The following is a 57,671-nucleotide window of genomic DNA, read 5'->3' as shown; positions in this document are numbered from 1 at the left end:
GTTTGATAACGGCTCATCAAATAAAAATACTTCTGGCTTACGTACAATCGCCCGCCCCATGGCAACACGTTGTCGCTGTCCACCGGATAAATCCGCTGGACGTCGCTCTAAATATTCATCAAGTCCCAAGATAGCAGAAGCTTCTTTAACAGATGCTTCCACCTCTTCTTTGTTTGCCTTTCTCAGCTTCAAACCGAAGGAAATGTTGTCATAAACATTCAAGTGTGGATATAACGCATAGTTTTGGAAAACCATAGCAACATCACGATCTTTGGGTGCAATATTGTTAACCACTCGACCAGCAACGCTAATTTCACCATCAGAAATACCTTCTAAACCTGCAATCATTCTTAATGTTGTCGACTTGCCACAACCAGAAGGACCAACTAAAACAATGAATTCTTTTTTCTCTATCGCAAGATCAATGCCTTTAACAACCTCAACATCGCCATAGCGTTTGTAGATCTTATTAAGAGTTACATTTGGATTTGAAGACATAGGATTTATAACAACCTTTTTTATTTTTTTTGAATGTTACCATCGCTCTCTAACTACCATTTCGGGGGATAGAAAACATGAACGAAACTAAAGACAATAAGTACGCAACATCGAATTTTTACAAATCGAAAAATGCAAATTTTGTCTAGAAATAGGAAGTAGCGAGAGATATGCCACTAGCACACCAAGGCTAAAAGCCAGCAGCGCTACTATATGGAAAAGGAATGTTCTGATAAGTGAACGGGAAGACACCGTTACACACCCTATCATTGAAAGTAGACTCTCGAAAGAACGACTTTGCTCAGTGATAAAGAAAGCTAAAAAATGAAATATATTATTTATTATTTTTATCATACACATACCTTATTCAACCATGCATCTTAGACATCTATAGATGTACAAAAAAGCTGGACCATAAGTATTTTTTACCTATTTGTCTTACAATATACACTCAATTCAAATCTTTAGTACAGTATTTTTTTGCGTTTAAATCGTATTTTTTGCACAATAAAAACACAAGATTGATTAATTAATATGCACAAAAACTAATAAATCATAATATTTAGTGTATAAAATGACCAATACAACCATAAACGATCATTTTTAAAACACGATAAAAAAACAGGATAAATGATTCTTTTGTATGACAAATTATTGTTTTGTATGATAAATATTTTAAGTGACGAAACACAAAGATCAGAAGAAACCAAATAGAGATGAGACGCTAAGTCAACTCGATATCAAAAAATGAAAAAACAGAGGCAGCAAAACATCAGGAAGTGAACATATTAAGAATGGAATTCGATTTTTCTAAGCAAACGCTGATACATATACCAAGCACATAATCCTGCCAGTAAATTGCCGACCAACACTCCAACAAAAAGACCTTTTAGACCGGCTAGTTCTGACCCAATCCACAAGCAAGGTAAAAAGAAAGCGAATAAACGCAACGCGGATATACTTAATGCTGTATAGGATTTACCTAAGGCGTTTGCAACAGACACCATAAGCATACAAATGCCTAATGAACCTAGACTGATGGGTACCAAAACCAGATGCCATTTTAAGATGTCAGATACTGCTTCTTCACTCGTCATTAAACTTGCTAAAAAGCCAGAAGTAAAAAACGTCAAAACAGCCACAATCAACTGAAAAAAAGAATAAAACGACAAGCAAGCGACACGACTTCTCGAATATCAGCTATTTTATTCGCACCAAGTAAACGACCAACCATAGGTGGTATAGACATGGTTAAAGCTAAAACAGAAACAATAATAAAGAATTCAAAGCGTGAACCTAACGCCCAAGACGCCACTGCCGCTGTACCAAACCCTGCGATCAATTTTGTCGCTAATATAGAAGAAGCTGAAGGCAATAGCTGACTAACCATTGCGGGTCCCATAATGTGACCAATTGACGCCAAACTTTTCCCTATATTGAGATCTTTCCAATCAAACGATACCCAATGTTTCCGTGTTACTTGTGAAGCAACGATTAACAAGCCGATGACAAATGACAGTATTGTTGCGATTGCCGCACCATTTAAGCCCAAATCTAAAGTAAAAATAAAAATGGGGTCCAATACCAAGTTCAATACACTGGTCACCACCATCATAATACCGGGTAAAAAAGTATTACCGTTGGATCGACAGATGCTGTAGTAAAAATACGTTAACGCACCAACCCAAACGCTGAACAGCCAATAAGGCCAATAAGCATCAATAATAGGAAAAACAGATTCAGGTGCACTCAACAGCATTAAAATAGGGTGACGTAAGCACCAAATAAGTAGGCAAAAACATACCATACCTACGCTGCCAATCATTAAAACTAAACCACCAAGTTGTTTACCATAGCGCTCATTCCCGGCGCCAAGCGCTCTAGCAATAATGGCTGTCGTGGCGATACCAAGACCTACCTGCAAACCAATTACAATCATTTGAATGGGTAAGGTAAAGCCTTGAGCGGCCAATGGAAGAATACCAAGCTGCCCAATAAAAGCACTGTCTACTAGCTGGAAACTCATCATCGACAAAACGCCAAACAACATAGGCCATGTCATGGAAAAAAGTTGTTTGGCTAATGATTCCGTTGGCGACGTTTGGGAGGACATGACTTTCTCTTAATACAAATAAATGGGCTGAAATTTTACCCTATTTCAATCAAGGTTTAATGATAAGTCGTCATGTTAGAACAACTTCCTTAAAAAACACTTTATTGATGAACTCCTCTTTCACATCAATTCTCTCTAAAGCGACTTCCATATCTCAACATCATCAAAGCCAAAACGGAAAATATGACAAAACCACTTGCTAACGGCATGATCGTAAAATGATAAAATTGACCAACAGAGATTGATAAAAGAATTGCGATCAAGCTCGAAAGTGATGAAATCAAAGATGCTCCTAATCCTGCCATTTTCCCTAAAGGTTCCATAGCCATTGCATTTACATTACCAAACACCATACCAAGACAAGAAAACATAACCATCCCCAAACCCATAAAAAGTACAAAAGGAGGTATGCCTTCGAAATACAAAGTTGAGACTAATAATAGAAACGACATGGTGATAAGGACTTTTAAAGCAGACGTCACACAACGCAGCATACCAACGCTCTGTACTATTTTACCGTTGTAGAAATTAACAAAAGAAATACCGATGGCAAACATCGCAAAGAAGAAAGGAAAACGATCACCCGTTTGGTAAATATCCTGAAAAATTGATTGAGCCGTACTAATGTATAGCATCAAACCTGCGAACATACAGCCAAGCAACACAGTGAATGCCACAACATCTCGACGCCGTAAAATGATACCAATATCCATCATTAATCGAACTCGATTAATTGGAATTCTATTTTCTTTAGACAGTGTTTCGGGCTGCCTTACCATTAGCCAGACAGCTGCGACTGTTGCCTGAACAATAAGCAAGGCAAAAATCCAATACCAGTTCGCTACTTGAATAATCAACTGACCGACAGTTGGCGCTAATAACGGCACTAAAATAAACACCATCATCACAAAAGACATAATTCGCGCCATTGCCGCGCCTTTGTACATATCACGAATAAGCGCTCTTGACGCGATTTTAGGTCCAGCAACACCAAAACCTTGAACCATACGACCAATCAAAAACATCGTCAGCGATGACGCAGACAAAGCAATTAATGAACCTAGAATATAAACACCAATGCCAATCAAAATACTCTTCTTCCGACCTATCGCATCAGAGACAGGGCCAAAAATAATTTCACCAAACACCATTCCGAAAATCAGCGCAGAAACAATCCATTGTGTTTTTTGATAATCTTTAATGGCCAAAGCTTCAGCTATATACGGAAAGGCTGGCAACATAGAATCCATGCTTAATGCAGTCAGAGACATCATTAAAGCAAACAATGCCACTAACTCTTTTTCAGGTAAGCGCCTAATAGAATTCTCAATTACCGGAGACATGGAACCTGACATATATCACCCTATGAAACATCAAATAGAATAAGTTTACTCATCGAGTAGACTGAATGAAAAAATAATTTATAAACGATATCTTAATCGCATCATAAGATATTGAAATAACAAGATAACAAGATAACAAGATAACAAGATAACAAGATAACAAGATAACAAGATAACAAGCTGCATGGTTCGAGTAAATTTCGTATGATACCTACCTTTAAACCATCCCATTTATTTAGAAGGACTATATGGAGTTTACTTGGATCTTATTCGCATTTGTCTGCGGTCTAGCCGTTAAGGTAATAAACTTACCGCCACTTATTGGTTTCTTATTGGCAGGTTTTTTACTTAATTATTTAGGGTTTGAAGCAAACAGCACATTAGATTCTCTTGCGAATATTGGCATCACATTAATGCTATTCAGTATTGGTTTAAAATTACATGTTAAAGATTTATTAAAGCAAGAAGTATGGGCTTCCACTCTCAGTCACATGAGTGTTTGGACAATACTTTTTGGTGGAGTCACCCTTGTTCTTGGTACTTTAAGCTTACCTTACTTCGGAATCCTTGATTTTAAAACCGCCGCTTTAATTGGTTTTGCTTTAAGTTTTTCAAGTACGGTCTGCGTTATGAAACTGCTTGAAGAAAACGGTGAACTCAAAACCCGTCATGGCCAATTATCACTTGGTATATTAGTCATGCAAGACATTGTTGCTGTGGTTTTCTTAGTCGCAGCAACGGGTAAAATCCCCTCTATCTGGGCCCTTGGTTTATTCGGATTATTACTGGTTCGTCCTATCATTAATAAAATAGTTGATCGCGTAGGCCATGGTGAAATGCTACCGTTAACAGGAATTGTTCTCGCGCTTGGCGGTTATGAACTTTTTTACCTTGTCGGTGTAAAAGGCGATTTGGGGGCTTTAATTTTTGGTATTTTATTAGCTTCACATCCAAAGTCATCTGAAATGAATAAGTCTTTGATGAATTTTAAAGACTTATTTTTAATTGGTTTTTTTCTCTCAATTGGTTTCACCGCCTTACCAACACTTGAAATGATTGGTGTAAGTTTAATCATTACCCTCATTATTTTAACCAAGTTTGCCCTTTTCTTTGGCTTATTAACTAAGTTCAAACTACGCAGCAGGACGTCATTTTTATCCGCGCTGATCCTTTCAAACTATAGTGAATTTGGTCTCATTGTTGTTGCATTAAGTGTGGCCAATGGCTGGTTAGAAAAAGAGTGGTTAGTGATTTTGGCACTTTCTGTATCTTTCTCATTCGTTATTACGAGTGTGATCTATCGTCAATCACATCGCCTGTATAGGAAGAACAAAGAAGTTATCCGTCGGTACGAAAGCCCACAATACTTACCAGAAGATGTATTCGCTCAACCTAAAGATGCTGAAGTATTAATCGTTGGTTTAGGCCGAGTTGGACGAGGAGCCTTCGATTCTCTTAAAAGCCTCATTGGAGATAATGTTGCAGGCATGGATGCTGACCGTAGCCGTATCAAGCTCATGCAAGAAGTAGGTGAAAACGTTTTCTATGGAGATGGTGAAGATGCAGATCTGTGGGAACGTTTAGATACTACAGGCATTCGACTTATCATGTTGGCACTGCCAATAGCAGAAGACAGCAACAGTATCGCCATACAATTACGTAAAGCCAATTACCAAGGTCAAATCGCGGCTATTGCTCGCTACCAAGATGAACGAGACACATTATTGGCATCAGGCATAGACAATGTATTCAACTTCTACACAGAAGCCGGTACAGGTTTTGCGGAAGAAAGCCTAACCTTGATTCGCCCACAGGAAAGCCTAGAAAGGGTAATATAAGTTGCTCGTTACAAACTTAGCCTCTTGTTTCATCCAGTTTTGCTTTCACAGCTTCGGCTTGCTCGGTTAATTCTGAATAGCCTTTTATGTCGCCGCTGCGTTGAGCTTGCATCGCCTTCTCTAGTAGCCGCCATATTCTTTATCCAGCTTTTTAGCCGGATCAGATTTCAAAAAGTTAAACATATCAGACCTGTTTTTATGAATTAATAAAAGTTATACGATGCACCCGTGAACTTAGATCTTTTTTATCAAAACTATTTGCCTTCAAAAACAAAAAACGCTGATCAGATGCCTCTGATCAGCGTTTTTTCATAGAACCGACTAAGACTTAAACGTCCAAGAAATCCATGATACCTTCTGCGGCTTTGCGACCTTCATCAATGGCCGTCACTACCAAGTCAGAACCACGAACCATATCACCACCAGCGAAGATTTTTTCGTTGGTTGTTTGAAACATGAACTTACCTTTTTTCGGTGCAATCACGCGGCCACGAGTATCCGTTTCGATACCAAATTTTTCGAACCAAGGCGCAGGGCTCGCTTGGAAACCAAAGGCTACCAGAATAGCATCAGCAGGAATGATTTGCTCACTACCTTCAATGATTTCGGCACTACGACGACCGTTTTCGTCTGGCTCACCCATTTGAGTTTCTACCACTTTAATGCCTTCAACCTTACCATCACCAATAATTTCCACTGGCTGACGATTGAAAAGGAACTGTACACCCTCTTCTTTGGCATTGGTTACTTCTTTGCGAGAACCTGGCATGTTTTCTTGGTCACGACGGTAGGCACAAGATACGCTCTTAGCACCTTGACGAATCGCAGTACGATTACAATCCATTGCTGTATCACCACCGCCTAAGACAACCACTTGCTTACCTTTTAGGTTGATGTAATCCGCTTCGTCTTCTTCGAAATCTAGGCAGTGGTTCACGTTAGAAATCAAATAATCTAAAGCATCATAAACACCCGGTAGGTCTTCACCAGGGAAGCCGCCTTTCATGTACTTGTAAGTACCCATACCTAGGAAAACAGCATCGTATTCTTCCAATACATGTTCAAACGGTACGTCATCACCAACAGATGTGTCTAAAACAAACTCAACACCCATTTCTTCAAAAATTTCACGGCGGCGAGTCATGACACTTTTTTCCAGTTTAAACTCTGGAATACCAAAGGTCAGCAAACCACCGATTTCTGGGTACTTGTCAAAAACCACTGGCTTAATACCATTACGAACTAAGATATCGGCACAGGCAAGACCGGCAGGGCCAGCACCAACGATTGCCACGGTTTTATTAACTGGCACGACGTTAGACATATCAGGGCGCCAACCTAAAGCAAACGCCGTATCTGTGATGTATTTCTCAACAGAACCTATGGTCACCGCACCAAAACCGCCTTCGCCAAGTGTACAAGCACCTTCACAAAGTCGATCTTGTGGACAAACACGACCACATACTTCTGGCAAAGAGTTAGTTTGATGACTCAACTCTGCAGCTTCCAAAATGCTACCTTCACTAACCAGTTTTAGCCAATTAGGGATGTAGTTGTGAACGGGACATTTCCACTCACAGTATGGGTTACCGCATTCTAGGCAACGGTGCGATTGATCTTTCGCTCCTGCCTCTTCAAAAGGTTTATAAATTTCGACGAATTGCGCCTTACGCGTAATTAAAGGCTTCTTCTTAGGATCCTTACGATCCACTTCGACGAATTGAAATGCATTGTTCAAGCGCTCAGACATAAGCTGCTATCTCCTTGGCCGTTTACAAACAAACGGCACTTCTCTCAAATGGGTCAGACTGATTAGTTCATGGCACTTGGCTCACTGCCAAGCGCCATAACAGCGTGTTTTATTCCGGACGTTGACGAGTATTAGCCAATAGCGCGCCTAAACTCGCTGCTTTTGGTTTTACTAGCCAGAACTTGCCGATGTAGTCATAGAAGTTCTCTAAGATTTCATGGCCCCATTCGCTGTCAGTCTCTCGGACATATTCTTCGATTACAGAGCGAAGGTGTGAACGATACTCTTCCGTTAACTCGGTACCGATACGGTGAATTTCCACCAATTCGTGATTGTATTTATCAACGAAAGTACGATCTAAATCGAGTACGTAAGCGAAACCACCCGTCATACCCGCACCAAAGTTGTAACCTGTATTACCTAGAATAGTTACCATGCCGCCGGTCATGTATTCACAACAGTGATCGCCAGCACCTTCAATTACGGTATGGGTGCCAGAGTTACGTACAGCGAAACGCTCACCAGCTGTACCAGCAGCGAACAATTTACCGCCCGTTGCACCATACAAACAGGTGTTACCAATGATCGCTGAAATCTGAGACTTAAAAGAAGATCCACGCGGCGGACGAATAACAAGCTTACCGCCAGTCATGCCTTTACCCACGTAGTCATTTGCATCACCTTCAAGATACATATTCAGGCCACCCGCGTTCCAAACACCAAAACTCTGACCTGCCGTACCGGTCAATTTCAATGTAAGAGGCACATCAGACATACCTTGGTTACCGTAACGTTTTGCGATCTCACCAGACAAACGTGCACCGATAGAACGGTCACAGTTAGTCACAGTAAATTCAAACTCGCCACCTTCTTTCTCTTCAACGGCATTTTTCACCGTATCCCACATACGAATAGCGTGCTCGCCTTTATCGTGTGGTGGATTAAAAGGCATATCACAGTATTGTGGTTTATCAGCAGGTATCAGGTCGTTGTTCAAAATAGACGACAGATCCAAATTCCGTTGTTTATCAGTTTCACCTGGAAGTGTCATCAACAAATCGGTGCGACCAATCAAATCTTGTAGACGTGCGACACCTAATTTTGCCAGCCATAGACGAGTATCTTGCGCCATGAACAAGAAGAAGTTCTTGATCATATCGACCGTACCAATAAAGTGGTCGTCACGTAATGCTTGATCCTGTGTCGCAACACCCGTAGCACAGTTGTTAAGGTGACAAATTCGCAAGAACTTACAACCCATCGCAATCATTGGCGTTGTACCGAAGCCAAAACTCTCTGCGCCCAGAATCGCGGCTTTCACAACATCCAAACCGGTTTTTAATCCGCCGTCTGTTTGTAAGCGAATTTTACCGCGAAGATCATTAGAACGAAGCGCTTGTTGAGCTTCTGCCAATCCTAATTCCCAAGGAGAACCCGCATGACGAATAGAAGTAAGCGGTGATGCCGCTGTCCCGCCGTCATAGCCAGAAATCGTAATCAAATCAGCGTAGGCTTTCGCCACACCTGCCGCGATCGTACCAACACCTGGTTCAGAAACCAGCTTCACAGAAACCAATGCTTCTGGATTAACTTGTTTCAAATCGAAAATCAGCTGAGCCAAATCTTCAATTGAATAAATATCATGATGTGGTGGTGGAGAAATCAAAGTCACACCCGGTACAGCATAGCGTAAACGAGCAATAAGACCGTTTACTTTACCACCTGGTAACTGACCACCTTCACCGGGTTTCGCACCTTGCGCCACTTTAATTTGCAGCACTTCTGCGTTGACCAAATATTCTGGCGTCACACCAAAACGACCAGAGGCAATCTGCTTAATTTTAGAACGACGTTCAGTACCGTGACGAGCTGGATCTTCACCACCTTCACCAGAGTTCGAACGACAACCTAATTCGTTCATCGCTTGAGCTAATGCTTCATGGGCTTCTGGTGACAATGCACCTAAAGACATACCAGCAGAGTCAAAACGAGGAAGTATACTTTCAACAGACTCTACATCATCAACAGGAATTGCTTTTGCTTTATCGGACAAAGCAAACAAGTCACGTAACATAGAGGCCGGACGCGTATTAACTAACTCAGCATATTTACTGAAATCTTCAAACTTGCCGCTACCTACAGCTGTTTGTAGATTACGTACAACATCAGGGTTAAAGGCATGATATTCAGCATCATGAACGTATTTTAGATAACCACCTTGTTGGATCGGTTTACGTAATTTCCAAGCATTGCTTGCAATTGTAGTTTGATCTCGTTGGAAATCTTCAAATTTGGCGCCTTTAATACGACTAGCAACACCTTTAAAACAAAGATCAACAACCGCTGGATCCAAACCGATAGCTTCAAATAATTGCGCTCCACGGTAAGAAGCCATTGTTGAGATTCCCATTTTAGAAAGAATCTTCATCAAACCTTTATTAATGCCTTTACGATATTTGGTATGACCAGAAATTGGATCACCCAAGACTTCGCCTTTGTCGATCATATCGTTAATTAAACGGTATGAAAGATAAGGGTATACAGCCGTTGCACCAAAGCCTAATAAAACCGCAAATTGATGAGGATCACGAGCAAAACCAGTATCGGCAATGATGTTCGAATCACAACGAAGACCTTGGACAGATAAATGATGATGCACCGCACCAACGGCCATTGGCGCAGGAATTGGCAAATGTGTCTTTTCTAAATCACGATCTGTTAGCACAAGAATCACAGCCCCATCACGGACAGCTTTCTCTGCATTAACTTGTAGGTCTTTGATCGCCTGTTCAAGAGTGACATCGTCAGGATTGTAATTTGTACTCAAACGAACCAGGCGAAAACGGTGATCATCCAAGGCTAACAAACGGCTGTATTTTCGTGGGGACAATACAGGTGAAGACATGATGATACGATTCGCGTGCTTCGGTGTTTCTTCAAACAAGTTACGCTCAACGCCAATACAGGTCTCCAATGACATTACGATGGATTCACGCAATGGATCGATTGGAGGGTTTGTCACCTGAGCAAACTTCTGACGGAAGTAATCAGTTAATGGACGAGTCTGGCTAGACATAACCGCCATTGGCGTATCATCCCCCATAGAGCCAACCGCTTCATGACCACTTTCAGCTAATGGACGGAAAATTTGCTCACGCTCTTCAAAAGACACTTGGAACATCTTTTGATAAATAAGCATTTCGTCTTTTGTAAAAGGAACAAACTCTTGAGTCGACTCTTGCAATAAAGACTCGATACGGATCGCTTCTTGCTTCAACCATTTTTTGTATGGATGTAAGGCTTTTAGGCGATTATCTATATCATTTGTATGCAGAATCTTACCATTTTGCGTGTCAACAACCAGCATCTGACCTGGCCCAACACGGCCTTTTGCAACCACATCTTCAGGCTTGTAATCATACGTTCCGATTTCAGATGCCAAAGTGATAAAGCCGTTTTTAGTCACAACCCAACGGGAGGGGCGTAAGCCGTTACGATCAAGCATGCACACTGCATGGCGACCGTCTGTCATTACCAAACCAGCAGGACCGTCCCACGGCTCCATATGCATTGAATTGTATTCGTAAAAAGCACGTAACTCAGGATCCATGTTTTCTACGTTTTGCCATGCTGGTGGAATAATCAAACGCGCAGCACGGAACACATCCATGCCACCAGTAACAAGCACTTCCAACATATTATCCATGGAAGATGAGTCAGAGCCGGTCAAGTTCACAAGAGGCTGTAAATCTTGCAGCTCAGGAATCAATGGTGAACGCAGTTTATTCGCACGAGCCAAAGCCCAATTACGGTTACCTTCTATCGTATTGATCTCACCATTGTGAGCCAACATACGGAATGGTTGAGCAAGTGGCCATTTAGGCAACGTATTTGTAGAGAAACGCTGATGGAAAACACAAATCGCTGTTTGCAGTTTTTCATTGCCTAGATCTTTATAAAAAGATGGCAAATCAACTGGCATCATTAACCCTTTATAGGACAAAACCTTGTCCGACAAAGAACAAACATAGAAGTTTTCATACTGCGCCAATGCAATTTCTGCTTGACGACGAGCAACAAATAAACGCGTCGCAAAGGTACGTGCATCCATACGATTACTATCAACAAAAACTTGTTCGATGCGAGGTAAACATTCCACAGCGATACGACCAAGGCAGGAAGGATCCGTTGGCACATCACGCCACCCAACTACTTTTAACCCTTGCCCTTCCAACTCTTTAGTCAAAACATCACGCTGCTCTGTTGCTAACGCTTCGTCTTGATCTAAAAAGACCATACCAATGCCGTACAAATCTGACAGAGTATGCTTAAACAAATTATTTGCTTCTGTTCGCAAAAAAGCATCAGGCTTCTGTATCAATAGACCACAACCGTCACCGGTTTTGCCATCGGCGGCGATACCGCCACGGTGTGTCATACATGTCAAAGATTGAATCGCTGTTTTCAGCAATTCATGACTTGCATTGCCTTCCATGTGAGCAATTAAGCCAAAGCCACAGTTATCTTTGAACTCGCCAGGACGATAAAGACCTGCATTCATACACCAACTCCCACAGTTGAAACGTAAAAAATAATAATTAGATACAAATTTGAATTTCAGATGGCTGGGTTATAAAGCGGTAGTGTAAATAAACTCACTTTTGAGAATGACTATTATCTACCCGAAAGACCACCTAAATGGACGATTATACTACCCTGACACAAGGCACTACTCAAATCAGCATAGCCATGCTTTATGTTATTTTGGCGTTTTTTATAGGGTATTTAGAGGCAAATACGAAGGAGTTAGAGAATTATCTGTGGTTAGAGTTTTTCCAGACAGAAAATTCCACTGTTCATGCACGTTTTTTAGTTAATTACAGTTAATTTTACTAAATTACATTTTTTTAAAGGTCAAATCTTCACGAAAAGAAGCTCGAAAGACATTCTATGCTCGAAAAACTAGCATAATCAGCTTAAATAACGTGACTTATACTGATAACAGAACAAATCACTGGGCCTTATTAATATCATCTTGTATCCCACGAGCACTGCGTGCCCAAGGGTTAAGAGCTCGAATATCGCTAGGAAGCGTTTCTGCTGCAGCAATAGCTTCACTGCGATTACGATAAGTACCGTAAACAACAACAAACCAATCTTTATCCTTATGTTTCGATTTGAAATAACCAAACGCGTCTACACTACCTTGAGCACGAATAAAGTCTTTTACTGCGTTTATATTATGTGTCCCTAAGAGTTGCAGGGTGTAACGATTAGGATTCTGTGATAACCACCACTGTGTTTTATCTGCGGGGTCTTTAGTTACTACAACACTTTCTTCTGGTGGCTTAACGACTTCTTCTGGTGTTTCAATAACGGGAGCAGCTTCAACTAATGGTGCTTCAGACCTAATAGGAGCTGTTGGAACAACTTCTACATTATCATCGGTATCACTTGTCTGACCATCTGTTGTCGTTCTATTCGATGTACTAATCGGCGGCAATGATGTTCCTGTTGGGATTGGAGGCAAGATAATCTCACCTTCCTGTCCAATTTTTCTCTGCATTGCATCAATCCGAGCAATAGTCTCTGGTGATGACTGCCCTTGCCTTGGACTTAATGGGATCACATTAGTGGTTCTGTCTGCGGCAGGCTCTGACGATTTATCCGAAAATAGCACTGCGACCAAAATACCAAGCATGACCACAGAAAGTAGCGCCATATGGGCTAAAGGAAAGCCCATAGCAAGATTAAAACGCATGCCTGACTTCTTAGACTTATTACCAGCCCCCATCATTGCCTGAGCAATTTGATTAATCTTGCCTGGATAACCGCCAGACTCTTGATGAATTTGCAATATTTGCTTTTCATCAAAAGGAAGATTAATTCCCCCACCTACAGCACGAACACGATGAAGCAAATAAGCACGGGTTTGCTCTAACGAATAAGGGGCAAGTGTAAAAGAGTGACTTAGTTGTTCATAACGTGAACGCTGATAAGTATCTAAATTACGAGAAAGCGAGTACTCACTAAACAACACAACATGAGGAACTGTTTGATTATCTGTCGCTAAAGACATCATATCCAATAGCATACTGACAGCATCAGTATTTAGCTCTTGAGCATTATCAACTAAAACAAGGGTAGATCGCCCCTTCTCTTCAGCGTCATGGGAGAATTTAAGTAAAGGACCAAAGGTAGTTTCATTCGGTGGCTGCGTAAAATGGTCAGCAAAACCAGCATAAATAGCTTGTAATAACTGACCAGCAGTCATCAACATAGAAGCTTTAACACTGCTTACTATGACTGTATCGTCTTGATGCCGCTCAAACTCCATCATGAAGCGACTTTTACCACTTCCCTGAGGCCCTTGAACAACAGAAAGCAAACTACTGTATCGGCTTAAATGCTCAAGTAAGGCAAGTTGTTGATTGCCTTCCTCTGATGCAAAATAGACAGATGTATCTTTTGAGCCAAAAGGGTCCCTCAGCGTCGCTTTGGAGGGCTGATTGAGCTCTTCCTCTAAATCAAACTGAAACTCTGGCTTAGACATAGTCGTCCTTCAACAATAATTCACCAAAAAAATTAAGCAATATTAGCCTGTTTACTGGCCTCTAACGCATCCAACAGACTGTCATTAAAGTCTTCCATAGGAAAGTCTGAAGTGACAATAGCTTCTCCTAATGAAGCCAATAAAACCAAACGCAAGCTACCATCTAATACTTTCTTATCGAGCGCCATACGCCCAATAAAACTATCCAATGTCATGTTTTGAGGTGGTAATACAGGTAGGTTTGCTGCTTGAAAAAGTGCCACTGAACGGCTCACATCTTGCTCAGTTAGATTCCCCATACGCCAGGAAAGATCAATCGCTAAAACACTTCCTGCGGCTACAGCTTCACCATGCAACCAGTTACCATAGCCCATTTCAGTCTCAATCGCATGACCAAAAGTATGACCGAGATTTAAAATAGCACGAATACCACCTTCTCTTTCATCTTGTGCAACAACCTTTGCTTTTGCCAAACAAGATTGATAAATCGCTTCACTAATTTTGTCATTGTCTAACGACATCAAAGTAGACATCTCTTGCTCTAACCAGTCAAAGAATGGTGCGTCACAAATTAAACCGTATTTAATGACTTCAGCCATACCTGCTGACAATTCCCGTTGAGGTAAGCTCAATAAGGTTTCAGTATCAATAATCACTGCTTGAGGCTGATAAAACGCACCAATCATGTTCTTCCCAAGAGGATGATTTACACCGGTTTTACCACCAACGGAGGAATCCACTTGTGATAGCAAGGTAGTCGGAACCTGAATAAAAGGTACACCACGCTGATACGTTGCTGCGGCAAAGCCAGCCATATCACCAACAACACCGCCACCTAGAGCAATTACAGTCGTGGTTCTATTATGCTTTGCCTCTAACAGTGCCGTCATAATGGTGCCATATGTTTCCAACGTTTTGAAAACTTCACCATCAGGTAATACACAAGTATCTACTTTATAGTCAGCAGACAGCATCGACACCATCGCATCAAGATACAAGGGTGCTATGGTTTCGTTTGTCACTATCATGACTTGCTTACCATGAATGGCGTCATCAAAAAGCGCTTTTTTGTGACGAATACCATGCCCTATAAATATAGGATAGCTGCGATCACCAAGATCAACGGTTAACGTACGCATTAAGATACAGAGGTCTCCATTTTAAGATGTCGTTTTATCGCATCCAACACCTTGTTAGCCACGGCCTTTGGATGACGAGCATCAGTTTCTATTACTAGAGTCGCAACGTCTCGATAAAGAGGATCACGCACTTCAAATAACTTTCTTAAGGTGGCTCTAGGGTCGCCTGTTTGTAAAAGAGGACGATGTGTACTTTTTGAAGTCCGGTACAGCTGCTGTGAAACAGAGGCATACAAATAAACAACCAATGCATCGTCTCGAAGCAGATCGCGATTTTCTTCACGCATCACAATACCACCACCCGTTGCCAATACAGAGTTACCTGTATCCTCTTGAATGATTGACGCTAAAGCTTGCGTTTCTCTCTTTCGAAAGCCGTCTTCTCCTTCCCTTTCAAAAATCCAAGGAATATCAGCACCGGCATTGTCTTCTATGACTTTATCTAGGTCATAGAACTCTTTACCCATCGATTGAGAAATCAAACGGCCTATCGTTGTTTTTCCAGCGCCCATTGGGCCTACTAAAATAATATTGGGGGCTTTTATCATTGTATTCAATTACATCGGAGTTAAGCAGATTTGGACTGCGGCCTAGTTATCTGACATTTGTAGCAGCTTTGGCGTAATAAATACAAGTAATTCAACCTTTTCTTGTTGTTTTAGCCGTCTTTTGAACAACTCACCCAACCATGGTATCGCGCTCAAGAAAGGCACTCTGCTTTCTGTCTCGAACTGTTCTTCCCTAAAAATGCCGCCTAAAACCAAGGTTTCTTGGTTTTTCACTACCACTTGTGTTTTTAACCGATTGGTTTCTAAACTAGGGACACCATTAACCAAATCTCCAACAGAGTCTTGATGTATATTTAAAGACAATAAAATACGATCATCCTCTTTTACAAAAGGAGTCACTTCCAACATAAGAGCAGCCTGTCTAAAGTCGACGCTAACTTCATCATCATTCACTGTTTGATATGGTACTTCTGTACCCGACTCTATCCGCGCCATTTGCCCTTCAGATGTAACAATTCTTGGTTTAGAAACAATGTCCGCGGTGCCTTCACTTTCCATCATATCCAGCGTAAAAGACAATAAACTTGAAGTTCCAATACTGGAAAAATCAAGATTCGTTGTTGGCACCAACGCTCCTAAATCCACAGCACCACCAACAGATGAACGCACACCCTCTGATAATTGCGTTGTCCAGTTCACTCCAAACTGTGATTGCGCAGTTCGGCTAACTTGAGCAATTTGCGCACTAATTTCAATTTGCCGCAGCGGCACGTCTAACCAAGCCAAAGTTTCTTGTAAGCCATCAAGAACATCACAGGAATACGTCACTATTGAATTCGTACGGCTGTCTACAACTAAAGATAGGGATGGATATAATGTTTGTAAGTGCGCACCGACCGCTTCCGCTTTAGCATGCTTGATCATCCAATAAGAACGCTGACAACGAGCTGCTTTCGATTCAGCACCTCTGATTGTAGGTTCAAACGCTGGCATTAAAACAGCAACTCGACCTTGCCATTCAAGATGTATGTTTGGCTGTTGTGCAACAGCCTCCATTACATCTTTCCAGCTAGCGTCTTTAATTGATAACGTAAGTTCTTCTTTTATTTCGGGGCTAATAACGACACTTTCGTTCATCTGAGAGGCCAACCAAGGTAGTACTTCTTGTAAAGCACGACCTTCAAAATACACATCCATAGCAAACCCAGTACGAGACCAAAACAATACAACCAGCAACAAAGTTCTAATTTTCAATTTAATCACCTCCATCACCTTTCTCTCGAACTGTTAATGATATTTTGGAACCATCTTTAGTCATTAACGTTACTTGATCAAAAGACACCTCATTAACAGTCAAACCAGCTGAAGGCAACCAGCTTCCTTGCCGAACCCAGTGCCGTTGCTGTTTATGAGCCAATAGAGCCGATGTGTTACTCCCCTCTCTCATTGTCGATAAAATTCGCCAATCTTTTTCTATAAAAGGATTGCTCCGTAATCTTTCCGGTAACCAATTGTGATACTCCCGATTTGCCTTAGGCGTTTTAATATCGAACAGTAGTCGCCCTTGCCATTGACCATTCAGTTCTTTTTCCCAATAAACAGATTGCAAACCAAGAGCCACATGTTCTTCTACTTTTTCAAGTAAGTTTTGCCACTCAACAATTCCAGCACTACCTTCAAGTAACCATTGGGTAGGAACTGCAATTTTTTCCGACACAATACGATGATTCACCCAAGGCGTACTTATAAATGCAGCACTTTTAAGCCTATCTGCTTGTTCTTGTATTCGCCTCCATTCTATTTCTGCTCGCTCTTTTTGCTTTAGCCGGCGATTCATATCATTTTGAGCGTCTGACAGGAGTGGATACCAAAGTGCCAACTGCAACATAATAAAGAGACAAACCATCGACCCTTTAATTTTATAAAACGAAGAAGTGTTATTTCTTAGATATTTCAATAGAGATATCATCCATCACCTCCTCACCACTTAACCCACTAGGTTGATCATCAAATTCTCGCTTCCATGTAAACTGCCAAGAGGAATAATCTTGACGCCAGCGACCAAGCAATGGAGCAAGTTCTTGTCGTGGCAAGGTCACCTGAAGAACAGCTTGATCAAAACCAGCATCAAACTGCACAAGGCGAACTGAAGTAGGCAAGGTTTGAATAAAGGCGAGTGCAGATGCAACAAAAGCCGTACTTGTGGCACTAGATTCCCATTCAGATTTAAGCGTTACGATACCTTGACGATCAGTCAGCACTTTTTCGGTTTGCTGTTGCAAGGCCCAAAAATAGAAATACGCCCCGCTGTGAACAAGTACACTGCACAAAACGAGAAGCCCCCAGAGTCGTAACGCCCTTTTGTTTATTTCTTTTTCAGGTTGATAAATGGATAAGGCATGCTTTCGTAAAAAAGACCAAGAACGATTACGTACTGACACATCAAACCACTGGGCTTGAGACATCAAAATACAAGAAGCTCCGAATGCTTGAAAAGGTGAGCATAATTGAGCTCTCCACTCACAGGTACAGGCAAACACAGTTAACTGGGACTGTTTTCCTTCCAGCACTCTCTGTCGATAATTAAACATCAAGGTTTCTGGCTCAGTAAAGGTTGTTTCTAGAGCATAGCTCAGTGCAGCCAGGGGCTCTAATGCTCTTGGAATAATATGATCAACTCGGTGCTGAGAGACTGAAATCCAATTATCAGGTACAACGACAATCACTCTAGCTTTGTCGTTAAGGAAACCATTGCAAACTTTACTATGAAGGGCACTGTTAGAGCGTATGTTATAAAACGAAATATCTTTTTGAATAGATTCTAGTTGGGCAACATTGGGAGCTGTAACTTCTTCCTGAAATAAAGAAGAAGTTATTTGATCAACATCAGTTCCATTGAAAAGTATGCATTTCCGTGTCGAGTACACAGCCACAGAATAAGCGTTCATAAGCTTCATCATTCATCCTTGAAATATTAAGCAATAAGAGCGAGGATTTCTTTTGGCTTCCTTACCAATTAATTAACAAGATAACACGATTTGATGCAAAGTTAAGCGCCAAATTTGAGAAGATCTTAGGTATAATGCCATTTTCCATACAGCATAAATTGGTTTTATATGGCTAAGGCATTCAAAATATTACTTATTCTAGGTCTCCTTGGTGCTCTTTGCGCTGCGGGCATAACCTATGCCGTTTATTATAATGTAAAAGATCGCATCCCAACGGTTGAAGAACTCAAAGATATTGAGCTAAGAATCCCATTACGTATCTATACCGCCGATAACCAACTTATAGGTGAATTCGGCGAACAACGTCGCTCACCGATAGATTATGCTGAAATACCAAAAGATTTAGAACATGCTATTTTAGCCGCAGAAGACACTAACTTTTACCATCACCCTGGGGTTGATATCTTAGGTTTAGGTCGAGCGGTTGTTCAATTAATTACTACCGGACAAAAACAAGGGGGTGGTAGTACCATCACCATGCAGGTAGCAAGGAACTACTTTCTATCATTCGAACAGACTTATACTCGTAAATTTACAGAAATATTTATCGCGTTAAAAATGGAACGTGAACTTAGTAAACACGAAATCCTCGAACTTTATGTTAATAAGATTTATCTAGGTAATCGGGCTTATGGTTTTGAAGCCGCAGCACAAGTTTACTATGGCAAAAACCTTGCTGATTTAAACCTTGCTCAACTTGCTATGATCGCAGGATTACCAAAAGCACCTTCTCGCTACAACCCTGTCGTAAACCCTTCTCGTGCCCTAATTCGCCGTAACTGGATTCTACAACGTATGCTGTCATTAGGCATGATTGACAAAGTTGCTTACCAAACTGCTGTTGAAGCACCTATCACTTCTAAAAATCACGGAGTGACACCCGATATTGAAGCTGGCTATATTGCTGAAATGGTTCGTTCTGAACTCTATAGCACCTTTGGTGACGACCTTTATAGTACTGGCATGACAGTTTATACAACCATAGATTCTGGACGTCAGAAAGCCGCTAACGAAGCCGTATTCAATGGTGTTCTGAATTACGATACTCGTCATGGTTACCGAGGCTCTATCGAAACACGTATTGATCTCATCGACGCACCATTAGAAGAACAAGAAAAAGCCCTGCAAGATATTTCTCGGTTCAGCAATTGGCAGACAGCATTAGTGATTTCGACAGAAGAAAACACGGCTGATGTTCGTTTAGCTGATGGCAGCCGTGCAACCTTGTTGTGGGATGCCGTGAAATGGGCAAAACCTTATATCGATGAAAACTCACAAGGCAAACCTCCTACCATAATGGGAGACGTTCTCGTACCAGGAGACATCATTCGTCTTCGCCCACATGAAAAGCTGGGCTGGGTATTAACACAAAAACCAACGGTTCAAACTGCCCTTATCTCATTAAACAGTAAAAACGGTGGTATCGAAGCTTTAGTCGGTGGCTTTAATTTCTATGAGAACAAGTTCAATCGAATCACCCAATCAAAACGCCAACCTGGCTCGAACTTTAAACCTTTCGTTTATGCCAGTGCATTAAGCCGAGGCTATACCGCGGCAAGCATCATAAATGACGCGCCTGTTGTTTTTAATGATACCAACCTAGCTTCTGCATGGCGTCCGACAAATGATGGTGGTAAGTTCTATGGTCCAACACGATTACGCCAAGCACTTTATCGATCACAAAATATTGTGTCTGTTCGTTTGCTTGATGAATTAGGAATTCGCCCAACACTTAATTTCTTACGTCGCTTTGGGTTTGATCCTGATGAACTGCCGCACAACCTTTCTCTTTCGCTAGGCAGTGCAAATTTATCTCCTCTACAAATTGCTGCAGGTTATGCTGTTTTCTCGAATGGCGGATATCAAATTCAGCCTTACTTGATTGATAAAGTGGTCGATAGAAACAACGAAGTGTTATTCCAAGCCAACCCATTAACGGTTTGTGTAACCTGTACACAACTTGAGAAAACAACGTCAGATGAACCTCAAATGGGCTTATTTGAGACAAATGACGGCATCCGTAGCTTACCTCTCGCACCCCAAGTTCTCGACCCAGAAGTTAACTACATCATCTATGACATGATGCGTGATGTTATTAAATACGGTACTGGACGACGTGCTCTTGTACTTCGTCGTGATGACATTGCAGGTAAAACAGGAACAACAAACGATGGTCGTGATGCATGGTTCTCCGGATTTAATGGAGATATAGTGACATCAGTCTGGAGCGGCTTTGATAACTCTTCACCATTAGGTCGTGGGGAATGGGGTGGCTCAGTCTCTTTACCACCTTGGATAGACTACATGCGTTACGCGTTGAAAGACTCACCGTCTTCTTTTGTGACAAAACCTTCATCACTGGTGACCGTACGTATCGACCCTAAAACGGGAGAACGCGCTTTACCTGGTCAAGCAAATGCGATTTTCGAAATCTTCAGAAAGGAGCACGTTCCACCAGAGCGCGAACTAGATCTACCCGCCTTGAACAATAATGCAGGTAATGAAGTGCAAGAAGAGAAACAAGAAAATAATGCATTAGAGAATTTATTCTAAAGAAGTAGTCGATTGCCTACATCACACAATTTTCTTTAATAGAAAAAAGGCGATATCTGAATCAGATATCGCCTTTTTTATACAGCACTTTTTACTTAAACACCAAAGTGATCAAGGTTTTCAAGCGGATAAAAATTTGGGTATGGAAGCATTGCCACACCAGAATCGACTGCAGCACGAGCAACCGCTGCAGAAACAACGTTAAGAAGACGAGCATCCATTGGTTTTGGCAAGATATATTCTTTACCGAAGCTCAATGCTGTGCCGCCATACGCTGCAACTACATCTGCTGGTGCCTCTTCTTTCGCAAGGTCTTTCAATGCGTGAACCGCTGCCACTTTCATTTCTTCGTTGATCTTAGTCGCACGAACGTCTAATGCACCACGAAAGATGAAAGGAAAGCCAAGTACGTTGTTTACTTGGTTAGGGTAGTCAGAACGACCCGTTGCCATGATCAAGTCATCACGAGTCGCACGAGCCAACTCAGGATTAATTTCTGGATCAGGATTTGAACAAGCAAAAACAATTGGATTCGCGGCCATTTTACTAAGTTGATCAGCAGAGAATAAATCTGGACCAGATACACCGATGAAAACATCCGCACCAACAATAGCATCATCCAAGGTGCGCTTATCAGTGTCGATCGCAAACATAGCTTTAAACTGATTCAAATCATCACGGCCAGAATGAATCACACCCTTACGGTCAAGGACAAAAATATTTTCACGTTGTGCGCCACAAGCAATAATCAGCTTCATACAAGCTGTCGCTGCAGCACCAGCACCTAAGCAAACAATTTTTGCATCCGCAATGTTTTTACCTTGAAGTTCAAGCGCGTTCAAAAGGCCAGCGGCCGTTACAATCGCAGTACCATGCTGATCATCATGGAAAACAGGAATAGAACAACGCTCAATCAATTGGCGTTCGATCTCAAAACATTCAGGAGCTTTGATGTCTTCTAAGTTGATGCCACCGTATGTGTTAGCAATACGAGCAACAGTATCGATAAAAGCTTGCGGACTTTCAGACTCAACTTCTATATCAACAGAGTTAATACCAGCAAAGCGTTTAAACAATAAACCTTTACCTTCCATTACTGGCTTACTTGCTAATGGACCTAAGTTACCCAAGCCAAGAATTGCAGAACCGTCAGAGATAACCGCAACGAGATTACCCTTACCTGTGTAACGGTAAGCATTTTCTGGGTCTTTTGCGATTTCACGACAAGGCTCAGCCACACCTGGACTATAAGCTAGAGCAAGGTCACGGGCGGTTGCCGTTGGTTTAGTAATAGTAACGCTTAGTTTACCTGGAACTGGATACTCATGGTAATCCAGTGCAGCTTGCATAATATCTTCTGCCATTGTGATGTTTCCGTCTATTTGGTGTTATTAATTAGTTTTATATAGCCAAACTGGCCCTTGTTTCAAAACTTAAAAAGCTTCAAAAGTGGAACCTTATCATTCTGTATCACTAGAGTAGTCTATATAAACAACTCTTTAAAGTATGAAACCATAGCAATATTCTATCATTCAATGATAAATAGAAGATTTGATTTCAGACAAATCATTAGGATGCTTTACAGAAAGTACCCAAGACTTAAATGCTGTATTACGATTTTTTCTTTGATGTTGCCAACCTCGTACTTCTATTTCCTTGCCTTCAAGATAAAACACTTTTTGGGCAGGCCAATAATCCATGACAGAGGGTGACAAATTAATCACTAGATCCTGATTGGTTTCTAACCACCAACCGCCTCGGTTCTTAGTAATAGATGTGATGGTGACACGAGATATTGCAAATCCAGCTTTTGGCTGCCATTGCAAGGTTTGCTGCCATAATCCTTTGTGGGCGCTACGGGCTACGGCTTCAGCGTTTTTAAAACACGCCTGATATGCCAAGTTAGGCGGCACCGCAATACGATAACCAAGTCCTTCGGATAGTAACTGACTTGTTAGTGAAATACGATCTTTATCAAAAAGGTAATATAAGTGTCGACCATATCGATCCCGGCCGCTTTTTGCTTCTTGAATATAAACAAATTGATCTACAAGCGAACGAAGAAAAGCAGTCGCTTCAACGGCATAAGAATCATGACGACCATACTTATGATCTAGCTCTGGTGTATTTATGCCCACCAAACGAACTTTACGTCCATCGGTTAGATGTATTGTATCTCCATCCACCACTTTTTTAATTTTAGCTTTTTCAAGTTCATCCGTCGCTTCACACAGCTCGGATGCTCGAATCGTAAAGGACAAAAACAAAAAAAGCGCCAAGAAAACTTGGCGCTTTTTTAGTGCGTTCACAATCATTCCACTGCTTATTGAGCAGTAGTGCGACGTGCTCCGAAACGCTTGTTGAAGCGATCAACACGACCACCAGTATCCAACATTTTTTGTTGACCTGTGTAGAAAGGGTGACAGTTGCTACATACGTCGATGTGCATGTCTTTACCGGCAGTTGAATTAAGGTTCAGAGTATTACCACAAGTACAAGTTGCAGTAAGCGCAGAGTAAGCTGGATGAATATCTTGTTTCATTGTATTTACCTTTGGTTTTATGTGCCGCCACTTGATCAATAGAAATGGGTAATAAATTACCTGCCAAGCACCGCACGTTTTGCTGTACAGAAATTGTACCGCAGTTTTAAGAACCGCCTACTTTATTGATGAATCATTAAATAAGCAACTTTTTTATTACTCTATCCTTATAAATGCCACACTTTCTTATAAAATTGCCTCTCGCACCTAACCACCACTCTGTCGTACACTTAATTCATTAGTCTATTTTCTGCTTTTTATTTAATTTTCTGCTTTAACTGAACAAGGGTCTAACCTAACGCATGCAAGAGGCGCTTCTTACTCCATACCCTTTCATCAAGGTCGCTTTACCAGTACCTATGCGTACTTTATTTGACTATAAAGTACCAAAGGCTATTGCCCTAAGACATGAATTAAAACCAGGGATGCGAATCAAGGTACCTTTTGGAAAAAGCAGTCGTCTTGGCGTTATTGTCGCTTTAAGCGAAGCCAGCGATTGGGATCCAGAACAAGTCAAACCACTCACCTCCTTGCATGACGAAAGCCCTGTCATTACCCCTGAGCTCATGGCACTGTGCGAATGGGCTGCTCGTTATTATCATCACCCTATTGGTGATGTCATTTTTCACGCGCTACCTGTGCTCTTACGAAAAGGTGAAAATGCTGAGTTTCGTACAGAAAACTGGTGGCTGACGACACCAGAAGGTCAAAACCTTCCTCTCGATCAATTAAGTCGAGCACCACGACAGCAAGACTTCCTAAAAGCCGTTCAACAGCATCCAAACGGATTAAGTCAGCAAGCTGTCTCTGTTCTGGATCTTGCACCTGCAGCTGGTAAAACTTTGGAAGAAAAAGGTCTACTACGCCGAGAGCCTCGCTCATTTAACAAAGGTGGTGAAAAACATTCACACCAAACACAAGTACCACCAACACTCAATCCAGAACAAGCTCTCGCAACAGAAGAACTGTTAGATACTCGCCATCACTTTCATGTGTCCTTGTTAGATGGCGTCACAGGGAGTGGCAAAACCGAAGTTTTTCTGCGTCTTATGGAACGTCTTATAGAGGAAGGTAAACAGATCCTAGTAATGGTGCCAGAGATTGGCCTAACACCACAGACACTAAAACGCTTTGAAGTCCGCTTTAACACTGACATTGTTTTAATGCATTCCAATATGAGTGATAGAGAACGCTTAGATGCTTGGTTACTAGCCGCCAATGGACATGCGAAAATTATTATTGGTACACGTTCGTCCGCTTTTATTCCCGCACCGAATCTTGGCCTAATCGTGATAGATGAAGAACACGACACCTCTTACAAACAGCATGAAGGTTTTCGTTATCACGCCCGTGATCTTGCCATTAAACGTGCTCAATCTTTAGACATTCCAGTTCTACTGGCATCGGCAACACCATCTTATGAAAGTTTAACCAATGCCCTGCAAAAAAAATTCACTTGGTTAAAGCTTAGAAAACGTGCCGGAAATGCTCATATTCCAGAAATGGAGCGAGTGGATCTTCGAGGAAAAAGCCTGATTCACGGATTCAGTGAACACGCCCTTGCTAGCATGAAACTGTGTTTAGAACGTAAAGAACAAGTTCTCATATTCTTGAATCGACGAGGCTATGCACCAACACTCATGTGCCATCAATGCGGTTGGATTGCTGCCTGCGATCATTGTGACGTGAATCTCACCGTTCATAAACGTGCTAATAAGCTACATTGCCACCATTGTGATACTCAAAAAGCTTTACTGCACACTTGTCCAGAATGTCAGTCAGAAGAACTCTTTACCGTAGGGGAAGGAACCGAACAGATAGAAACCCAGCTGCACACACTTTTTAAAGATACACCTATCTTACGAATTGATAGAGACAGCACTCAACGTAAGACTGCGATGGAAAAGCTTACGCAGAAGATCCATGAACATGATCAGGCAATCCTTATTGGCACTCAAATGCTTGCCAAAGGACATCACTTTCCAAATGTTACCTTGGTCATTATTATGGATGCCGATGCAGGGCTTTTTTCCTCCGACTTTAGAGGCATGGAACGAACCGCACAACTAATCACCCAGGTCGCAGGTCGAGCGGGTCGAGCGAAAAAGCCAGGTCATGTGTTACTGCAAACCTATCACCCAGATCATGCTGCAATAGAATGTTTATGTAATCTTGGCTACGAACATTTCGCTATTGATGGTTTAGCCGAGCGCAAGTCTTTATCTCTACCACCCTTCTATCATCAGGTAATCGTTCGAGCAGAATCCAGTAATGAACAGGAAGCTATGCAGCTTTTAGCGGCGATGAGAAACGACTTAGAACCCTACTTTGCAAAAGATGTGTATCTTGTTGGCCCTTATGCCGCCATCATAGTTCGAAAGGCAGGACAACATAGAGCTCTTATCTCGATTAAGTCTCCACACCGTGGCCCTTTGCATCAAGCAACACAAATGATCACCCAATGGTTGGAACAATCTACAAGACAACACAAAATTCGTTTTGCTATTGACGTTGATCCACTGGAAACTTACTAACCAAGCAAGCATAATGTGCGCATTGCACACGGTGTCTCAACTTATAAAAAGTCAAAAGCCCAAACTATGTTTAATCCCATTCAAATTGCAGCAAAAGGAAGTCGCCCAAAGAAAGGTGCGACTCGTCGATCGTCTCCACCACCAAAACGCAAAACGCCTTGGTGGTTATGGCTTTTAGTACCTATTATATTGGTGGCTTTTATTTATGGATTGATGCAACTTAGCCAAGTCGAACCAAAAACCAAGCCAGTACCAGTAGTAAAACCACAAGTACAACCGAAGACAGTAGCACCTAAGGCTCAGGCAAAAGTACAGGCGAAAAAGGAACCTACAGTCAAAGCTGTACCAAAGAAAGACACATTCGAGTTTTATCAAATACTGCAAGACAGTGAAGTCGACACCAGCCATGTAGACGCTTATCAATCAACCCCCCGTGGCGAGCAAGACTTTTACTACATGCTTCAAGCTGCTTCCTTCCGCAGCCCAGAAGATGCAGACAGATTACGAGCTAAATTAATTTTATCAGGGTTAGTTGAAACCAGTATCCGGAAAACTATTGGTAAAGACGATTTACCTTGGTATCGCGTCATACTTGGTCCTTATGAGTCACGTTCAAAAATGAATAGAGCAGAGGACAAACTCGTTTCGATGGAAATATCCCCTTATTCTTATCGAATAAACAAAGAATAAGTCCTCTCATCACCAATTCTTCAGAGGAATCGTCAAATATGGCGAGTTTCTGAAGAAGTATAAATACCTTCCTTAGATTGCATACTAAATGTGAAACCCATTTCTGTATGCAATCTTCGCTTGAAATCCTTTCGCTCGCCCCCATTTCGTTAGTATCGAAACTGGAGTAGACCATGACAACGATTCTTACTGTACGTAAAGGCAACCAAGTCGTCGTAGGCGGCGATGGACAAGTTTCTCTAGGCAACACTGTGATGAAGGGTAACGCTCGTAAAGTGCGTCGCTTATACCATGGTGAAGTAATTGCTGGATTCGCAGGTGGCACGGCTGATGCTTTCACTTTATTCGAACGATTCGAAGGTCAGCTTGAAAAGCATCAAGGCCATCTCGTTCGTGCTGCGGTTGACCTTGCTAAAGATTGGCGTTCAGACAGAGCACTGCGCAAACTAGAAGCCATGCTGATTGTCGCGAATAAAGAAAGCACCTTAATTATCACTGGCACAGGCGATGTTGTTGAACCTCAACACGGCGCACTGGCTATCGGTTCAGGCGGCAATTATGCTGAAGCCGCTGCACGTGCCTTAATCGACAACACAGAACTTTCTGCAAGAGACATTGTTGAGAAAAGCCTTAACATAGCGGCTGATATTTGTGTCTTCACAAACCATAGCTTAACGGTCGAAGAAATCACTATCGATCCTCAAATTGAAGACAAGTCCGCTGAACATGCGAACTAACAAGTGCGCACACTAAAATACCCTAAACAAGCACTTGAACACTCAAGAACATAAAGAGAATGAATATGAGTAACATGACCCCAAGAGAGACGGTTAACGCCTTAGACAACCATATTATTGGCCAACAAAAAGCCAAACGAGCGGTAGCCATTGCACTACGTAACCGCTGGCGTCGCATGCAACTTCCTGAAGAAATGCGCGCAGAAGTGACACCAAAAAATATCCTCATGATTGGGCCAACAGGTGTGGGTAAAACCGAGATTGCTCGTCGCTTAGCTAAACTATCAAACGCGCCTTTTATTAAAATCGAAGCCACAAAATTTACTGAAGTGGGTTATGTTGGTCGCGATGTCGAATCCATCATTCGTGATCTCGTAGAAATGGCAATCAAAATGCTTCGCGAACAAGAAACAGCTAAGCTACGCCACAAAGCAGAAGATGCCGCTGAAGATCGTATTCTCGATGTATTGTTACCTCCTGCTCGTGGTGGCGATCCAGAATTAGAAGATAACAGTACTCGACAAACTTTCCGTAAAAAATTACGTGAAGGCCAACTTGATGATAAAGAAATAGATATAGATGTCGCTGACGCACCAATTGGCGTTGAAATCATGACTCCACCTGGCATGGAAGAAATGACCAGCCAGCTGCAAAACATGTTCTCTAATTTTGGTTCGAATAAAACCAAAAAACGTAAAATGAAAGTTAAAGAAGCTTTACGCCAAGTTCGTGATGAAGAAGCAGCTAAGCTAGTAAATGAAGAAGAACTAAAAGCACGAGCGGTTGACGCAGTAGAACAGAACGGCATTGTATTCTTAGACGAAATCGATAAGGTTGCGAAAAGCTCTGAACGTTCTGGGGGCGAAGTGTCTCGTGAAGGTGTACAGCGTGATTTACTGCCTCTGGTTGAAGGTTGTACCGTAAGTACCAAATACGGCATGGTGAAAACAGACCACATTTTGTTCATCGCATCTGGCGCGTTCCACCTGTCTAAACCATCAGATTTGATTCCTGAACTACAAGGTCGCTTACCTATTCGTGTCGAATTAGATGCGCTTACCGTGGACGACTTCAAACGTATTTTAGTTGAACCAAGCGCATCACTAACGAAACAATATGTTGCTTTGGCTAAAACCGAGAACATCAATTTAAACTTCACCGCAGAAGGCATTCATCGTCTTGCTGAAATTGCTTTCCAAGTAAATGAACGTACTGAAAACATCGGTGCACGTCGCTTACACACGGTGTTAGAGCGCTTGTTAGAAGAAGTGTCTTACTCTGCCAGCGATATGCCAGATGATCAGACGATTGATATCACAGCCGCTTACGTAGACGAGCAGCTGGGTGAAATCGCTGAAAACGAAGACTTAAGCCAATACATTCTGTAGGAAACCATTATGGCAACACCGACGCCAACACACATTCACTATCACAAGCAGTCTCGTGAGTTGGCGTTGACCTTTGCTGACGGTCAAAGCTTTCGCCTAAGTGCTGAATACCTCCGTATTCACTCGCCTTCGGCTGAAGTTCGTGGACACGGTATGCAAATGCCAATCCTCCAGTATGGAAAAAAAGACGTAAAAGTGAACGACGTGGAAGGCGCTGGTAATTATGCGCTGAAAATTTCCTTTGATGATGGTCACGATACCGGTCTTTATACATGGGAGTATCTCTACAACTTGGGCAAAAACCGTGATGAACTTTGGCAAATGTATCTAGACCGCCTTGAAAAAGAAGGCCAGACGCGGGAAACTTCGGTTATCCAAATTCATCAGCTTTAAATCGCTGTTTTAAACCATTATCAGGAAAGCCTCATGGGTTCACTTAGCTTGTCAGCAATCAGCGCTATTGAAAGTGCTATCAATCTTGCCTTAAAACAAGACACTCCTTCTCAAGATCGTCTGACTAAGTTAGCGGGACAACAGGTTTTTCTGTACATCGAAGACTTTTCCTTCATTTTACAAATCCATATTCTTGAACAAGGCGTCATGCTGCATCGTCCAGAAAGTTTGGACGAAGTAGAACTTGATCCACGCCTCGACACATTAGTGCAAGGACCAAGCTCAGCCTATAGAAAACTACTTGAAGGTGATGGATTTTTTGATGGTGATTTACGTATTCAAGGCAACGCACAAGCCTTGATGACACTGCATAAAGTCATGGAGAATTTTGAATTCGATTGGGAAGGTTTATTAGCCGATTATATCGGCGACTTACCCGCTTCAGCCTTGGCGCGTTTACTGCGCACGCAATGGTCATGGAGCAAAGAGTTCACTACCCATGCCCGCATTCAGCTTGTGAACCACTTACAATCAGACAGCCAACTTTTACCAAGCAAGATTGAAATCGAACACCATATCGATAACTTAGAGAAGTTTGGTACGCAACTTGATCGAACAGAAGCAAGATTGAGAATATTAGAAAAGAAACTTTCTAACTAGCTTTCGCCCTACTCAAATAGACGCCGGCAATAGTCACCACAAAGCCTACTATTTGAATAGTCGTCATCGACTCACTAAACAAGAAATAACTCTCTACCGCGGCCAAAGGTGGTGCGAGCAATAACATGGTAGATACTTGAGACGCTTTGGTTTTTCTCAGTAGAAAAACCATTAAGAAAACGCCACAGCCCGACAATACAAGAACACCCCACACAACCAATGCGAAAGATTGCCATTGCATAACAAATAACTGTTCACCAAGGAAAAGCATAAAGCCGCAGGAAACGACACTGGCTGCAAGGTTTTGCACCGCCATGGAACTGAAAATATCAGACGATGAAATAGACATTTTTTGGTAAGTCATGCCAAGAGAAAGCGCTAGTATTGCAGTACAAGCAAGTACCAAAGTGAGTACAGAAACGCCACCACTGCTTATGCTTAATGCTGGGCTAACTACCAAAAACAGACCAAACATACCGACAAATATGCCAACAATGCCTTTAAAAGAGGTCTTCTCTTTTATCAATAAGAATGCCAACAAGGTCACCAAAGCTGGCTGCAAGGCGCCAATTAAAGCCATAATTCCCGCAGGTAATCCCTTGGCTATAGCAACATAAGCGAAACCGAGATAAAAGCCATTCATCAACATACCAGCAATAATATGCTTAGGTAGCTCCTTCCTCTTAGGAAAAGGTCGACGCAGTAATAACGCAATAGTTGCGAATAATAAACCAGCACACACAAAACGAATGCTCAGATACACATTAGGGTCAATCAATCCGACAATAAATTTCCCAGTGATAAACCCCATAGACCAAATGAGCACTAGTAGTAGGTATAAAAACGCCATTAAATTTCTTCCGCTAAATACATTAGATAGACACTCATTAAGTTGATAACAAGTAACCTTTAACAAAACAGGAAAATACCTTGTTACTATTAAAACGACTCTCTTATTTCTCTACTACTTAAGCCTAATCCAATAAGAAAATGCAGCTTCGTAAACGCTGCTTCGTAGGTCATGTCTTTACCTGACGTGACACCAACTTCTACTAATGCAGACCCTGCCGCATAAGCGCCAGCAACCACACTACCCGCTCCGCATTGACTAATATTCACAACCACCACACCCCGATCCGTTGCGGCCTTTAATAGTGCTAATAAGGCTTCATTTTTATCTGGGGCATTGCCAGCACCATAGCTTAATAGCACAGCTCCTTTCACTTTTTCGTTCAATAAACCTTGCCAATGCTCAGCTTGTACACCGGGGAAAACAGGGAGAATAGTAACTGCTTCTTCCGCCATTTCTGGAATCTGAACGGTCATAGGAGATGCTGCCTGCGAGCTTTCTTGCCAGCGCCAATCGATTCCCAAGAGACCGCGTTCTGGCGAATTTGGAGAACGGAATGCTTGCCAGTCACTGGTGTGGGCTTTGTGGGCTCGATCGCCTTTGATCAAACGTCCGCCAAAGAATAAAGACACTCCATTAGCCACGCCTTCACGGCCTAATTCTTTACAAGCCGACTCTTCACAGGCAGAGATGGCTCCCAACACATTAATCATCGCATCTGTTCTAGCTTTGAACATCGGTACTTGGGAGCCAGTGACGATAATTGACTTATCACTGTCTGCAAACATAAAAGACAAAGCCGCTGCGGTATAAGCCATGGTGTCTGTACCATGCAATACAATAAAGGCGTCGAACTCTTGCCATTTACTTTCGATATCACGAGCAATCATAGTCCAGTCTTTTGGTGTAGCATTGGAAGAATCGATCAGATCAGAATAGCTCTGTATAACAAAATCATGAGTCAGTTCATCAAATCCGTTCAATTGCTTAGCAAGATGATCTGCAAAAGCCGCATCAGGCACTAATCCCTGCTCAGATGGCACCATACCAATGGTACCGCCAGTGTAAGCAATATAAATCTTCATCTGATTTCTTCCTACTTCTTAAATTTTATTTCCAACTAGATGTTCGACCTGATTTTAGGTCTAAAAAAAGGCGCTTATCACAAAGAAAAAGCGCCTTTCGTTTATTCATTAAGTAAAACACATATTACATACGTTCTAGTGTTTCAATACCTAATAACGACAAACCGAGCTTCAATGTTGATGCTGTATTCAGGGCCAATTGAAGACGACTCTGTTTAACATCTTCTTCTGCGTTCAAAATTGGGCAGGCTTCATAGAATGTCATAAAAGTACCTGCTAAATCATATAGATAAGCACATAAGAAATGCGGCATACCATCATTCGCAACTTGTTGAATCGCTTCTTCAAACTGACATAACTTAACCGCTAACGCACGCTCTTGATCAGCAACAATTGAAATGTCACCAGTTAAGCTCGCTACATCCATCTCGGAACGTTTTACGATACTCGCTACTCGAGAATAAGCGTACAGCAAATAAGGTGCTGTATTGCCTTCAAAGCTCAACATGGTATCCCAGTTGAAAACATAATCACTAGTACGATTTTTTGAAAGATCAGCGTATTTAACCGAAGCAATACCTACAACACGACCAATGTTACGAAGCTCTTCTTCGTCCATATCCGTATTCTTAGATGCAACCAGTTTATACGCTCGCTCTTTTGCTTCGTCTAGCAAGTCAGATAATTTTGCTACACCACCAGAGCGCGTCTTAAATGGTTTCCCATCAGAACCCATTACAGTACCAAATGGCATGTGTTCTAATTGCGTTTCTGGTTTAACAAAACCAGCTTTACGAGATAAAGTGAAGATTTGCTGAAAATGCAAAGATTGGCGCGCATCAACAAAATACAGAACGCGATCAGCGTCTAACGTATGTTGACGGAAACGAACCGCAGCTAAATCCGTTGTCGCATATAAAAAGCCTCCACCGGTTTTTTGCACAATAACAGGCGTAATCTCACCCTCTTTGTTAGCAAACTCTTCCATGAAGACACATTGCGCACCATTAGACTCTTGTAATAAACCTTGTTCAGTTAACTCGTTTACGACGTTCTGTAGATCATCGTTATAAGCACTTTCAGGCATAACATGCTGACGTTCCAAAGAAACACCTAACTCTCGATAAGTTTCTTCACAATGAGCCAAAGAGATATTAATGAACTCGTCCCACAACGCTAAACAGCCTTCATCTCCAGATTGCAAGGCAACAACCAATTCACGAGCGCGTGTTGCAAAACCTTCATCTTCATCGAAACAGTTTTTTGCCGCACGGTAAAAGGTTTCAAGATCTGACAAAACCATGCTGATTTCAGCAGATTCAGAACGTAAACGTTCCATATACGCTAGCAACATACCGAATTGTGTTCCCCAGTCACCTACGTGATTTTGACGAACCACACGATGACCAAGAAACTCCAACGTGCGTACCACTGCATCGCCAATCACCGTCGAACGTAAATGACCAACATGCATCTCTTTGGCAAGATTTGGTGAAGAATAATCAACCACAACGGTTTCTGGAGCAGTCACTTCGTTCACATCAAGACGTTCACTGGTGCGAAGCTGAACAAGCTCTTTACCTAACCAGATATTTTTCAGAAAAATATTAATAAAGCCTGGTCCAGCAATTTCGATCTTGTCAGCAATATCAGATAAATCTAACTTTTCTAAGGTGGCTTGAGCAAAATCACGAGGATTCATCTTCAATGCTTTTGCCGCGCCCATGATGCCATTCGCTTGGTAGTCACCAAATTGTGCTTTCGCAGATTGACGAACTAAAGCCAGTGCCGTATCTGATGCGCCGGCGGTAACCATTGCGGCTTGAATACGTTGATTAAGAAGAGTTTGAATATTCACTACAGAAGACCTTTAAACAGTATGTGTGTTGTTTTAATGGCAACACATCAGAATCACACAGCCCTCTGATTGTTTGTGCAATCAGAGGGCTGAATTCAAGAAAATAATGGCGCTAATGATAACTGATTTTCATGCTTTTAGCGAAAGAACAGCTTGCAGGCTTCATTGTTATTTTCGTCTTGATATGGATAACCCAGTTCATCCAAGTAATGGGTTACATCAGTTTCTTCTCCTGCCGCTTGCAAGCCGACTAGAACTCGACCATAAGCATCACCATGATTGCGATAATGGAACATAGAAATATTCCACTGCCCTCCAAGCATATTAAGGAATTTCAACAATGCACCAGGACGTTCAGGAAATTCGAAACTGTAAAGTAACTCACCTTTTTCACTGCGCAAATGACCACCAATCATATGACGAACATGAACTTTAGCGGTTTCATCGTCCGTTAAATCCGTTATTTCGTAATCTTTCAGATCATTCAATAGTTCTTTACGACTATGAGGACTACCACCCAAAGCCACACCAACAAAGATTACAGCTTGCTTATCATCACCGTATCGGTAATTAAACTCGGTAATGCTTCGACCAACCAAAGCCTGACAGAAATCCTTGAAGCTACCTGGATGTTCTGGAATTTTTACCGCGATAATGGCTTCACGTTTTTCACCTAACTCAGCGCGTTCTGAAACATGACGTAAACGGTCAAAGTTAACGTTCGCGCCACTGTTGATAGCGATTAAGGTTTGACCTTTCGCCCCTTCTCGCTCGATGTATTTTTTCAGTCCTGCTAACGCACAAGCACCAGCGGGTTCTGTGATCGCGCGAGTATCATCGTAGATGTCTTTGATCGCGGCACACATTTCATCTGTCGTTACAGTGATCACTTCATCAACAGTGTCTTTGGCAATGTTAAAGGTGTTCTGACCAATCTCTGCGACCGCAACGCCTTCTGCAAAAATACCCACTTGAGCCAAACGAGTTGGTTTGCCTTTTTCCAATGCGACTTTTAGACAAGCAGCATCTTCTGGCTCAACACCAATTATTTTAATATCTGGACGTAGATATTTAATGTAAGCAGAAACTCCGGCGATTAACCCCCCACCACCAACAGGAATAAAAATCGCATCGATGTGGCCCGTTTGCTGACGCAAGATTTCCATGCCGATCGTACCTTGACCTGCAATAGTATCCAAATCATCAAATGGATGAACATATACTTGACCTGTTTTCTCCATGATTTCGCGAGACTTTGCCGATGCCTCATCAAATGCATCACCAAATAAAATAACTTCTGCACCATGGTTACGAACAGCACTAACTTTCACTTCAGGTGTGGTGGCCGGCATAACAATCGTCGCTTGAATACCAAGCTTTTTCGCCGCTAAAGCTAAACCTTGTGCATGATTTCCAGCGGAAGCAGCAATCACGCCTTTAGCGCGCTCTTCTGGTGTTAATTGACAAATTTTGTTGTATGCCCCACGAATTTTGAATGAGAAAACAGGCTGTAAATCTTCTCGCTTCAAAATAATCTCGTTACCTAATCGATTAGATAATTGATTAGCACGAGACAGTGGTGTTTCTACGGCAACGTCATAAACGCGCGCCTGTAGAATTTTTTTAATCATGGAATGGGGCATAGTACTTCCTAAACGAAAATATAAGTCGTCCGTGCTGCTATTCTTTACAACACATATATTGCAATGGATTTTCTGCAATAAAAGAGACGGACTTTGCGAATCAAAAAAACCGAACATGAAATATACTCTTTCACCACTCTTCACGCAAAGACAGATCCGGTTAAACACAAAGGTAAAAGTCGATAAAAACATCCCATAGACTGATCTAACAGGGTAACAATCACAAAATGAAGCGCTTATAATATCTTGACCATCAGAGGCAACTTTCTTCTAAAGATCTGTGAAAAACAATAACCAAAGGCTCAACACCATGACTCAAAACGAACTCAAGCAAGCGGTTGCTGAAGCCGCCGTTAGCTACATTCTTCCTATATTGGAATCTGACACTATTGTAGGTGTTGGAACTGGCTCGACTGCAAACTTATTCATTGATGAATTGGCAAAACACAAAAGCAAGTTCGATGGTACAGTGGCAAGTTCTGAAGCCTCTGCTGAGCGACTTAAAAAGCATGGCATTCCTGTCTACGATTTAAATAGCGTCAATGAGATTCGCGTCTATGTGGACGGTGCTGATGAATCTAACGAACACTTACATTTGATAAAAGGCGGGGGCGCGGCATTAACCCGCGAGAAAATCGTCGCTGCTTGTAGTGAAGAGTTTGTTTGTATTGCGGATGAATCGAAATTAGTCAATGTGTTAGGAGACTTTCCTTTACCTGTTGAGATTATCCCGATGGCGCGTGGTCATGTTGCCCGTGAACTAGTAAAACTGGGTGGTGATCCAGTTTATCGTGAAGGTGTAATAACCGATAACGGCAATCATATATTAGATGTCTATAACTTAGAAATCCTTGACCCAATTGCATTAGAAAAAAGCATCGATGGGATTGTAGGTGTGGTTACCAATGGTCTGTTCGCTAAACGCTCAGCGGATATTTTGCTGATTGCGACAAACGACGGTATCAAGACTCTAAAAAGATAGTTTAAGCGACATGCAAAGCTTCTACTGTTCAGAAGCCTTGCATGTTTCATATTATTTTTAATTCAATACTAGTTAATTAGAACCAGCGACTTCTTCTCATCAAGAGAAATTGCCCACCGCCCAGAACAGCTAAAGCAATACAAAATAGCCAAAATGCAGCATCACTGCCTGTACCAGGCATACCACCAATATTAATCCCAAACAATCCTGTCAAAAAACCCAATGGCATAAAAATACCAGACAAAATAGAAAGCACATACATACGAGCATTCATTTTTTCTGCCTGCAAGTTAGCAAACTCTTCCTGCATTAATAAACAACGCTCACGTAATGATTCAAGCCCTTCCACATAACGAGTAATATCGTTAGCGGCTTCCTGAACTTGAGAAATTTGCTCTGTGGTCATCCAAGTGTGAGATTCTTGTGACAATTTATTAATGGCTTCTTTTTGCGGTACTAAAAAACGTCGTAAACGAATAATTTCAAGACGACGTTTTACTAATGAATCGCGCTGACCAACTTCGATTTGCTCGCCGATACTTTCCTCTAAATCAGCTAGCTCATCTTCTAAGCTGGAAATCACAGTTGCCATGCGTCCAGTTAATGTTTCAGTCAGAGTCGAAACAATATCTGCTGTATTAATTGGGCCTTCATTATTAGAAAGGTCTCGCACCACGTCTTGTACAGACAATAGTTTCCGGCGACGACTCGACACAATAAAATGCGGTGTTACCCAAAGGCGTAAAGACACCATATCCGATGGATTGGATTCAGGGTTTAAGTTAACACCTCGTAGAGTCAATAGCAGACCTTCACCCATTCTGACTGTACGTGGGCGTGTCTCTTCTGCAAATAAGGCCTCTACGACTGTTTCAGAAACATCATCTAGACTTGATAACCACTCTCGACCATCATCTCCAAGGCCGTCCAAATGCACCCAACGACTACCATGGTCTGGTAGAGTTTTTGGTAAATCCGAATCAGACAAAGTAGCAGCACCACCCTGACCATCAAGTTCTAAGTTATATACAACAAACGCAGACATATCTATTCCCCTTAGTAGTTCGCGTAGATTATCCGAAAAAACATGCTTTCCCTATTTATTTTCGCGCTAAAGAAGCACCTTGGCTGACACTCTCTTCCTAGAATGGCATAATTTCAACAACCTAAATAATAAGGAAATGCCAGACAATGCAAAACCTATCTGATGTTTTAGTATCAAGCTCAACACCGAAAGCATTACAAACTGTTTTAACAGTGACCACTGAAACCTGTATAACTATTTCTGATGCGCTTAAACAAGGTTCATTGGCTGGCATCTTAGGCATGGCTGGAAATGAAAACGTTCAAGGAGAAGAACAGAAAAAACTAGATGTCATTTCTAACGATATGTTGAAAGATGCACTAGCAGCCTGTTCTGCTGTAAGGGCCATCGCATCAGAAGAAGAAGATTACATCGTTCCAGCAAATACAGATGGCGAGTATTTTATTGCTTTTGACCCTCTCGATGGATCATCGAACATCGACATAAATGCGATGGTTGGGACAATTTTTTCTATCTATCACCAAACAGGTGACAAGCCAGCAATAGAAGCCGACTTCCTAATTCCTGGCAAAGAACAAGTGGCGGCAGGTTATGTACTTTATGGCCCATCAACAATGCTAGTTTTGACAACAGGCGATGGAGTCAACATGTTCACTTATGATCCGACCAAACAAACCTTTATTCTTACTCATGAGCAAATTACTGTCCCTAAAGAAACTCAAGAGTTTGCTATCAACATGTCTAATCAGCGCTTTTGGTCTAAGAGCATACAAGGCTATGTTAATGATCTTATAAAAGGCAAAGATGGCTCTCGTGAAAAAGATTTTAATATGCGTTGGGTTGCAGCAATGGTTGGCGATGTACACCGCATCCTTTGTCGGGGTGGTATTTTCATTTACCCATGGGATAACAAAGACCCTACTAAAGCTGGCAAACTGCGCCTTATGTATGAAGCGAACCCAATGGCAATGTTATTAGAGCAAGCTGGCGGAAAAGCTCATACACACACTCAACGTATTCTAGACATACAACCTGAAGCTATCCACCAACGCGTAGCCGTTATACTTGGGGCCGCAAACGAAGTGGATAAGTGCTTAAGTTATTAACAACTCAAGCGTTATTAGATTTCTGTATTCTGTATAACTAAAAGCCCTGATAGGTTCTCCTATCAGGGCTTTTTCTATTCTTAACCTAATATCACGGAATCTAATAAGATCACTTCCTTGCCTTTCGATCACACTAATACCTTAAACGATGGGGTGTTGTTTTTGATTGACGCTGACGGGTCGAGGCACAGGGCACGAGGAAGGCCTAAACAATAGAAGGTAAGGCAGTAGATCTAAAGGAGTAGCTTCTTGGTTGTCATTTACGCAGACGCGTCGAGGCACGAGACAGGCGCAAGTAAATGACAACCAAGACGCGCTCGTTTCCAAATAGGCCAGAACGAAAAAAACCCTGACAGCGTTGGCTATGTGGGGCTCTTAGTATTATAAGCTTGACGACTTAGTGTTCTCACATGCTTAGCTACAATAAAAAACCCCACACAGCGTTGGCTATGTGGGGCTCTTAGTATTATAAGCTTGACGACTTAGTGTTCTCACATGCTTATCTGCAATAAAAAACCCCACACAGCGTTGGCTATGTGGGGCTCTTAGTATTATAAGCTTGACGACGACCTACTCTCACATGGGATCTCCCACACTACCATCGGCGATGACGCTTTTCACTTCTGAGTTCGGGATGGGATCAGGTGGTTCAACGTCTCTATGATCGTCAAGCAATTCGGTTGCGTTCGTTCTGGTGGCTGAGTTCATCTTATTCGATGTTCTCTTTGTCGCCTTACCAAAACACGCGAAGACATGCTTGGATCTTTAACAATTCGTTTTGAAATAACGGTAATCAAGGTTAAACCAGTTTCTATCGTAATATGTATCTTAAAACCACTTTGGTGTTATATGGTCAAGCCTCACGAGCAATTAGTATTGGTTAGCTCAATGCCTCACAGCACTTACACACCCAACCTATCAACGTCCTAGTCTCGAACGGCTCTTTAGGGGACTTATGTCCCAGTGAGATCTTATCTTGAGGGAGGCTTCCCGCTTAGATGCTTTCAGCGGTTATCCCGTCCGAACGTAGCTACCCGGCAATGCCACTGGCGTGACAACCGGAACACCAGAGGTTCGTCCACTCCGGTCCTCTCGTACTAGGAGCAGCTCCTCTCAAATCTCAAACGTCCACGGCAGATAGGGACCGAACTGTCTCACGACGTTCTAAACCCAGCTCGCGTACCACTTTAAATGGCGAACAGCCATACCCTTGGGACCGGCTTCAGCCCCAGGATGTGATGAGCCGACATCGAGGTGCCAAACACCGCCGTCGATGTGAACTCTTGGGCGGTATCAGCCTGTTATCCCCGGAGTACCTTTTATCCGTTGAGCGATGGCCCTTCCATACAGAACCACCGGATCACTAAGACCTACTTTCGTACCTGCTCGACGTGTCTGTCTCGCAGTTAAGCGTGCTTTTGCCTTTACACTCTATGCATGATTTCCGACCATGCTGAGCACACCTTCGTGCTCCTCCGTTACTCTTTGGGAGGAGACCGCCCCAGTCAAACTACCCACCACACAGTGTCCTCGATCCAGATAATGGACCTGAGTTAGAACCTCAAACATACCAGGGTGGTATTTCAAGATTGGCTCCAATAGAACTGGCGTCCTATCTTCAAAGCCTCCCACCTATCCTACACAAATAGGTTCAAAGTTCACTGTGAAGCTATAGTAAAGGTTCACGGGGTCTTTCCGTCTAGCCGCGGATACACAGCATCTTCACTGCGATTTCAATTTCACTGAGTCTCGGGTGGAGACAGTGTGGCCATCGTTACGCCATTCGTGCAGGTCGGAACTTACCCGACAAGGAATTTCGCTACCTTAGGACCGTTATAGTTACGGCCGCCGTTTACTTGGGCTTCGATCAAGAGCTTCGCTTACGCTAACCCCATCAATTAACCTTCAAGCACCGGGCAGGCGTCACACCCTATACGTCCACTTTCGTGTTTGCAGAGTGCTGTGTTTTTAATAAACAGTCGCAGCCACCTGGTATCTTCGACCGACTAGTGCTTACGGAGCAAGTCCTTCACACCGGCCGGCGTACCTTCTCCCGAAGTTACGGTACCATTTTGCCTAGTTCCTTCACCCGAGTTCTCTCAAGCGCCTTGGTATTCTCTACCTGACCACCTGTGTCGGTTTGGGGTACGGTTCGAACATATCTGAAGCTTAGAAGTTTTTCCTGGAAGCATGGCATCAACCACTTCACCCAAAAGAGGGCTCGTCGTCAGTTCTCGGTCTCCCCAATAAAGGGAGGTGCCCGGATTTGCCTAAGCACCTAACCTACCGCCTTAAACACAGACAACCATCGCTGTGCTGGCCTAGCCTTCTCCGTCTCTCCATCGCAATATGTACGAGTACAGGAATATTAACCTGTTTCCCATCGACTACGCATTTCTGCCTCGCCTTAGGGGCCGACTCACCCTGCCCTGATTAACATGGGACAGGAAACCTTGGTCTTCCGGCGGGGGAGTTTTTCACTCCCCTTATCGTTACTCATGTCAACATTCGCACTTCTGATACCTCCAGCCTGCCTTACAGCTTGACCTTCAACGGCTTACAGAACGCTCCTCTACCATGCCTAGTAAACTAAGCATCCGTAGCTTCGGTGTACAGTTTGAGCCCCGTTATATCTTCCGCGCAGGCCGACTCGACTAGTGAGCTATTACGCTTTCTTTAAAGGATGGCTGCTTCTAAGCCAACCTCCTAGCTGTCTAAGCCTTCCCACATCGTTTCCCACTTAACTGTAACTTTGGGACCTTAGCTGACGGTCTGGGTTGTTTCCCTTTCCACGACGGACGTTAGCACCCGCCGTGTGTCTCCCGTAATTGCACTCATTGGTATTCGGAGTTTGCATGGGGTTGGTAAGTCGGGATGACCCCCTAGCCCAAACAGTGCTCTACCCCCAATGGTGAGATACGAGGCGCTACCTAAATAGCTTTCGAGGAGAACCAGCTATCTCCGAGCTTGATTAGCCTTTCACTCCTATCCACAAGTCATCCCCGGACTTTTCAACGTACGTGGGTTCGGTCCTCCAGTTAGTGTTACCCAACCTTCAACCTGCTCATGGATAGATCGCCCGGTTTCGGGTCTATTCCCAGCAACTAAACGCCCTATTAAGACTCGGTTTCCCTACGGCTCCACTACTCGCTTAACCTTGCTACTGAAAATAAGTCGTTGACCCATTATACAAAAGGTACGCAGTCACGGAACAAGTCCGCTCCCACTGCTTGTACGTACACGGTTTCAGGATCTATTTCACTCCCCTCACAGGGGTTCTTTTCGCCTTTCCCTCACGGTACTGGTTCACTATCGGTCAGTCAGGAGTATTTAGCCTTGGAGGATGGTCCCCCCATATTCAGACAGGATATCACGTGTCCCGTCCTACTCGTTTTCATGATAAAGGTGTTTTCGTATACGGGGCTATCACCCTCTACGGCGGCCCTTTCCAGAGCCTTCTACTAACACCTAAACCACTTAAGGGCTAATCCCCTTTCGCTCGCCGCTACTTAGGGAATCTCGGTTGATTTCTTTTCCTAAGGGTACTTAGATGTTTCAGTTCCCCTCGTTCGCCTCGTATGGCTATGTATTCACCATACGATACCCGCAAGCGGGTGGGTTTCCCCATTCGGACATGTTCGGATCAAAGCCTGTTTATCGACTCCCCGAACCTTTTCGCAGATTACCACGTCCTTCATCGCCTCTGACTGCCAAGGCATCCACCGTGCACGCTTGGTCACTTGACCATATAACCCAAAATAGTTTCGGATCACATACCTAAGAGCTTTTGTACCTCCTAGGATTTACGATAATAGAAGTCACTAGGTTAAAGTGAACTTCCACCGGTTTAACGCTTGATTTATCGTTATTTCAAAATTCGAATTGTTAAAGAGCAAGTTTAGTGCAAAGCACTAAGTCAGAGACTAAAAATCAGAAACACATTAAGAAATAACTTTCTTAATTGGTTTCTTTTTAGCGTCTTGCTTAGAACTCTAGCTAATCTTTTACACAGAAATACTAAGGAGAAATGGTGGAGCTATGCGGGATCGAACCGCAGACCTCCTGCGTGCAAAGCAGGCGCTCTCCCAGCTGAGCTATAGCCCCATATCTTTCACTTAGTTGTATTTGGTGGGTCTGGGCCGATTTGAACGGAAAGACATCAACCTCACCACTCTTTATTAAGGAATGGGGTTACTCTCTAACCAACGTCATTTCAGCTTTGAACCAAAATCAATTCTTGAAGAATTGGTGGGTCTGGGCCGATTTGAACGGCCGACCTCACCCTTATCAGGGGTGCGCTCTAACCAACTGAGCTACAGACCCAAATACTTTCTGTGCTTCTTATAAAGTAGATATTGTACGTCATCAGCTCTCGCCAACTTGTACCATCAGATAATTTGTGTGAACGCTCACCAGAGCTTCTATCGTTTAAGGAGGTGATCCAGCCCCAGGTTCCCCTAGGGCTACCTTGTTACGACTTCACCCCAGTCATTGACCACTCCGTGGTAACCGCCATCCCCGAAGGGTTAAGCTAGCTACTTCTGGAGCAATCAACTCCCATGGTGTGACGGGCGGTGTGTACAAGGCCCGGGAACGTATTCACCGTGGCATTCTGATCCACGATTACTAGCGATTCCGACTTCATGGAGTCGAGTTGCAGACTCCAATCCGGACTACGACGTACTTTATGGGATTCGCTCACTATCGCTAGCTTGCAGCCCTTTGTATACGCCATTGTAGCACGTGTGTAGCCCTACTCGTAAGGGCCATGATGACTTGACGTCGTCCCCACCTTCCTCCGGTTTGTCACCGGCAGTCTCCTTAAAGTTCCCACCCGAAGTGCTGGCAAATAAGGATAAGGGTTGCGCTCGTTACGGGACTTAACCCAACATTTCACAACACGAGCTGACGACAGCCATGCAGCACCTGTCTCACAGTTCCCGAAGGCACCAAGGAATCTCTTCCAAGTTCTGTGGATGTCAAGAGTAGGTAAGGTTCTTCGCGTTGCTTCGAATTAAACCACATGCTCCACCGCTTGTGCGGGCCCCCGTCAATTCATTTGAGTTTTAACCTTGCGGCCGTACTCCCCAGGCGGTCTACTTATTGCGTTAGCTGCGCCACTAAGTCATTACAACCCAACGGCTAGTAGACATCGTTTACGGCGTGGACTACCAGGGTATCTAATCCTGTTTGCTCCCCACGCTTTCGCACCTCAGTGTCAGTATCAGTCCAGGGTGTCGCCTTCGCCACTGATGTTCCTTCCTATATCTACGCATTTCACCGCTACACAGGAAATTCCACACCCCTCTACCGTACTCTAGCCTGCCAGTATCCGATGCCATTCCAAGGTTGAGCCCTGGGATTTCACATCAGACTTAACAAACCACCTACGCGCGCTTTACGCCCAGTAATTCCGATTAACGCTTGCACCCTCTGTATTACCGCGGCTGCTGGCACAGAGTTAGCCGGTGCTTCTTCTGGGGCTAACGTCAAAGTACGCTGGTATTAGCAACGTACCCTTCCTCACCCCTGAAAGTGCTTTACAACCCTAAGGCCTTCTTCACACACGCGGCATGGCTGGATCAGGCTTGCGCCCATTGTCCAATATTCCCCACTGCTGCCTCCCGTAGGAGTCTGGGCCGTGTCTCAGTCCCAGTGTGACTGGTCATCCTCTCAGACCAGTTAGAGATCGTCGCCTTGGTAGGCCTTTACCCTACCAACTAGCTAATCTCACGCAGGCTCATCTAATAGCGGAAGGTCACAAGTGATCCCCTCCTTTCCCCCTCAGGGCGTATGCGGTATTAGCATGCGTTTCCACATGTTGTCCCCCTCTACTAGGCAGATTCCTACGCGTTACTCACCCGTCCGCCGCTCGTCAGCAGGAGCAAGCTCCCCTGTTACCGCTCGACTTGCATGTGTTAAGCCTGCCGCCAGCGTTCAATCTGAGCCATGATCAAACTCTTCAGTTAAAGAACATGCTCACTCAAATCTATTACACTAACAAATAACTTAATTAATCCACCGTCCAATTAAGAACAGCAAACCAACATAAAGCGAATTGCGTGCAGACTCTCGTAAGTCTTCAATTTTTTTGACCAACTACACGCTACAAGTAGCAATGCGATGGCCTTCTGAAGTCTCTAGCGAGCGCCCACACAAATTATCTGATTATCTATTTTAAAGAGCGTTGCCGTTACACTTAAGCCACTTATCCTCTGCAAGAGAGTCAAGCCCTGTCCGTGTCAGCGAGGGCGTATATTAAGGATCTACAGATTTTCTGCAAGTATTTTTTGAATATAATTTAAATTAATTTCAAAAAATATAATTTAAATTAAACCTCAACAATACGTAGTTCTTTAGGCATAGAAAAAGAAATGTTTTCTTCTCTGCCTTTCAACTCTTCAGGAACACTACCACCTTCATTAATCAGACGTGATATTACCTCATTAACCAAAACCTCAGGAGCAGATGCCCCAGCGGTAACACCAACATTAGATATCCCTTTAAACCAGTTAGGGTCAATTTCACTAGCATTATCGATCAAAAAAGCCTTAGCACCCATTCGCTCTGCCAATTCTTTCAATCTATTTGAGTTAGAACTATTAACAGAACCAACAACCAACACTAGCTGAGATTCTTCAGCTAATGTTTTTACAGCGTCTTGTCGATTTTGCGTAGCGTAGCAAATATCATCTTTCTTAGGTCCGCGAATCATAGGAAAATGACTGCGTAGTGCATCAATAACAACGGACGTATCATCCATTGACAATGTTGTCTGTGTAACAAACGCTAATTTCTCTGGATTATTAACAGATAGATTAGCCACATCCTCCGGTGTTTCAACGAGGTATATGGCACCGCCTTGCCTATCATCATATTGCCCCATGGTTCCCTCCACTTCTGGATGACCATCGTGACCAATAAGAATACACTCCATTCCATCACGTGAATAACGCAACACTTCTAAATGTACCTTAGTCACAAGCGGACAAGTCGCATCAAAAACCTTCAGACCTCGGCTAGTCGCCTCATCTCGAACTGCCTTTGAAACACCATGCGCACTAAAAATAACAATATGGTCATTTGGCACTTGATCTAACTCATCAACAAAAACGGCACCGCGAGCCTTTAGCGATTCAACAACAAATTTGTTATGTACAACCTCATGACGTACATAAATAGGCGCCTCAAACAAATCTAGGCAGCGATTTACAATCTCTATCGCCCTATCGACACCCGCACAAAATCCACGAGGGTTAGCAAGTTGAATGGCAAAGCTCATGCCGCATCCTCTATTGCCACAATACGCACTTTAAAAGTAAGCGAACGACCAGCCAACGGATGATTAAAATCAACAACAACTTCTTTCTCACCAATTTCGGCAATCACGCCAGGCAATTCGTTTTTACTCATATCAGCAAAAGAAACCACCATACCCTCTTCAAGATCCATCGCAAATTGAGATCGAGGCATTCGCTGAATATTACTTTCGTTGTGAACACCGAATGCTTTTTCTGGAGACATAACAAATGTTGCTTCCTGCTCTATGGACATACCCAGAAGAGCCTCTTCGAATGCAGGCAATAAACTACCATCACCAAATACGAAACTCGCAGGAGCTTGAGAAAAGTTAGAATCCACTACAGAACCATCCTCAAGAGATAATTCAAAATAGAGAGTCACTCGACTACTCTTTGTAATTAAACTCATTCGCCTACACCTTCCGTTTTCTTAACTAAGATACTTTCAAACAACATTAAAATAACACCAATGGTGATAGCACTATCAGCCACATTAAAAGCAGGAAAATACCAAGATTGCTGCCAATGAAATTGAATGAAGTCAACGACATGACCATAAACAAGTCGATCATATAAATTACCGATCGCACCGCCTAAGATAAAAGTGAGAGATAGAGCCTCCCAACGGTTTTCATGCGCGACCTTAATTAAACGCCAACTAATACCAACGACCACAGCTAGGGCAATCGCTGAGAAAAACCAACGCTGCCAGCCACCAGCTTGTGCGAGAAAGCTAAAAGCGGCACCAGTGTTGTATCTAAGCGTTAAATCAAAAAACGGCAGTACAGGAATCTCCTGCCCATAAGACAAGTACGACTCAACCACCTGCTTTGTAATCCAATCCACTACAAACAAAATGAGAGCCAGCGCCCACCAGCGCTGAACTCTTTTAAACATAATAGAGACTGTCATTTAAGCGTACAGGCGTTGCTCACCTTCCCCATCTGGCAAGTTAGAGATACAACGATCACAAAGCTCAGGATGAGATTCACGTTTACCAACCTCTTCACGATGATGCCAGCAGCGGACACATTTTGTATTTTCACTCAGCTCAACATGAACTTTCAGACCTTCGAGATCTGTTTCTGCAGCATCCGCTCCAGCTTCACCCAGAGGCAACACCTTAACTTCTGACGCAATTAAAACAAACCGTAACTCTTCACCCAAACGATTCAGTGTTGCTTGTAATGCATCGTCACAGTACAAGGTGATTTCAGCACTCAAACTCGCTTTCATTTTTCCTTCACCACGAGCCGCTTCGATCACTTTATTGGTCGCGACTTTCGCTTCCAATACATGCTTCCAAAAGTCGCGTCCTAGCATTTCATCACCGGAGAACTCTTCCAGACCTTCATACCAAGTCTCTAGGAAAACAGATTCGCCTCGCGAACCCGGTAAAGTTTGCCAAATTTCATCGGCCGTGAAACTCAAAATCGGAGCAATCCAACGAGTAAAGGCCTCCATCACATGATACAAAGCCGTTTGCGCTGAACGGCGAGCTAAACTGTTTTCTTGTGTTGTATATTGACGATCCTTGATGACATCAAGATAAAAACTACCCAAATCGATTGAACAGAAGTTCTGAATTTTCTGGTTCACTGTATGGAATTGGTATTCGTTATAAGCCGCATCTAAGTCTTTTTGAAGCAATGACGCGCGATCAACAATCCAACGATCTAATGCAAGCATATCCCTTGAAGCAACCATATCTTTAGCTGGGTCGAAACCATTCAAGTTAGCCATCATGAAACGCGCAGTGTTACGAATACGGCGATAAGAATCCGCAACTCGCTTAAGAATCTCATCAGACACTGTCATTTCAGTGGTGTAATCGGTCGCCGCTACCCATAAACGAATAATATCGGCACCCAAGGTATCCATCACTTTTTGAGGCGACAACACATTACCCAAAGACTTAGACATCTTACGGCCATCACCATCAACGGTAAAACCATGAGTAAGCACTTGTTTATAAGGAGGCACGCCACGGATAGCGATCGATGTTTTAAGCGAAGACTGGAACCAACCACGATGCTGATCTGAACCTTCTAAATACAAATCGGCAGGAAAGCTTAACTCTTCACGCTGATCAATCACCGAGTAGTGAGTCACACCAGAATCAAACCAAACGTCTAACGTATCCGTTACCTTACTGTATTTTTCTGCATCGGCGCCCAATAACTCTTCGGCCTCCATTTCAAACCAAGCATCAATACCTTCGACCTCAATACGCTTAGCCACCTCTTCAATTAAACGAGGTGTTTCCGGATGAAGCTCTTGTGTTTCTTTGTTAATAAACAAAGCAATCGGCACACCCCAAGTTCGCTGACGAGACACACACCAGTCAGGACTGTTATTCAACATCCCTTCCATGCGGTTTTGACCCCAGCTTGGAACCCATTTAACACCTTCAACAGCATGCTTAGCCGCATCCAACAAACCTTCTTTTGTCATGCTAATAAACCATTGAGGCGTAGCACGGAAGATAAGCGGCGTTTTAGTACGCCAGCAATGTGGGTAACTATGAAAAATTTTCGATTCAAAAACCAAAGCATTATTACGATTAAGCGCCTCTAACACAGCACCATCAACTTTATAAACATGCAAACCAGCAAACTCGCCTGCAGCTTCTGTGTAAACACCATTATCTTGTACAAGGTTAATGGTACCAATGCCATTTTCACGACCAACATTAAAATCGTCTACGCCGTGATCTGGTGCTGTATGGACACAACCCGTACCTGCCTCAGTCGTTACGTGCTCACCCAAAATGACAGGAATATCACGCTCTAGAAATGGGTGGTCCAACATTGTGCCATTCAATTCAGCGCCAGCAGTACGACCGACTATACGAAAATCAGCAACACCATAACGCGCCATCAAACCTTCGACCATATCTTCAGCAACAATCAAACGCTCTTTACCCAAGCCCATATCCACTTCGACAAGCGCATAATTAAACTCAGGATGGACAGAAACCGCTTGGCTCGCAGGCAATGTCCAAGGCGTCGTCGTCCAAATAACAACAGAAACCTTACCTTCACCTTCTACATCAGAGAACTTAGCCAATAAAGCCTCTTCATCTTTCGGCGCATAACGCACATCCAAAGACAAAGACGTTTTATCTTGATATTCCACTTCCGCTTCCGCGAGCGCAGACCCACCAACAACACTCCAATAAACTGGCTTAAAGCCTTTTACTAGATGGCCATTTTCAGCGATCTTACCCAAAGCTCGAACGATATTCGCTTCCGTTTGGAAGTTCATAGTCAGGTAAGGCTTTTCCCAGTCTCCCATGACACCAAGACGAATAAAGTCTTTCTTCTGTTCTTCGATTTGTGTGTAAGCATATTCACGACATTTAGCACGAAACTCTTTATAGGAAACTTTTGTTCCAGCTTTACCTATGAGTTGCTCAACCTTGTGCTCAATCGGCAAACCGTGACAATCCCAACCTGGGATATAAGGCGCATCAAAACCACTAACCGTTTTTGACTTAACAATAATATCTTTGAGGATTTTGTTAACCGCATGACCAATATGAATACTGCCATTTGCGTACGGAGGGCCATCATGAAGAATAAAAGATTTACGACCTTTACTTACATCACGCACTTTCTGATACAGATCCATATCCTGCCAATGTTTCAACATTACAGGTTCACGTTTTGCCAAATCTCCACGCATTGGGAAGTCGGTATTTGGCAAATTCAGTGTCGGTTTATAATCACTCATGGTTTATCAACTTATCCTCAAAGATCATCAGTTCACTGATTGGACAAAGAAACGTAACGCCTCTTCTTTATCACATTGAATTTGTTTTTCCAGCGCTTCTAAGCCGGCCATTTTTCTTTCCGATCTAATAAACTGACAAAAAGTCACTTGCACATACTTATCATACAAGTCGCCATTAAAATCGAACACATGCACTTCTAGTATTGGCGTCTTACCTTGAACGGTAGGTCGAACACCAATATTAGCCACGCCATTATGAGATACACCGTCCGCTTCTAACGTCACAGCATACACACCAGATAACGCAGATTTAATTCCTTTGAGATGAACATTCGCTGTCGGAAACCCAAGCTTGCGCCCTAATTGCTGACCATGCACAACTCGACCACTCAAAGACACAGAGTGCCCCATATTCGCTTGAGCAGCCAAAACATCACCACGCTCAAGAGCACTTCTTACTAACGTGCTACTAACTCGCTCACCCACCCCATTTAAAACAGAAGGCGTATTTTCAACATCAAAACCATTTTGACTACCGAACTCTTGCAAGTAATCAAAATCGCCCTGACGATCACAACCAAATCGAAAGTCATCACCAACAACCAAATGCTTTACAGTCAAGCCGTCTAGCAAAATCTGCTGACAAAATGCCTGTGCATTTAACTGCTGCAATTTCGGGTTGAAAGGCATACAAAGGACATAATCAATCCCTTGCCCTTCCAGTAGCCTTACTTTATCGCGCAAACGCCCGATACGACCCGGAGCACTTTCTGGCGCAAAAAACTCTCTTGGCTGAGGCTCAAAAATCATGATCCCAGCCGGTGCATCATATTGCTTAGCAAGTGCCTTGACCCTTGCCAAAATAGCACTATGTCCCAAATGAACACCGTCAAAATTCCCAATCGTCAGCACACATTCTTTATGCTTTGAACGGATATTATGAATACCGCGAATTAACTCCATAGAACCCCGTACAAAACAATTAAACACAGCATCGGAAAAATAACCGCGATTATATAGCAGTTAACAAGATGAAGGTAGGCCAGAACTTGCACAACCCGTGCAAACTCATCGTCACAAACCAAAAGAAACTAGTGTTTCAAAATAGACGGACGCAAACCTGCCGCCACAGCAACAAAACCATAAACAGAAACACCGCTAACAACAATCAATAAAATATAGCCAACTCGAGAGACATCGCTCATTTGAGTCCACTGCCAACCTTGTTGAAGGAAGAGATACAAACAACCACCTAATGCCAACGTTGCACAAAGCAATATCCGCATCAACTTTCGCCATTCAGCAGAAAATACATGATGGCCTTGCTTATACAATCCACGCCAAAGCAAAAAGGCATTTAGCCCTGCAGACAAACTTGTTGCCAAAGCCAAACCAACATGACCAAGCGGCCACACTAGAATCAAATTCAGAACCATATTAGACACCATAGCGATAATCCCAATGCGCACTGGCGTTTTGGTATCTTGTCGAGCGTAATAGCCAGGCGCCAAAACTTTAATCAACATCATAAACACCAAGCCCAATGAATACGCCTGTAAGCTCTGCGCTGCTTTCTCTACATCATTAACGGTTAATTCACCACGATAAAAAATAGTCGCAATCAAAGGCTCAGCCAGTATAAACAGAGCCAATGCCGACGGAATCGCAATTAACAGCAAAAGGCGCAATGCCCAATCTAACGTTTTAGAGAACCCATTAGATTCGCCGCCAGCAAAACTACGTGATAAAGAAGGTAAAATAACCGTACTGATCGCGATAGCAAAAATCCCCAAAGGCAACTCGTACAAACGATCCGATAAATATAACCAAGTAATACTGCCCGTCTGCAGGAAAGACGCCAATACAGTATCTAACAACAAATTAATCTGACTAACAGACACACCAAATAATGCAGGCCCCATCAAAAGCAAAATCCGTTTTACACCCGGATGTCGAAAGCCCAATGTAGGCATAGGCAATAAACGCAACCTCGCCAAAAAAGGCACCTGAAACATTAACTGTATTAATCCAGCGAAAAACACGCCCCAAGCCACAGCCACTTCCGCCTGTGCAGCAGAACGAGCAAAATACACGGTCGCGACAATTAAAGAGATATTCAGAAAAATTGGCGTTATAGCAGGAACAGCGTATTCACCATGCGCATTCAGAATACCGCCAGCTAAAGCAGTCAAAGAAATAAACAATAAATAAGGGAAAGTAATCACTAACAACTCTGCCGTTAATGCAGATTGACTAGCATCAGCCGAAAAACCGGGCGCAAAAACATACACAACCCAAGGTGCACAAACCATAAACACAACAGTAACGCATAGCAGAACCAAAGCAAGAGAACCGGAAACAGCCGCAACTAAAGCACGAACCTCTTCCTTCCCTTCATTTATTCGATAATCACTTAATACAGGAACAAAAGCCTGAGCAAATGCTCCTTCGGCAAATAAACGTCGAAAAAAGTTCGGAATTTTAAAAGCGACATAAAATGCGTCAGCACTACCACTCGCACCTAAAACATAAGCTAAAGCCGCATCTCTCACCAACCCCAAGATACGAGAAAGGAAAGTACAAACAGAAACCAAGATACCAGAACGTAATAAAGACAAAGACTTACGACTTTTGTTAGGAGTAGAATTTATTTCAGACATACAATTTCATGACACACCTAATAAACATATCCCCCAAGAATAACACCAGCAGATAGAGTAACGCAGCCAAATATATAAACTCATTTGCCTAATATTTGTATAATAGGGTTGTGACAGCGCCAAAAACTGGTAAAATCCGCCGCGAGATTTTAAAGTTAAAACTTGACATTAATTTCATGGCGCAGCAGAGTGCTGAGTCATTTATTCTAAAATTTAAAGGAGCCAGACCGTGGCAAATTCCGCCGGTTCAAAAAAACGCGCGCGCCAAGCAATTAAAAGCCGCGCTCACAATGGTAGCCTTCGTTCAATGGTTCGCACATACTTGAAAAAAGTAGATGCAGCTATCGAATCAGGCAATCAAGCTGACGCACAAGCAGCTTACGTTCTAGCAACTTCAAAGCTAGACAAAGCCGCTGACAAAGGCCTATATCACAAAAACAAAGCAGCTCGTCATAAGAGCCGCTTGAGTGCTAAAATCAAAGCACTGGCCTAATACCTATAAAAAAACCGGCAAATGCCGGTTTTTTTATGTCTTTAAAACACACCTAACGCACGCATATTAAAAACCACTACCCAAACAAAATAACCAACCATACAGCAGCCGCTAAAATTAAAGTAAGCATTACCGCCGCCGATCCCAAATCCTTCGCACGTCCAGAAAGCTCATGATGCTCATGACTAATTCTATCAACCACAGCCTCAACACTTGAATTCAATGTCTCAACCACTAACACCATTCCGACTGTGAAAATTAATACTGCTCGCTCCAGCCCACTATCACCAAGCCAAACAGCAAAAGGCAAAGAAATTAAAAATAAACACACTTCTTGACGAAAGGCTGCCTCATATTTCCATTGCGCCCGTAAACCTTGGCAAGAGTATTTAGACGCGCCAAAAACTCGACTCAACCCTACTTTTCCCGGTTTTGCCATAACAACATATTCCTTTAAATAATAACTAAATCATCTCGATGAATTAACTCTGGCTCACCTTTATAACCCAGAATCTCACCAATACTAGACGACGGCTGCCCAAGTAATTTAAGTGTCTCGGCAACACTGTAATTAACCAGCCCACGAGCAACTAAACCGCCCAGCTCATCCACACAAATAACCATATCGCCACGTGAAAAAGAACCTTCAGCATCCTTAACACCAACAGCCAATAAACTAGTTCCTTCTTTTCGCAAGGCCTTTACAGCACCAGCATCCAGAACCAAAGATCCTCGACTTTTCAGATGACCAGCAATCCATAATTTACGTGCAGCCTGGCGACAATAATCCGGCTCTAACCAAGTACCAATAGGTTCACCCATTGCCACCCGAGGAATCACATTATCTTCTCGACCAGAAGCGATCAAGGTATCCGCTCCAGAACGCGCCGCTAAACGTGCTGCTCGCACTTTAGTCAGCATCCCACCACTCCCCAACAATCCAGCACCACCGCTTGCCATCGATTCTAAACGGTCATCGGATGCTGAAGCATGAGAAATTAATGTCGCATCTGCATAGTCTCGCGGATTTTTATCAAATAATCCCTGCTGATCCGTCAAAATAATTAACGCATCCGCCTCCACTAAGTTAGCCACCAAGGCACCCAGCGTGTCATTATCACCAAAACGAATTTCATCAGTTACAACCGTGTCATTCTCATTAATAATAGGTACAACACCGAATCCAAGCAATGTTCTCAATGAAGATCGTGCGTTTAAATAACGGCGACGATTTGATAGATCATCGTGAGTCAACAAAATCTGCGCCGTACACAAACCATGCTTTTCAAAATGAGATTCATAAACTCCAACTAATTCCATCTGCCCAACGGCAGCAGCAGCCTGGAGCTCATTCACTTGAGTGGGACGAGAAGCGAAGCCAAGACGTTTCATGCCCGCAGCAATGGACCCCGAAGACACCAAGACTACTTCTTTGCCTTGCGCTCGCAATTGAGCGATCTGAGCAACCCAAAGACCAATTCGAGCAACATCCAAACCTTGCCCGTCATTCGTCAACAACGCACTGCCTATTTTGACAACTATACGCTGCGCCTTCGCAATCTTCTCTCGCATCATCATGACTCTACTTCTGTCCACCAATCAAATTAGCTAACGTATTCCACTTCAACATCGTAATCATCTTCGTCAAAATCGTCATCATCAAGCAATTGACCTGCTTTACGACGTTTTTCACGTAGAGACATAATACGGTTTCGACCTTCTTCATCAATGAGAGTTCGCACTGCTTTCTCTTTCTCACGCGCCTCTTCACTTTCAGCTAGCAACTCTCTCTGCTCTTCCAATGCGGTCATCAAATCCAAACATAAGACCTCCGTCCCTTCACCAGAAATAGCTGAAATTCGGTAAGCCTTACCTTCCCAACCAAGAGCATCGATCACACTTTGACAACGCTCTTCTAATTCATCGGCAGGTACCATGTCAGTTTTATTTAAAACCAACCAACGATCACGCTGCGCAAGCGCCGGACTAAACTGATGCAACTCATTAACCGCAATCACCGCAGCCTCAGCAGGGGTAATTTCATCCCATGGAGCTAAATCAACGATATGCAACAAAATACGGTTACGTACCAAGTGCTTCAAAAAACGAATACCAAGACCAGCACCTTCAGAGGCACCTTCGATAATCCCAGGAATATCAGCGATAACAAAGCTCTGATGCTTCTTAACTTTAACCACACCTAAGTTTGGGACAAGAGTGGTAAAAGGATAATCTGCCACTTTGGGTTTAGCAGAAGAAACCGCTCGAATAAAAGTAGACTTACCAGCGTTAGGCAAACCTAACAAACCAACATCAGCCAACACTTTCATCTCAAGCTTGAGCGTACGCTCTTCACCAATTGTACCTTTAGTCGTTTGACGCGGAGCACGGTTAGTACTTGATTTAAAACGAGTATTCCCCAAACCATGATGTCCGCCTTGCGCAACTTTCAGCTTCTGGCCATCACGCACAAGATCACCTAGGGTTTCCCCGGTATCCTCGTCAATCACGGTCGTACCCACAGGCACCTTAATCTCAAGATCCGGCCCTTTAGAGCCAGTCATATCACGGCCCTGACCAGTTTCACCACTTTCAGCAATGTATTTCTTCGTAAAACGAAAATCAATCAAAGTGTTCAACGCTTCATCAGCCACCAGCACAACACTGCCGCCATTTCCGCCGTCACCACCATCAGGACCACCTTTCGCCACGAATTTTTCGCGCCAAAAGCTCAAACAACCATTACCACCTTTACCCGCTCTTACATAGATACTGGCTTCATCAACAAATTTCACAGATACACCTCTTCGGTGGATTATCAGAATCAACAAACTCTGATTATAGAATTCTTCCAAAAAAAAGCCCCGCGTCGCGGAGCTTTTTTTAAGTTTTTTAGTAAGCGATTAAGCAGCTACGACAGAAACTGTACGACGCTTCAACTTACCTTTCACTTCAAACTTCACTTGACCTTCAACAACAGCGAACAAAGTATGATCTTTACCAATCTGAACACCAACACCAGGATGGAACTGAGTACCACGCTGACGAACAAGGATGTTACCTGGGATCACAACTTGACCACCAAAACGTTTGACACCTAATCGTTTCGACTCGGAATCGCGACCGTTACGAGTACTACCACCCGCCTTTTTATGAGCCATGACTTACTCCTTAAATTTGAATAGTTAGCGCTTAGTTAATGCCAGTTATTTTCACTTCCGTGAACCACTGACGATGACCCATACGCTTCATAGAATGCTTACGACGACGGAATTTCAAAATTTTCACTTTGTCTCCGCGACCATGAGTAACAACTTCAGCTGTCACTTTAGCGCCTTCTACAACTGGTGCACCAACTTTAACGTCGTCGCCATTGCATACAAGAAGAACGTCGTCGAACTGAATAACGCCACCTTCTTCAACAGCTAATTTCTCAACCTTAAGGGTTTGGCCTTCTTCTACACGGTATTGCTTACCGCCAGTTTTGATCACTGCAAACATGTATTTCTCCAATAAGATTTACCCGGCTACTGAAATTGAATTTGACCTACTTCTAGTGGCAATAAATTCATGACCGAATCGGACAAAAATCGCTAACCATATGATAGGGAGCAAAATGTGGGTAAATCGGACGCGAGATTGTACAAAATCACACCAACCAATACAAGAGAAAAGCAACGTCTTTATATATTTTTAATAATTTGGGTTGACCCTGACACAAGCCTTACCTAGCATGATGCACACTTGCTGATCAGCTTGGAACTACTTTAGCTTCGGAAATTGCATGCAACCAATACAAATACATGATGTTGTGGCCAATGAATTTGGTCAAGTGAACAACTATATTGTGTCACAGCTTAGCAGTGACATCCCTCTCATTGAGCAAATTGGCTACTACATCATTAGCAATGGTGGAAAGCGACTCAGACCCCTATTAGTCTTGTTAGCAGCAAGAGCAAGCGCCGAATTAGACGCTCAAAAGCTGCACCAATCCATTCAAATGGCGACTATAATAGAGTTTATTCACACATCAACTTTATTACACGATGACGTTGTTGATGAATCTGATATGCGTCGCGGCAAGAAAACAGCTAACGAAGAATGGGGCAACGCTCCTAGCGTTCTAGTTGGTGATTTTTTATATTCTCGCGCTTTTCAAATCATGGTCGATGTTGGCAGCATGCAGTGCATGAGCATTCTAGCGAAAACCACCAACATTATTGCTGAAGGTGAAGTACAACAACTTATCAACTGCGGCGATCCTGACACGAGCGAAGAAAGCTATTTAAAAGTCATCCAATATAAAACCGCCAAACTCTTTGAAGGTGCGGCACTTTGTGGCGCGGTGATTGCCGAAGCAAATCCAGAACATCAAGAAGCACTAAGACAATACGGAATGTATGTTGGTACGGCATTCCAATTAATTGATGATGTGATGGACTACACCAGTACCGCAGAAGAAATGGGCAAAAGCGTTGGTGATGACCTTGCAGAAGGCAAACCTACCCTTCCATTGATCTATACCATGAAGCACGGCACAACCGAAGCGTCAGAAAGAGTAAAACAGGCTATTTTAACAGGCGGAATAGATCAACTAGAAGCCATAATTAACGACGTACAAAGCTGTGGCGCGATTGAATACACTGAACAAAAAGCACAAGAGCA

General features: G+C 43.0%; 44 protein-coding genes, 2 tRNA genes and 3 rRNA genes (2 of these 49 cut by a window edge). 12 read left to right on the top strand and 37 right to left on the bottom strand.

Going from position 1 to position 57,671, the window contains the following annotated elements; all coding sequences use genetic code 11:
* The 4 genes from AC0L3Y_RS06885 to AC0L3Y_RS06870 form a co-directional block, all read right to left on the bottom strand.
* Nucleotides 1-498: the 5' portion of an ABC transporter ATP-binding protein gene (locus tag AC0L3Y_RS06885; protein ID WP_473470073.1), read on the bottom strand. Its footprint begins 606 nt before the window's first position; only the first 498 of its 1,104 coding nucleotides appear in the window; its start codon is at nt 496-498; its stop codon lies beyond the left edge, outside the window.
* A gap of 788 nt (nt 499-1,286) precedes the next feature.
* Nucleotides 1,287-1,631, bottom strand: a complete 345-nt coding sequence (locus tag AC0L3Y_RS06880; RefSeq protein ID WP_473470072.1) for a hypothetical protein — start codon at nt 1,629-1,631, stop codon at nt 1,287-1,289.
* A gap of 11 nt (nt 1,632-1,642) precedes the next feature.
* Nucleotides 1,643-2,611, bottom strand: a complete 969-nt coding sequence (locus AC0L3Y_RS06875; protein ID WP_473470071.1) for an MATE family efflux transporter — start codon at nt 2,609-2,611, stop codon at nt 1,643-1,645.
* A 125-nt stretch (nt 2,612-2,736) separates the two neighbouring features.
* The gene (locus AC0L3Y_RS06870; RefSeq protein ID WP_473470070.1) at nt 2,737-3,966 is read right to left on the bottom strand and encodes a multidrug effflux MFS transporter; all 1,230 of its coding nucleotides are present in this window, start codon (nt 3,964-3,966) and stop codon (nt 2,737-2,739) included.
* Between the two features lie 236 nt (nt 3,967-4,202).
* Between AC0L3Y_RS06870 and AC0L3Y_RS06865 the strand changes: the two genes are divergently transcribed.
* Nucleotides 4,203-5,792: a cation:proton antiporter domain-containing protein gene (locus tag AC0L3Y_RS06865; RefSeq protein ID WP_473470069.1), complete on the top strand. Its 1,590-nt coding sequence runs from the start codon at nt 4,203-4,205 to the stop codon at nt 5,790-5,792.
* Nucleotides 5,793-5,808: 16 nt separating this feature from the next.
* Here the strand turns inward: AC0L3Y_RS06865 and AC0L3Y_RS06860 are convergent, their stop codons facing one another.
* From AC0L3Y_RS06860 to AC0L3Y_RS06820, 9 genes are all read right to left on the bottom strand, one after another.
* Nucleotides 5,809-5,904, bottom strand: a complete 96-nt coding sequence (locus AC0L3Y_RS06860) for a DUF6435 family protein (RefSeq protein ID WP_473470068.1) — start codon at nt 5,902-5,904, stop codon at nt 5,809-5,811.
* A 216-nt stretch (nt 5,905-6,120) separates the two neighbouring features.
* Nucleotides 6,121-7,542 (bottom strand): FAD-dependent oxidoreductase, encoded by a 1,422-nt coding sequence (locus tag AC0L3Y_RS06855; RefSeq protein ID WP_473470067.1) that lies wholly within the window; start codon nt 7,540-7,542, stop codon nt 6,121-6,123.
* A gap of 109 nt (nt 7,543-7,651) precedes the next feature.
* A complete protein-coding gene (gene gltB / locus AC0L3Y_RS06850) occupies nt 7,652-12,103 on the bottom strand; it encodes a glutamate synthase large subunit (protein ID WP_473470066.1) in 4,452 nt (1,483 codons plus the stop codon).
* Between the two features lie 450 nt (nt 12,104-12,553).
* Nucleotides 12,554-14,095: an AAA family ATPase gene (locus tag AC0L3Y_RS06845; RefSeq protein WP_473470065.1), complete on the bottom strand. Its 1,542-nt coding sequence runs from the start codon at nt 14,093-14,095 to the stop codon at nt 12,554-12,556.
* A gap of 32 nt (nt 14,096-14,127) precedes the next feature.
* A complete protein-coding gene (aroB, locus tag AC0L3Y_RS06840) occupies nt 14,128-15,234 on the bottom strand; it encodes a 3-dehydroquinate synthase (RefSeq protein ID WP_473470064.1) in 1,107 nt (368 codons plus the stop codon).
* Nucleotides 15,234-15,782, bottom strand: coding sequence for a shikimate kinase (locus AC0L3Y_RS06835; protein WP_473470063.1), 549 nt, complete (start codon nt 15,780-15,782; stop codon nt 15,234-15,236). Before AC0L3Y_RS06835 ends, aroB begins: the two co-directional genes overlap by 1 nt.
* A 42-nt stretch (nt 15,783-15,824) precedes the next feature.
* Entirely contained in the window at nt 15,825-16,997 is a 1,173-nt protein-coding gene (locus tag AC0L3Y_RS06830) for a type IV pilus secretin PilQ (protein WP_473470062.1), read from the bottom strand.
* Between the two features lies 1 nt (nt 16,998).
* The gene (locus AC0L3Y_RS06825) at nt 16,999-17,712 is read right to left on the bottom strand and encodes a hypothetical protein (protein WP_473470061.1); all 714 of its coding nucleotides are present in this window, start codon (nt 17,710-17,712) and stop codon (nt 16,999-17,001) included.
* Complete coding sequence (locus AC0L3Y_RS06820; protein WP_473470060.1) at nt 17,681-18,691, bottom strand: hypothetical protein; 1,011 nt, start codon at nt 18,689-18,691, stop codon at nt 17,681-17,683. The genes AC0L3Y_RS06825 and AC0L3Y_RS06820 overlap by 32 nt, the downstream gene beginning before the upstream one ends.
* 168 nt (nt 18,692-18,859) lie before the next feature.
* Between AC0L3Y_RS06820 and AC0L3Y_RS06815 the strand changes: the two genes are divergently transcribed.
* Nucleotides 18,860-21,304, top strand: a complete 2,445-nt coding sequence (locus AC0L3Y_RS06815; RefSeq protein WP_473470059.1) for a penicillin-binding protein 1A — start codon at nt 18,860-18,862, stop codon at nt 21,302-21,304.
* A 95-nt stretch (nt 21,305-21,399) separates the two neighbouring features.
* On the opposite strand, the gene AC0L3Y_RS06810 is transcribed toward AC0L3Y_RS06815, so the two are convergent.
* From AC0L3Y_RS06810 to rpmE, 3 genes are all read right to left on the bottom strand, one after another.
* Nucleotides 21,400-22,668, bottom strand: coding sequence for a malic enzyme-like NAD(P)-binding protein (locus tag AC0L3Y_RS06810; RefSeq protein ID WP_473470058.1), 1,269 nt, complete (start codon nt 22,666-22,668; stop codon nt 21,400-21,402).
* 168 nt (nt 22,669-22,836) lie between these two features.
* A complete protein-coding gene (locus AC0L3Y_RS06805; protein WP_473470056.1) occupies nt 22,837-23,619 on the bottom strand; it encodes a thermonuclease family protein in 783 nt (260 codons plus the stop codon).
* An 8-nt stretch (nt 23,620-23,627) separates the two neighbouring features.
* Entirely contained in the window at nt 23,628-23,846 is a 219-nt protein-coding gene (gene rpmE, locus AC0L3Y_RS06800; RefSeq protein ID WP_473470055.1) for a 50S ribosomal protein L31, read from the bottom strand.
* 302 nt (nt 23,847-24,148) lie between these two features.
* Between rpmE and AC0L3Y_RS06795 the strand changes: the two genes are divergently transcribed.
* From AC0L3Y_RS06795 to AC0L3Y_RS06770, 6 genes are all read left to right on the top strand, one after another.
* On the top strand, nt 24,149-26,380 hold the full coding sequence (locus AC0L3Y_RS06795; RefSeq protein WP_473470054.1) for a primosomal protein N': 2,232 nt from the start codon (nt 24,149-24,151) through the stop codon (nt 26,378-26,380).
* A gap of 66 nt (nt 26,381-26,446) precedes the next feature.
* Nucleotides 26,447-27,070, top strand: a complete 624-nt coding sequence (locus tag AC0L3Y_RS06790; protein ID WP_473470053.1) for an SPOR domain-containing protein — start codon at nt 26,447-26,449, stop codon at nt 27,068-27,070.
* 173 nt (nt 27,071-27,243) lie between these two features.
* Nucleotides 27,244-27,807: an ATP-dependent protease subunit HslV gene (gene hslV, locus AC0L3Y_RS06785; protein ID WP_473470052.1), complete on the top strand. Its 564-nt coding sequence runs from the start codon at nt 27,244-27,246 to the stop codon at nt 27,805-27,807.
* A gap of 65 nt (nt 27,808-27,872) precedes the next feature.
* Nucleotides 27,873-29,195 carry an ATP-dependent protease ATPase subunit HslU gene (hslU, locus tag AC0L3Y_RS06780; RefSeq protein WP_473470051.1) on the top strand — a complete coding sequence of 441 codons (1,323 nt, stop codon included), beginning with the start codon at nt 27,873-27,875 and terminating at the stop codon, nt 29,193-29,195.
* Nucleotides 29,196-29,204: 9 nt separating this feature from the next.
* On the top strand, nt 29,205-29,588 hold the full coding sequence (locus AC0L3Y_RS06775) for a gamma-butyrobetaine hydroxylase family protein (RefSeq protein WP_473470050.1): 384 nt from the start codon (nt 29,205-29,207) through the stop codon (nt 29,586-29,588).
* Between the two features lie 33 nt (nt 29,589-29,621).
* On the top strand, nt 29,622-30,248 hold the full coding sequence (locus AC0L3Y_RS06770) for a ubiquinone biosynthesis accessory factor UbiJ (protein WP_473470049.1): 627 nt from the start codon (nt 29,622-29,624) through the stop codon (nt 30,246-30,248).
* Here the strand turns inward: AC0L3Y_RS06770 and AC0L3Y_RS06765 are convergent.
* The 4 genes from AC0L3Y_RS06765 to ilvA all read right to left on the bottom strand — a co-directional run bounded on the left by AC0L3Y_RS06765 (nt 30,241) and on the right by ilvA (nt 35,684).
* Complete coding sequence (locus tag AC0L3Y_RS06765; RefSeq protein WP_473470048.1) at nt 30,241-31,098, bottom strand: DMT family transporter; 858 nt, start codon at nt 31,096-31,098, stop codon at nt 30,241-30,243. The genes AC0L3Y_RS06770 and AC0L3Y_RS06765 overlap by 8 nt on opposite strands.
* Before the next feature lie 89 nt (nt 31,099-31,187).
* Complete coding sequence (locus tag AC0L3Y_RS06760) at nt 31,188-32,183, bottom strand: type I asparaginase (protein WP_473470047.1); 996 nt, start codon at nt 32,181-32,183, stop codon at nt 31,188-31,190.
* Between the two features lie 124 nt (nt 32,184-32,307).
* Entirely contained in the window at nt 32,308-34,041 is a 1,734-nt protein-coding gene (argS, locus tag AC0L3Y_RS06755; protein WP_473470046.1) for an arginine--tRNA ligase, read from the bottom strand.
* Between the two features lie 137 nt (nt 34,042-34,178).
* The gene (gene ilvA, locus AC0L3Y_RS06750) at nt 34,179-35,684 is read right to left on the bottom strand and encodes a threonine ammonia-lyase, biosynthetic (protein ID WP_473470045.1); all 1,506 of its coding nucleotides are present in this window, start codon (nt 35,682-35,684) and stop codon (nt 34,179-34,181) included.
* Nucleotides 35,685-35,994: 310 nt separating this feature from the next.
* Here ilvA and rpiA point away from each other — a divergent pair, with 310 nt between their 5' ends.
* Nucleotides 35,995-36,666 (top strand): ribose-5-phosphate isomerase RpiA, encoded by a 672-nt coding sequence (gene rpiA, locus AC0L3Y_RS06745; protein WP_473470044.1) that lies wholly within the window; start codon nt 35,995-35,997, stop codon nt 36,664-36,666.
* Nucleotides 36,667-36,742: 76 nt separating this feature from the next.
* On the opposite strand, the gene AC0L3Y_RS06740 is transcribed toward rpiA, so the two are convergent.
* Nucleotides 36,743-37,711 (bottom strand): zinc transporter ZntB, encoded by a 969-nt coding sequence (locus AC0L3Y_RS06740; RefSeq protein ID WP_473470043.1) that lies wholly within the window; start codon nt 37,709-37,711, stop codon nt 36,743-36,745.
* A gap of 146 nt (nt 37,712-37,857) precedes the next feature.
* On the opposite strand from AC0L3Y_RS06740, the gene AC0L3Y_RS06735 reads away from it, so the two are divergent.
* On the top strand, nt 37,858-38,817 hold the full coding sequence (locus tag AC0L3Y_RS06735) for a class 1 fructose-bisphosphatase (RefSeq protein ID WP_473470042.1): 960 nt from the start codon (nt 37,858-37,860) through the stop codon (nt 38,815-38,817).
* Nucleotides 38,818-39,374: 557 nt separating this feature from the next.
* Here AC0L3Y_RS06735 and rrf read toward each other — a convergent pair.
* From rrf to murJ, 11 genes are all read right to left on the bottom strand, one after another.
* Nucleotides 39,375-39,489: ribosomal RNA gene (gene rrf / locus AC0L3Y_RS06730) — 5S ribosomal RNA — on the bottom strand.
* Nucleotides 39,490-39,666: 177 nt separating this feature from the next.
* Nucleotides 39,667-42,563 (bottom strand): 23S ribosomal RNA (locus AC0L3Y_RS06725).
* Between the two features lie 282 nt (nt 42,564-42,845).
* A tRNA-Ala gene (locus tag AC0L3Y_RS06720) sits at nt 42,846-42,921 on the bottom strand.
* A gap of 142 nt (nt 42,922-43,063) precedes the next feature.
* Nucleotides 43,064-43,140: transfer RNA gene (locus tag AC0L3Y_RS06715), tRNA-Ile, on the bottom strand.
* Between the two features lie 106 nt (nt 43,141-43,246).
* Nucleotides 43,247-44,786, bottom strand: a 16S ribosomal RNA gene (locus AC0L3Y_RS06710).
* Together the 16S, 23S and 5S rRNA genes with 2 tRNA genes alongside form the textbook arrangement of a ribosomal RNA operon.
* A gap of 362 nt (nt 44,787-45,148) precedes the next feature.
* Nucleotides 45,149-46,099, bottom strand: coding sequence for a 4-hydroxy-3-methylbut-2-enyl diphosphate reductase (gene ispH, locus AC0L3Y_RS06705; protein WP_473470041.1), 951 nt, complete (start codon nt 46,097-46,099; stop codon nt 45,149-45,151).
* Nucleotides 46,096-46,527, bottom strand: coding sequence for an FKBP-type peptidyl-prolyl cis-trans isomerase (locus AC0L3Y_RS06700; RefSeq protein ID WP_473470040.1), 432 nt, complete (start codon nt 46,525-46,527; stop codon nt 46,096-46,098). Before AC0L3Y_RS06700 ends, ispH begins: the two co-directional genes overlap by 4 nt.
* Complete coding sequence (gene lspA / locus AC0L3Y_RS06695; RefSeq protein WP_473470039.1) at nt 46,524-47,015, bottom strand: signal peptidase II; 492 nt, start codon at nt 47,013-47,015, stop codon at nt 46,524-46,526. The genes AC0L3Y_RS06700 and lspA overlap by 4 nt, the downstream gene beginning before the upstream one ends.
* A 15-nt stretch (nt 47,016-47,030) precedes the next feature.
* The gene (gene ileS / locus AC0L3Y_RS06690; RefSeq protein WP_473470038.1) at nt 47,031-49,853 is read right to left on the bottom strand and encodes an isoleucine--tRNA ligase; all 2,823 of its coding nucleotides are present in this window, start codon (nt 49,851-49,853) and stop codon (nt 47,031-47,033) included.
* Nucleotides 49,854-49,880: 27 nt separating this feature from the next.
* Nucleotides 49,881-50,816 carry a bifunctional riboflavin kinase/FAD synthetase gene (gene ribF, locus AC0L3Y_RS06685; protein WP_473470037.1) on the bottom strand — a complete coding sequence of 312 codons (936 nt, stop codon included), beginning with the start codon at nt 50,814-50,816 and terminating at the stop codon, nt 49,881-49,883.
* 128 nt (nt 50,817-50,944) lie between these two features.
* Complete coding sequence (gene murJ / locus AC0L3Y_RS06680) at nt 50,945-52,513, bottom strand: murein biosynthesis integral membrane protein MurJ (RefSeq protein ID WP_473470036.1); 1,569 nt, start codon at nt 52,511-52,513, stop codon at nt 50,945-50,947.
* Between the two features lie 229 nt (nt 52,514-52,742).
* On the opposite strand from murJ, the gene rpsT reads away from it, so the two are divergent.
* Complete coding sequence (gene rpsT, locus AC0L3Y_RS06675; protein ID WP_024023490.1) at nt 52,743-53,006, top strand: 30S ribosomal protein S20; 264 nt, start codon at nt 52,743-52,745, stop codon at nt 53,004-53,006.
* Nucleotides 53,007-53,082: 76 nt separating this feature from the next.
* On the opposite strand, the gene AC0L3Y_RS06670 is transcribed toward rpsT, so the two are convergent.
* From AC0L3Y_RS06670 to rplU, 5 genes are all read right to left on the bottom strand, one after another.
* Nucleotides 53,083-53,445, bottom strand: coding sequence for a diacylglycerol kinase (locus AC0L3Y_RS06670; RefSeq protein WP_473470035.1), 363 nt, complete (start codon nt 53,443-53,445; stop codon nt 53,083-53,085).
* 14 nt (nt 53,446-53,459) lie between these two features.
* Nucleotides 53,460-54,584, bottom strand: a complete 1,125-nt coding sequence (gene proB / locus AC0L3Y_RS06665; RefSeq protein ID WP_473470034.1) for a glutamate 5-kinase — start codon at nt 54,582-54,584, stop codon at nt 53,460-53,462.
* Nucleotides 54,585-54,610: 26 nt separating this feature from the next.
* The gene (gene cgtA, locus AC0L3Y_RS06660; RefSeq protein WP_473470033.1) at nt 54,611-55,801 is read right to left on the bottom strand and encodes an Obg family GTPase CgtA; all 1,191 of its coding nucleotides are present in this window, start codon (nt 55,799-55,801) and stop codon (nt 54,611-54,613) included.
* Nucleotides 55,802-55,909: 108 nt separating this feature from the next.
* Nucleotides 55,910-56,167 carry a 50S ribosomal protein L27 gene (rpmA, locus tag AC0L3Y_RS06655; RefSeq protein WP_012071897.1) on the bottom strand — a complete coding sequence of 86 codons (258 nt, stop codon included), beginning with the start codon at nt 56,165-56,167 and terminating at the stop codon, nt 55,910-55,912.
* 31 nt (nt 56,168-56,198) lie between these two features.
* A complete protein-coding gene (rplU, locus tag AC0L3Y_RS06650) occupies nt 56,199-56,507 on the bottom strand; it encodes a 50S ribosomal protein L21 (RefSeq protein WP_036163188.1) in 309 nt (102 codons plus the stop codon).
* A gap of 283 nt (nt 56,508-56,790) precedes the next feature.
* On the opposite strand from rplU, the gene ispB reads away from it, so the two are divergent.
* Nucleotides 56,791-57,671, top strand: the 5' portion of a protein-coding gene (gene ispB, locus AC0L3Y_RS06645; protein ID WP_473470032.1) for an octaprenyl diphosphate synthase. 100 nt of this gene lie beyond the right edge of the window; only the first 881 of its 981 coding nucleotides appear in the window; its start codon is at nt 56,791-56,793; the stop codon falls past the right edge of the window.

This window comes from Marinomonas sp. GJ51-14 (genome assembly GCF_055808695.1).
Note: the sequence above shows the minus strand (reverse complement) of the source record. Positions and strands in the feature narration are given on the sequence as shown.

Excerpts from the sequence above, each read along its gene's own strand:
- AC0L3Y_RS06875 (WP_473470071.1), bottom strand. The coding sequence starts at position 2,611 with ATGTCCTCCCAAACGTCGCCAACGGAATCATTAGCCAAACAACTTTTT.
- AC0L3Y_RS06870 (WP_473470070.1), bottom strand. The coding sequence starts at position 3,966 with ATGTCAGGTTCCATGTCTCCGGTAATTGAGAATTCTATTAGGCGCTTA.
- AC0L3Y_RS06865 (WP_473470069.1), top strand. The coding sequence starts at position 4,203 with ATGGAGTTTACTTGGATCTTATTCGCATTTGTCTGCGGTCTAGCCGTT.
- AC0L3Y_RS06860 (WP_473470068.1), bottom strand. The coding sequence starts at position 5,904 with ATGCAAGCTCAACGCAGCGGCGACATAAAAGGCTATTCAGAATTAACC.
- AC0L3Y_RS06855 (WP_473470067.1), bottom strand. The coding sequence starts at position 7,542 with ATGTCTGAGCGCTTGAACAATGCATTTCAATTCGTCGAAGTGGATCGT.
- gltB (WP_473470066.1), bottom strand. The coding sequence starts at position 12,103 with ATGAATGCAGGTCTTTATCGTCCTGGCGAGTTCAAAGATAACTGTGGC.
- AC0L3Y_RS06845 (WP_473470065.1), bottom strand. The coding sequence starts at position 14,095 with ATGTCTAAGCCAGAGTTTCAGTTTGATTTAGAGGAAGAGCTCAATCAG.
- aroB (WP_473470064.1), bottom strand. The coding sequence starts at position 15,234 with ATGCGTACGTTAACCGTTGATCTTGGTGATCGCAGCTATCCTATATTT.
- AC0L3Y_RS06835 (WP_473470063.1), bottom strand. The coding sequence starts at position 15,782 with ATGATAAAAGCCCCCAATATTATTTTAGTAGGCCCAATGGGCGCTGGA.
- AC0L3Y_RS06825 (WP_473470061.1), bottom strand. The coding sequence starts at position 17,712 with ATGATATCTCTATTGAAATATCTAAGAAATAACACTTCTTCGTTTTAT.
- AC0L3Y_RS06820 (WP_473470060.1), bottom strand. The coding sequence starts at position 18,691 with ATGAACGCTTATTCTGTGGCTGTGTACTCGACACGGAAATGCATACTT.
- AC0L3Y_RS06815 (WP_473470059.1), top strand. The coding sequence starts at position 18,860 with ATGGCTAAGGCATTCAAAATATTACTTATTCTAGGTCTCCTTGGTGCT.
- AC0L3Y_RS06810 (WP_473470058.1), bottom strand. The coding sequence starts at position 22,668 with ATGGCAGAAGATATTATGCAAGCTGCACTGGATTACCATGAGTATCCA.
- AC0L3Y_RS06805 (WP_473470056.1), bottom strand. The coding sequence starts at position 23,619 with ATGATTGTGAACGCACTAAAAAAGCGCCAAGTTTTCTTGGCGCTTTTT.
- rpmE (WP_473470055.1), bottom strand. The coding sequence starts at position 23,846 with ATGAAACAAGATATTCATCCAGCTTACTCTGCGCTTACTGCAACTTGT.
- AC0L3Y_RS06795 (WP_473470054.1), top strand. The coding sequence starts at position 24,149 with ATGCAAGAGGCGCTTCTTACTCCATACCCTTTCATCAAGGTCGCTTTA.
- AC0L3Y_RS06790 (WP_473470053.1), top strand. The coding sequence starts at position 26,447 with ATGTTTAATCCCATTCAAATTGCAGCAAAAGGAAGTCGCCCAAAGAAA.
- hslV (WP_473470052.1), top strand. The coding sequence starts at position 27,244 with ATGACAACGATTCTTACTGTACGTAAAGGCAACCAAGTCGTCGTAGGC.
- hslU (WP_473470051.1), top strand. The coding sequence starts at position 27,873 with ATGAGTAACATGACCCCAAGAGAGACGGTTAACGCCTTAGACAACCAT.
- AC0L3Y_RS06775 (WP_473470050.1), top strand. The coding sequence starts at position 29,205 with ATGGCAACACCGACGCCAACACACATTCACTATCACAAGCAGTCTCGT.
- AC0L3Y_RS06770 (WP_473470049.1), top strand. The coding sequence starts at position 29,622 with ATGGGTTCACTTAGCTTGTCAGCAATCAGCGCTATTGAAAGTGCTATC.
- AC0L3Y_RS06765 (WP_473470048.1), bottom strand. The coding sequence starts at position 31,098 with ATGGCGTTTTTATACCTACTACTAGTGCTCATTTGGTCTATGGGGTTT.
- AC0L3Y_RS06760 (WP_473470047.1), bottom strand. The coding sequence starts at position 32,183 with ATGAAGATTTATATTGCTTACACTGGCGGTACCATTGGTATGGTGCCA.
- ilvA (WP_473470045.1), bottom strand. The coding sequence starts at position 35,684 with ATGCCCCATTCCATGATTAAAAAAATTCTACAGGCGCGCGTTTATGAC.
- rpiA (WP_473470044.1), top strand. The coding sequence starts at position 35,995 with ATGACTCAAAACGAACTCAAGCAAGCGGTTGCTGAAGCCGCCGTTAGC.
- AC0L3Y_RS06740 (WP_473470043.1), bottom strand. The coding sequence starts at position 37,711 with ATGTCTGCGTTTGTTGTATATAACTTAGAACTTGATGGTCAGGGTGGT.
- AC0L3Y_RS06735 (WP_473470042.1), top strand. The coding sequence starts at position 37,858 with ATGCAAAACCTATCTGATGTTTTAGTATCAAGCTCAACACCGAAAGCA.
- ispH (WP_473470041.1), bottom strand. The coding sequence starts at position 46,099 with ATGAGCTTTGCCATTCAACTTGCTAACCCTCGTGGATTTTGTGCGGGT.
- AC0L3Y_RS06700 (WP_473470040.1), bottom strand. The coding sequence starts at position 46,527 with ATGAGTTTAATTACAAAGAGTAGTCGAGTGACTCTCTATTTTGAATTA.
- lspA (WP_473470039.1), bottom strand. The coding sequence starts at position 47,015 with ATGTTTAAAAGAGTTCAGCGCTGGTGGGCGCTGGCTCTCATTTTGTTT.
- ileS (WP_473470038.1), bottom strand. The coding sequence starts at position 49,853 with ATGAGTGATTATAAACCGACACTGAATTTGCCAAATACCGACTTCCCA.
- ribF (WP_473470037.1), bottom strand. The coding sequence starts at position 50,816 with ATGGAGTTAATTCGCGGTATTCATAATATCCGTTCAAAGCATAAAGAA.
- murJ (WP_473470036.1), bottom strand. The coding sequence starts at position 52,513 with ATGTCTGAAATAAATTCTACTCCTAACAAAAGTCGTAAGTCTTTGTCT.
- AC0L3Y_RS06670 (WP_473470035.1), bottom strand. The coding sequence starts at position 53,445 with ATGGCAAAACCGGGAAAAGTAGGGTTGAGTCGAGTTTTTGGCGCGTCT.
- proB (WP_473470034.1), bottom strand. The coding sequence starts at position 54,584 with ATGATGATGCGAGAGAAGATTGCGAAGGCGCAGCGTATAGTTGTCAAA.
- rpmA (WP_012071897.1), bottom strand. The coding sequence starts at position 56,167 with ATGGCTCATAAAAAGGCGGGTGGTAGTACTCGTAACGGTCGCGATTCC.
- rplU (WP_036163188.1), bottom strand. The coding sequence starts at position 56,507 with ATGTTTGCAGTGATCAAAACTGGCGGTAAGCAATACCGTGTAGAAGAA.